Raw genomic sequence first — 55881 nt, forward strand, 5'->3', positions numbered from 1 at the left:
TCTTTTCATAGAGAGTGGAGTGGACAGTCATTCATCTTGCCGCTGGACGTCAGATAGCAAAAACCCCGCCGGAGCGGGGTTTTTCCATAAAGAAGTCGAAACTGACCGATAAGCCGGGTTCTGTCGTGGACAGTCATTCATCTAGGCCAGCAATCGCTCACTGGCTCAAGCAGCCTACCCGGGTTCAGTACGGGCCGTACCTTGTGAACCCCTATTTGGCCTTGCTCCGGGTGGAGTTTACCGTGCCACGAACTGTTGCCAGCCGCGCGGTGCGCTCTTACCGCACCCTTTCACCCTTACCTGATCCCATTACTGGGCCATCGGCGGTTTGCTCTCTGTTGCACTGGTCGTAGGCTTGCGCCCCCCAGGCGTTACCTGGCACCCTGCCCTATGGAGCCCGGACTTTCCTCCCCTCTGCCCGTCTCCCCCGAAAGGGACGACGACAAAGCGGCGACTGTCTGGTCAGCTTCGGCGCGGGATAATAGGCGATCCGCCCGCGTTTGTCACGCCTCTTGCTGCTCCAGCGCGTACTTATACAGGGCGTTCTTCTTAACGCCATGAATTTCCGCTGTTAACGCAGCGGCTTTTTTCAGCGGCAGCTCAGTTTGCAGCAACGCCAGGGTGCGCAACGCTTCGGCAGGCAGCGCTTCTTCATCGGCCTTGTGCCCTTCAACAATCAGCACCATCTCGCCTTTGCGACGGTTTTCATCTTCCAATACCCAGGCCAGCAGTTCGCCCACCGGCGCGCCCTGGATGGTTTCCCAGGTTTTGGTAATTTCGCGCGCCAGCACCACATAGCGATCGGCACCCCATACGCTCACCATATCTTGCAGGCTATCGATCAAACGGTGAGTGGATTCATAAAAAATGAGGGTACGTGGTTCATTCTCGAGGGAGCGCAGCACATCGCAGCGGCCTTTACTCTTGGCGGGCAGAAATCCTTCGTAACAGAAACGATCTGACGGTAACCCCGCCGCACTTAATGCTGTAATCGCCGCGCAGGCACCCGGCAACGGAACCACGCGCACACCTTCTTCACGGCAGCGACGTACCAGATGATAGCCAGGATCGTTGATTAATGGCGTGCCCGCATCCGAGACCAGCGCAATGCTCTGGCCTTCTTGCAGCCTGGCTAACAACACTTCTGCTTTCTGTTGTTCGTTGTGGTCGTGAAGTGCGAACAGTCGCGCATTGATGGCGAAATGTTGTAGCAACAGCCCGGTATGACGTGTATCTTCCGCTGCGACCAGATCGACGCTCGCAAGCACCGTCAGCGCACGCTGCGTGATATCACCCAGGTTACCGATCGGGGTAGGAACGATATAGAGCGTGCTGGCAGAAATCTCTGCCCGATCGAGTTGTTTCATTGTTTCATCCGAATTGCCGATTTAATATTGAGCATCTAGAAAAAAACATCACTGGATACAGTATGCTTCCTTCAAAAGTCGTACGTCATAAAGCAGGACGCTTTGTACCTGTTCTTCTCGCTGGACTGATTTTAGCCGCCTGTAGCGGCCAGGGACCGCAGCAAACCTCCAACGTCAATATTCAGGGGCCTGCTACTGGCCGGTCTGACTATTATCTGCAGCAGGTGCAGCAAAGCAGCGATGATAGCAAGACCGACTGGCAATTACTTGCCATCCGTGCCCTGTTGAAGGAAGGAAAGTATCCGCAGGCTAACGATCAGATCTCGCAACTGCCACAGCAGCTCTCTGCAGTGCAGCAGCAGGAACTGCAATTATTGCGCGCGCAGATGCAGATTGGTCAGCAGGATTTCGGCGGCGCTCAGCAGACGCTCGGTCAGGTGAAGACTGATGGCCTGTCTCAGGATCAGCAGGTACGCTACTACGCACTGCAAATCGCTGCGGCACAGAATCGCCCTTCACTCGCGCTCTTACGCGCCTATATTGCTCAGGAACCGCTGCTGCAAGGCGCCGACCACCAGAGCAATATTGACGCCACCTGGCAAGCTCTGACGCAAATGACGCAGGATCAGCTGAACAGCCTGGTGATTAACGCCAATGAGAACACCCTGCAAGGCTGGCTGGATCTGCTCAACACCTGGCACACCAATAGCCAGGACCCGCAGATGCTGAAAGCCGCGATCAAAGACTGGCAGACGCGCTATCCGCAGAATCCGGGCGCGAAAACGCTGCCGACGCAGCTTAGCCAGGTGCAAAACTTCACCAAAGCCTCGACCAGCACCATCGCGCTACTGCTGCCGCTGAATGGCCAGGCACAGGTTTTTGCCAATGCGATTCAGAAAGGTTTTAACGATGCCAAAAATGGCGTGTTAACTGCCCCAGCCCCGCAACCCGCCCCTGCTGCGCCAGCGGCAACCGATGCCAATGGTCAGCCGTCAGCACAACAGACTGGCGATGCCAATGCACAACAGCCTGCCGATGCTAACGCTGCCGCTAACACGGTTGTCAGCCCGGCCATGGCAGGTAATATGCCGCCACAGACCGAACAGCCGCAGCCCGCCGCACAACCGGCGACAACGGCTGCTCAGCCGGACAGCAGCGCTCAGGTTAAAGTTTATGACACCAGCAGCCAGCCGATTGCTCAGGTGATGCAGCAGGCACAGCAGGATGGCGCGACCATCGTGGTGGGTCCACTGTTGAAAAACGACGTCGAGTCGGTGGTGAATAGCCAGACACCCCTTAACGTGCTGGCGCTGAATGAGCCAGAACAGATCCAGAACCATCCGAATATTTGTTATTTTGCGCTTTCTCCTGAAGACGAAGCGCGCGATGCCGCGCACCATATCTACGAGCAAGGCAAACGCCAGCCATTACTGCTGGTACCGCGTAGCAGCTATGGCGATCGCGTCAGCAAGGCGTTCGCACAGGAGTGGCAGAAACTCGGCGGTTCCACCGTACTGCAACAGCGTTTCGGTGGCGTTTCTGAGCTGAAACAAGGTATTAATAGCGGGGCCGGTATCGCATTGAGTGGCACGCCGCTGACGGTTGAACAGCCGCAGTCTGCCGGCGTGGCTGTTGCGGGCCTGACCATTCCGGCGCCGCAAACCACCCCGCCAGCGCCAACGGCCGATGCCAGCGGCGGCAGTGTGGATGCAGTGTACATCGTGGCCAGCCAGGACGAGCTGCAACTGATCAAGCCGATGATTGCGATGCGCACCAGCAGCCGCAACAACATCGCACTGTATGCCAGCTCCCGCAGTGCGCAGGCCGGTGCCGGTCCAGACTTCCGTCTGGAAATGGATGGCCTGCAGTTCAGTGATATTCCGCTGCTCTCCGGTAACAATCCGGGTCTGATGCAGCAGGCGGCGAAGTCGTTTAACAACGATTATTCGCTGGTTCGCCTCTACGCGATGGGCATTGATGCCTGGACGCTGGCGAATCACTTTAACCAGATGCGCCAGGTGCCTGGCTTTGCCATTGATGGCAACACCGGCAAACTGAGCGCCGACACGGATTGCGTGATCAACAGGAAGTTGGCATGGAACCAGTATCGTCAGGGACAAATCGTTCCGGTGCAGTAAACCGCCAGCGCATTGGCGCTGAGCAGGAGCAGCAGGCGCGTGGCTATCTGGAGCGCGCCGGGCTGCGATGGGTTGCCAGCAACGTGCGTTGCCGCAGTGGGGAAATTGACCTCATTATGCGAGACGCCGACTGCTGGGTGTTTGTCGAAGTGCGCTATCGACGCGATGCGCGCTACGGCGGTGCCGCCGCCAGCGTGACGCGCCAGAAACAACAAAAGCTGCTGCGTACCGCTGCATGGTGGTTGCTGGCACGCGGCGGCAGTTTTGATACGGTGAATTGCCGTTTTGACATCATTGCCATTACCGGGCGTGAGCTGGAATGGCTGCCCGATGCCTTTAATGCCGATGGATAGAACCAGGTGGTCTTGTGCAGGACAGAATTAAAGCGTGTTTTACCGAAAGTATTCAGACTCAAATCGCCGCTGCGGAGGCACTGCCGGACGCGATTTCTCGCGCCGCTATGACGCTGGTGCAGTCGCTGCTGAACGGTAACAAAATCCTGAGTTGTGGTAACGGTGCGTCATCGGCCAATGCTCAGCATTTTGCCGCCAGTATGATTAACCGTTTTGAGACCGAGCGCCCCAGCCTGCCTGCGCTGGCACTGAGCGCCGACAATGTCATGCTGACGGCAATCGGCAACGATCGTCTCCACGATGAAGTTTATGCCAAGCAGGTTCGCGCGCTTGGTCAGGCCGGTGATGTGCTGCTGGCTATTTCAACCCGTGGCAACACCCGCGATATTGTTAAAGCGGTTGAAGCTGCGGTGACTCGCGATATGACTATCGTCGCGCTGACCGGCCATGATGGCGGTGAGCTGGCGGGCCTGTTGGGTCCGCACGATGTGGAAATTCGCATTCCGTCACATCGCAGTGCACGCATTCAGGAAATGCATATGCTGACGCTGAACTGCCTGTGTGATTTGATTGATAACACTTTGTTCCCACACCAGGAATGACTGAAGGAGCTCAAATGAAAGCATTGAACGCTGTCGCCATTCTTTTAACTGCCATGATGCTGCAGGGCTGTGTTGCCGTTGTGGCAGGCGGCGCCGCTGTGGCGACCAAAACGGCAACGGACCCGCGCACCGTCGGTACGCAAGTGGATGATGGTACGCTGGAACTGCGTGTCACTAACGCACTGGCTAAAGATGAACAAATTAAAAACCAGGCGCGCGTCGTGGTCACCGCTTATCAGGGCAAAGTACTGCTGACCGGCCAATCACCATCGGCTGATTTGGCGAGCCGCGCCAAGCAGATTGCGATGGGCGTAGAGGGTGCCACCGAAGTGTATAACGAAATCCGTACCGGCCAGAAAGTGAGCCTCGGAACGTCATCATCCGATACCTGGATCACCACCAAAATCCGCTCGCAGCTGCTGGGTAGCGATCAGGTGAAATCGTCGAACGTGAAAGTGACCACGGAAAACGGTGAAGTGTTCCTGCTGGGTCTGGTGACACAACAGGAAGCCACTGCGGCGGCCGATGTGGCCAGTCGTGTGAGCGGTGTGAAACACGTAACGACCGCGTTCACCATTCTGAAGTAATCTGCATCTGACGGGCGCAGTCAGTTGCGCCCCGACCACAGACAAGGGCAGCCTCAGCGGGCTGCTTTTTTTATGCCGGTAAATCGATGACGAGGGCACGCAGCGGCGTTTTCGCCTGCAACGTAATCTGCTGTTCTTCACTCAAGAACGCGCCGTCACCGCAGCTCAGTAACTCCTGATTGGCGCTACTTGCCTGCAGATCCAACGAACCGTGGATGGATTGCAGATAGGCGCGAGGGCCGTTCAGTTTCACCGTATGCTGCTCACCGGGGGCGAGTATCACCTGATGGACCCAAACTTGCTGACGCAGTTGCAGGCTGCCATCCACGCCGTCTGGCGAGGCCAGCAAGAAACGGGTCTGCTGCGGCACAGCGATTTTCTGCAGCAGCGGATTCTCTCGATCCGGGCAGGCCGCCAGCCACAGCTGCATACGTGTTAGCGGGTGATCTTTGCTGATATTGATTTCACTGTAGTTCACGCCCTGCCGCGCCGACAGCAGCATGGCTTCGCCTTCCCGCGCGATCAGGTGGTTACCTTCGCTATCGCGGTACTCTGCTTCGCCTTGCAACACCAGGTTCAGCACATCCACTTGCGGATAGCTGCGTGGCTGGAACGCCGCACCGGGTGCCAGCACTTCCTGATTAAGCACACGCAATGAAGCGTAGCCCATTAATTTCGGGTCAAAATAGTGGCCAAAAGAGAAGCTGTATCGCGCCTGCAACCAACCGAAATCGGCCTGGCCACATGCTGACGCGCAGCGGGTTGTCATCATGATTTACCTCCGACGCACTGCGGTGAGATTCGACCACAGGCTTTATACGTTAATGGTAAAAGGCTGGACGCCGGATTGTTAGCCAGTTAATCTGCCTGGCATATTCAAATTTACTGACAGAGAACCGGCATGGCAAAAGACCGCGCGTTAACCCTCGAAGCTTTACGTGTGATGGATGCTATTGATCGTCGTGGTAGCTTTGCTGCGGCAGCCGATGAACTGGGCCGCGTTCCCTCTGCATTGAGCTACACCATGCAGAAGCTGGAAGAGGAACTGGACGTGGTGCTGTTTGACCGCTCCGGCCATCGCACCAAGTTCACCAATGTCGGGCGTATGCTGCTGGAGCGTGGGCGCGTGCTGCTGGAAGCGGCCGATAAACTCACCACCGATGCCGAAGCGCTGGCACGCGGTTGGGAAACCCATCTCACCATCGTAGCCGAAGCACTGATCCCCACCAATCTGCTGTTTCCTGTCGTTGAAAAGCTGGCGGAGAAAGCCAACACGCAGATTTCGCTGGTGACGGAAGTGCTGGCCGGTGCCTGGGAGCGTCTTGAACAGGGCCGCGCGGACATCGTGATTGCGCCTGATATGCATTTCCGTGCATCAACCGAGATCAACACCCGTAAGCTTTACAGCATTATGAGCGTCTACGTGGCCAGTCCGGATCACCCGATTCATCAGGAAGCCGAGCCGCTGTCTGAAGTGACGCGCGTGAAGTATCGCGGTATCGCGGTGGCAGATACCGCGCGCGAACGCCCGGTGTTAACGGTACAGTTGCTGGATAAACAGCAGCGCCTGACGGTGAGCAGTATGGACGACAAACGTCGCGCCCTGCTGGCAGGATTGGGTGTCGCCACCATGCCTTATCCGATGGTGGAACAGGATATCGCCGAAGGCCGTCTGCGTGTGGTGAGTGCCGAATACACCCGTGAAGTGGATATTATTATGGCATGGCGCCGCGATAGCATGGGTGAAGCCAAAGCGTGGTGCTTGCGTGAGATCCCGCGATTGCTGGCGAAGCAGCGTAGCTGATTAAGACCTGGTCGGCATAAATGCCGACTCTCCCCCAACAGTGTAGCGGGATATTCATCCCAATCATCACAGCCCGGCATCCAGGCCGAATAGTAAAGCGTCGACATGCTTCCCAAACATCCTGGGGCGGGATGCGTGTGGGACGTTGTAGTATTGGCATTCATTTCAAACCTCGTTAGCCAGGATGCATGCCGGACGTTGTAATGTGGGCATTCATCCCAAACCTCGTCAGCAAGGATGCATGCCGGACGTTGTCGTGCTGGCTTCATCCCACCCTGGTTTACCCTCACATCCGGCTGAGACAATCGATCGCCACCGCTTTAAAGCTGACGAAATCCGCGCAATCGCGCAATCGGGTCATCGCCCTCTCCCGCAGGAAAGTGACGAACAGATCGTAAATCGCCATCGCCTCTTCGTATTCGCTTTTGCTTATCGCCAGCAGGAAAATCACCGAAGCGGTTTCATCACCCCAGCTCACGCCATGCGGTGCCAGCACGGTATACACCACGGTTTTCTTCGCCAGCAATCCCAGTGAGTGTGGCAGCGCAATGCCTTCGCCGAGCAGGGTGCTGACAATCGCTTCTCGCTCTTCAACGGAGGGATAAAAGTCCGCATCCACACAGCCTTCTGACTCCAGCTGATCGCACAACACGCGGAACAGCGCGGATTGCGTCATCGGCTTATCCAGCACCATAAAGTGCTGTGCATCGAAGTATTTTTCCAGCATGTAAGGTCGTGTGCGATCCACCAGCACCAACTTGCCCAACTGCTCCAGCTGGAACTCGGTCGGGAACGGCGACATCACCGCAATCGGCTTATTCTTCTCACTCAAACGCACGGTGGAAATCACGAAATCTTCGTCGATGTGTTCGCGCATCTCGTAATCACGCTGTGACAAACGCGCCGTGACCACCAACTGCGGGTATTTACGCAGCAGCAGCGCTTCAATCATGCGCAGTGTGGAGTTGCCGCTGTCGCACACCAGCAGCACCTGTGGATGGCGTTGATAGCCGACATCGTAATGCCGCTCCAGCCCGACACCGATGTGCAGCACCAGAAAACCGATTTCGTTCTCGCTGATGCTATAAGGCGTGTATTTTCCCCAACTGGTCACCGCCGCCAGCGTCACGTCATACGCCATCGGATAGTGCTGTTTGATGTTACTCAGCAGCGGATTGGGGATGTGAATCTGGTAGCGCACCCGGGTAATCATGGTTTTGATATGGGTGAGCAGATCGGCCCGCAGCTGCTCATCCTGCTGCAAGCGGTAGTTGTAATGGGTGTTGATGTAGTTCAGCAGGTAGTCGACCAGCGCATCGGCATCATCAGCATTAATGGTGCTGGGCGACAGCGCCTGAATCTGCCGGGCGGCGATATTGACGCGTAGCCAGTTCTCTTCCGCCTGCGAGATCGGTTTGCCGACCAGCGGCTGCATCAGATTCACCAGATGATGCGCGGCTTCGCGCACCTCTTCACCGACATCTTCCGCGCCGGGGTCGTTGAGCGGGAAACCTTCGCTGATGCGTCGCACCGCCACCGCACAGTAAATTTGCAGATAGCGCTCACCCTCATCGCTCAGGCGAATCGCATACTGATTAAAGCAGTGCTGCAACAGCGGTTCCAGCTGTGCCAGGATGCCACTGTGCAGCGCTTCCACCGTCAACAGCGGGCTATCAGGCATCTCCTGATCAATCTGCCACAGCAAATCCGTCAGGCAGGTGCGGATCGCCGCTTCGCTGCCGAACAACTTCATGCCGTAATGGGGTTTGGTTTCGATATTCAGATGATAGCGGCCCAGCCACTCGCGCACTTCCGCCATATCGCTTTGCAGGGTGGCGCGGCTGACAAACCACTCTTCCGACAGGTCTTCCAGCTTGAGAGAATAGGCGGCGGTGAGAAAACGCGTGAGCAAATAGCGCACGCGATCCTGAGAAGTGCGCGGCACGCGCAGCGGCGCGGCGCTCTCTTCCTGCAGACGGTCAAAAAGCGCCACATCGTCGATCTTCAGCTGGTATCCCGCGCCGCGCGCCAGTACGAACTGTGCGCCGTGTTGCTCCAGCAGCGCATTCAGCGCGGTGATATCGGTGCGCACCGTGCGCGTTGAAACAGAAAAGCGGCGCGCCAGCTCATCCTGCGGCAGCGTTTCGTTTTGCAGCGCAGCGAAAAGTTGGGCCAGACGCTGATTGGGAAATCTCACGGAGCTTCACCTGTGACTCGATTGTTACAGCAGTTTCTTGCACGTTGCCAGAAGCTGACGCACATCGTCAATGCGCGTGTCGCCAGTGGCACTGTCGATGATCGAACTATAGACGTGTGGAATCACTTTGCTGACGCCCGCATCGAGTGCAATCTGCACAATGGCTTCGAAGTTATTGAGATCGATGCCGCCGGTCGGTTCCAGCCAGAAGTCGTGACGCGCACAGGCTTCAGCAACGGCACGGTACTCATTCACCGCTTTTAAGCCGCCCATCGGGAAGTATTTCACCGAACTGCCACCCATGTCCTGCAGCATGGCGATGGCGCTGTCGATCGGCACAATCGCATCCTCCAGCTGCGAGCTGCGCGGTCCGGTGGAAATTTTCACCAGGCCCGGCGTGCCGGTTGGCGAAATCAGACCGTTGACCACGGTGTGATTCTGCCCGAGCAGCGCGCGGCTGGTCGCCACACCGGTAAACACCTGGTTCACGTGCTGCGGTTGCAGCACCGCTGAGATCTCACTCACCATCGCCGACTGATTAGGATCGCCTGCGCCCAGTCCGACGGACAGCGCGTTGTCGATCAGCGCCGCGTACTCGCGCATATCGGCAATCGCTTCTTCATTGCTCGCGTAATTTTTTGATAACACGCCCACCAGCACATGGCCTTCTGCGGCCTGCCAGATCTCTTTGGCGTTCTGCTTAGAACCGGCCAGCACGTTGAGGCACAGACGGCCCTGATAAAAATTCGGGTTCAGACTCATACGCGTTTTCCTCCACTGAGTAACGCCTGGATACGGCTAAAAATAATATGCAACTGATCGGCGCTGACGCTACGCACGTCGGCTTCGATAATGCCTTCATTGGCCTTGTAGCCACGGAAGTAGATAGCGATGTCGCCGGTTTTCAACGCCTGCACCAGCTCGCCGGTTGGCCATTGTGTGACGGCTTCATCGAACTTGATCTCAGCACGGGCGATATCGCGGCCTGCCGCATCCCACACTACGCGTGCGGACACACCATTCAGCGTATTGAGGTTGTCGATAAACGGCGTCATGTTGGCCACCATCTCTGCACCGGTGGTTTTCGGCTGCACCAGATAGTTTTCAATCGCCTGCGTCAGACCGAGAATGCCCTCTTTACCGACTTTCATCGCGCGGCCAATACCGTTGCTTTGACGTTTGACCCACTCAACGTACTGAGTGCGGCCAATCACCAGACCGCTGGTCGGCCCTTCGATCGCCTTGGCGCCGCTGTAGATCACCAGGTCCGCACCCATCTGGTAGTAGCACTGCAGATCTTCCTCTGCCGCCGCATCCACGATTAACGGAATGCCATGTTTGCGGGCGACGACCGCCGCCTGCTCCACGCTGAGGTGGCTTTTCTGCACGCAGTGATGTGACTTGATGTACAGCAGCGCCGCCGTGGTTGGCGTGATGGCGGCAGCCAGCTGTTCAGGCGAACATTCGTTGCTGTAACCAGCCTCCACCAGACGTCCGCCGCCCAGCGCCACCATCGCACCCACCGGCGCACCGAAGTTCACGTTATGACCTTTCGGCACCACGATGTCGTGCGGCACGGTCAGCGGCGCTGCATGCAGGTTGTCCAGCAGCCAGTCGTTATCTTTGACGATCACCGCCGCCACGCTCTGTGCGATGCCCGCAGAGGCGCAGGAAACCACCACCGCGCTCTCGACATCCAGCAACTTCGCGATGTACGCGCCGGTTTTGTTGACCAGATCTTTGATCTCGAAATAGTGATTCAAACCGTAGCTGACGGTCTCCACCACATCGGCGGAAGGCGTTGAAACACCCAGAATGGTCATACGACCGGAGGCATTGATGACCTGTTTCAGGTCATATTTTTCATAAATCGAAGACATGATTAGCTTTCCCTTCATCAGTCAGATGCCACTTACCCGCGATAACCACGGCCAGCGGCAGCAAATGTTGCTCACCCAAAACCCGTTCGCCTTCAGCATCGACGAACGGGCGGGCTTCCTCTTTGACGGTAAAAATGGTCAGGTCGGCGTCATAACCTTCTGTTAAGCGCCCTTTACCCGCTAAGCGCAGGCCAGCCGCGGCATTGCCGGTGACGCAGTCGATAACCTGCGGCAGCGTCATGCCAATGCTGAAGAATTTCGACATCACGTGCGCCAGGCTATGTACCGGGCCGTTGATGCGGTTGCGACAATAAATGTCCGAACTGATGGTGTCGGGCAGAATGCCCTGCGCGATGGCCTGACGGGCCACTTCAAAGCTGAAGCTGGCACTGCCGTGGCCGATATCCAGTTTTACGCCACGCGCGATGGCGTTTTTCACTGCCGCTTTCAATTCACCCTGTGGTGAAAGAATGCGGTTTGGTTTGCCGTTAAAACAGTGAGTAATGATGTCGCCGGAAGTGAGCAGATCGGCAATCTCTTCCAGCACCGGCGGATTGTTGCCGATGTGCACCATCAGTGGCAGATTTCCCGCCGCCTGCTGAATGGCTTTGGCGCGAATCAGCGGCTGAATGCCATTCTCACCCACCACGCTGCTGCTCATGCGCGCTTTCAGCCCCACGATAAAGTCCGGGCGACGTTTCACCGCCTGCACCACGGCGTCACCGTCAATCTGCGCCATATCGGCCAGCTCGTTCTGGGTGATGATGCCAGTGCGTGAGATGTTGATCAGCGCGCGCACTTCGGTGGTGGCGGAACGGGTGAGCTGATAGAAATCGTCGATATGATCCGCGCCGGTGCTGCCTGCATCAACCACGGTAGTGACGCCCTGCGCCATGCCAATCGCATCGGCTTCATCGTGATAAATGGGGGATTTGGGATAGCAGTGCACGTGGCTGTCGATCCAGCCTGCGCTGACGTAATAGCGCCCCTCTAAATCGCGCTCCTGCTGAGCTGAACCGCTGACGTCGCCGACCGCGACAATTTTGCCCTGCTGGATGGCGATATCCACCAGCTGTTCGTCGCACAAACGCGCGCGGCGCAGAATCAGATCAAACATATTCACTCCTTAACAACCTGCATTCAGCCTGGTGCACATAGATGCGCACCCTACGGAATCTGCATCACATCTGTGTGGGGGCATTAATGCGCCCCCCACAGAATGCACTGTTCAATCGTAGGGTCGCCGTGAAGGGCGACCGTTAAATCGGTGACAGCTTTACAGCGAAACCGGGAACATCGCGCCTAACGCCATGGCACCTAAAATCGCGCCACCGGTGATCGGTTTGTTCCACAGATAAAACAACAGCGCACCCACCAGCGAACCGAGGCCGATGGGAATCGATGCCGCCATCGCAGACAGGATAATCAACGGCCCAAGGAAGCGGCCGGAAGCATTACCTGCACCCATCATCACGTCCGCACCGTAAGTGGAGTCGCTCTGATTGATGGTGAACTTACGCGCCAGGATAATCAGATAGCCAATGGCTAATCCCACCACCAGGCCCGTTGCCAGTGATGCCGCAAAGTTCGCCACCGGGAACACGATGCCCGCGCCCAGCAGTAAAGCGGGAACGCCCAGCCCGACACCGGTTTGAATCGCGCCGCCGATATCCAGAATCCCGACCAGCGAACCTTCGATGATGCGAGCAAACAGGAAGCTGGCACCAAACGCCGCCACGGCGCCATACACGCCGGTTTCCATGCCGGAACGCAGCATCGAAACAAACGCCACTTCGTTAAATGCACCGATGCCGTACAGGTAGTACATGTGCGTACCGGCAAACACCCCGGCGGACAGCAGGCCAACAAAGATCGGGAAAGACCAGTCGGCGTACCAGAACCCTTTGTTTTCGGTCTCGTTCATTCTCAAGGCTCCTTATTTGCCGCTCAGGCTGTTGTGAATCATGTCCAGCCAGCCAGGAATGCCAAGTTGGAAGGATTGCAGCAGTTTCATGTCGAAACCACGGAAGAAGCCGCTCAGAGCGAACAGCAGCACAATCGCGAACATCATCACTTTGGTGACTTTGTTCCAGCCGCTCTCTTCCACGCCTTTACCAATCAGGATACCCAGCACCAGACCCGGTACGGCATTGCCCATGATCAACTGCGCCAGACCACCAAAGATGGTTGCCCAGAAACCGGATTTCTTGCCGGCATCAATCGCTGCCAGCCAGAAGATCACCGGCATCACGGTGTTCACCAGCAGGTTGGCCGCCGGCACCAGCACTTTAACCGCCGTAACCTGCAACGCTGCAGGCACCGCAGAAGCCGTGCTGTTGAGGAACGCCACCACGATCATGCCGATGATGCCGCAGGCAATCGCCATGCGTTTTGGGTTATGCAGGGTTTCGGCGACGTTGCGGTTTTTCACCATCAACGCGGCTGCGCCCCAGTTAGGCAGAATGCGGTGATCAACGTCCTGAGTGAAGGAACCTGCAGCCACAGACGATGCCCAGGCGTTAAAGAAGAAGCCAAGACCAAAGGAGAAGTGCGAAGCGGGATCGCCCTCACAGGAATTGAGTTCACCCAAGGTACGAAACGCGCCCATACCTTGCGTGGTCGGTGCATGGAACATGCGCGCTGCGCCCGCTCCTACCCCAACGCCAACCAATCCACCAATGATCAACGACTTAAACAAAATGATTAAAAACATGTTGTTGTACCCTTTGTTGTCGTTTTTATTTCGTCGCGATGAAATCCACCTTGTCGGTGTCGATCACGGTGACGCTGACGGTGATTTCCAACTCGACGCTGTAATTCCGTCGTTCGCGCGCCAGAAAGAAGAACAAGAACTTCTCTGTGCGTACGCTCTCCTGCGCGCGCAGCACCCGCACATCTATGGGTTCAATGCGCAACAGAATCTTTTGGCTGGTGCGCAGCACTTGCTGCTGCACCTTGCTCAGTGCATCGGAAAAGGCTTTCGCTTTGCTGTCGCCTTTGCCCTGCACCGTAACCTGCGTCTCGTATTGCTGTTTCATGCTTAGCTGCCGTGTTTTTTATTCCAGGCCTGCACCAGACGTTCACCCAGCTCTTCTTTATCCATAAAGCCAAAGCCCAGCACGGTGGCGCCTTCGTTGATGGCGGTCACGCCTTCATCAATCGAACGCATACCGTGTTTGGCTTTGTAGCCATATTTGTTTTGCGCAGTGATGGCACCGGCACCGCCGCTGCCGCAGAAAGAGATGCCGAAGTCGGCGTTTTCCGCTTTCATCACATCGCCCAGCTTCATGTCCGCTGCTACGCCCGGCACCACAACGGCACGGCCGCCTGCTTTCTCAATCCCTGCTGCGACTTTCTGACCTTTACCCAGACGATCACCAATCACGACTGTTACCATGTTCAATTCCTCTCGATTTATGCTTCGTTGGATTTCGCCACTTCGATATGCACCGATAGCAGCCAGGCTTCTTCTTTTGGCAGATTGCCAAACAGATCGACCACCTGCTGTGCCAGCGCCATGGTTTCTGGCGAGATGTCTTCAAACAGTTCGGCTTCCACTTCCGGCAAGGCTTCACCTGTGAGCGAACGCGCTGCCATCGCCCGCACATGCGAGGCCAGCATCTGCTGCTGCACGGCGTTGGCTTCGATGTGGTGCGCAGCGTAGATCGCCGCAATTTGCTTCATCACGTTATCCGCCAGCGCCTGAATGGCTTCCGGCGTGCTCTGTTTCAGTGGGACAGCTTCACTCCTCACCTTGCTACTCCTGTTTACTGCGGACAATTAGAGATAATTCGCGTTGAAAAGAAATTACGCTTTCCGCTTCAGGCTGTGGAGACGCATCTTTTCCACCTCAAAGTGGAAATCCCACGGGTGTGTGTGCGCCAGATCGCACTACGCATGAAGTGTGCGAAACAGGTCACAAAAATGCGGGTTATGCCGGGAATCGATGCGTTTAAACGGAGGAAATGCGAGGGGAGATAAGGCCAGCCACAGGGCTGGCCGGGTTATCAGCGGAATTTCTTATGGTTGGCGTTACGAATATCTTCCAACTTCTTCGCTTCAGTTTTGGCTTCGTCGAGCTTGTTGGCTTTCGCCAACTGATCGACGACATCAATCTGCGCAATCAGAGAATCAAGACCAGCGTGATAATCCTTAATCTGGGCGCTATCGGCAGCCTGACCTTCCAGTTTTTCCGGCGTGGATTTTTTAGCATCCTCCGCCGCCTGGCGCATCTTGCCGAGCGCGGTTTGCATTTCCTGAGCATCAGAGGTTTTCTTCACCACGCTCAGGCCATCTTTCAGGGTATCCATATCACTCTTCAGGTCAGCAGCGAATACGCTAGCTGAAGAGAACAACAGCGAGAGAGACAACATTGCAATCACATGCTTACGCATAAATATTCCTTATTTCCCGTCATATTTCAGGTTCCAGACACGTTGGCTACGCTCACTCACCCCAGTCACTGACTGATGTAACGTCCTGAGGATTCATTCACTTGCCGCCTTTCTGTCACGCGAATAATTTTGGGGGTTTTATTGTCGGGCTAAAAAAAAAGCAGCCTTGCGGGCTGCTTTCATGAAGCGATGTCTTTATTGTCCGGCGATTTTCATCTCCGGCAGCAGCACCGACCCGCATTGTATATTGCTGCGCGTTTCAATGTCGTTACCGAGCGTTACCATATTGAGCCACATGTCCTTGAGGTTGCCCGCAATTGTGATCTCGCTCACAGGATATTGGATTTCACCGTTTTCAACCCAGAAGCCTGAGGCACCGCGCGAATAGTCACCGGTCATGGCGCTGACGCTGGAGCCCATCATTTCGGTGACCACTAAACCACGGCCCATCTGCTTCAGCATATCTTCAAAGCTATGCCCCTGGCCCGCAATGCGCCAGTTGTGAATACCGCCCGCATGGCCAGTGCTCTGCAGGCCAAGCTTGCGTGCCGAATAGCTGGTCAGCAGCCAGTTTTGCAGCACGCCATCTTTGATGATGTCGCGCGCTTGCGTGCGGACACCTTCGCTGTCGAACGGCGTAGACGCCAGCCCTTTCAGCAAATGCGGCTTCTCTTCAATCGTCAGCCACTCAGGCAGGATCTGTTTGCCGAGTGAATCCAGCAGGAAGGTCGCTTTGCGATAGACGCTGCCGCCGCTGATCATGCCGACCAGATGGCCAAACAGACCCGTCGCCACTTCCGGCGCGAAGATCACCGGTGCTTTCATGGTTGGCAGTTTGCGCGGCGCCAGACGTGACAACACACGACGTGCACACTCTTGCCCTACCCAATCGGCAGTTTGCAGATCGTCAATAGAGCGGCCGATGGTGTAAGCGTAATCCCGCTCCATGTTGCCATCCTGCTCGGCAATCACGCAGCTGGAGAGCGAATGGCGGCTGGAGCAGTAGCTCTGCAACATGCCGTGGCTGTTACCGAAGACTTTGATGCCGACGTGGCTGTTGAAGCTGCCGCCTTCGGTATTGGTAATGCGCTTGTCAGCCTGCAGCGACGCCTGTTCTGCCTGTGCGGCCCATTCGATAGCGCGATCGGCATCGATCTCCCACGGATGGTAAAGATCGAGATCCGGCGCTTCAAACGCCAGCAGATCGGGATCGGCCGGGGCACCAAAAGGATCAACCGAGGTGTAGCGCGCAATGTCGATCGCCGCCTGCACGGTGCGTTTGATGGCATCCGGGCTGAGGTCGGTTGAAGAAGCACTGCCTTTGCGGTTCTGATGATAGACGGTGATGCCAAGTGCACCATCGCTGTTGAATTCGACGTTTTCCACTTCGCCATAGCGGGTACTGACGCCGATGCCGGTGGTTTTGGTCACCGCAACTTCTGCTCCATCGGTGCTGGCTTTCGCCAGTTCCAGCGCCTGCGCGACAGCCTGTTCTAACACTTTACGTTGTTCTGCAACCTGAGTAGATACGTTCATCGACCTGCCGTCTAATCTTAAGTATGAATTTATTGAGTCTATCAGACTCAGAGAACAATTTCGCAGTCGCCCGATAAACTGGTAGGATTAGCCTCTTTTTTTTAGGGAGCCAAGAGATGACCAAGCAGCCCGATGACTGGCTCGACGATGTGCCAGATAATCAAAACGAAGAAGATGAAGACGAAGAGATTATCTGGGTCAGCAAAAGCGAAATTAAACGCGACGCCGAAGAGCTGAAACGCCTGGGCGCCGAGTTAGTGGATCTGGGGAAAAACTCCCTCGACAAAATTCCACTCGACGATGATCTGCGTGCCGCCATTGAGCTGGCACAGCGTATTAAAAAGGAAGGCCGTCGCCGCCAGTTGCAGCTGATCGGTAAGATGTTGCGCGCGCGCGATGAAGATCCGATTCGTCAGGCACTGGATAAGCTGAAGAACCGCCATAACCAGCAGGTGGCGCTGTTCCATAAACTCGAGCAACTGCGCGATCGCATGATCGAGAAAGGCGATGACGCTATCGCGGAAGTGATTAACCTCTATCCGCAGGCCGATCGCCAGCAACTGCGCACCATGATTCGTAATGCGCAGAAAGAGAAAGCCGCTAACAAGCCACCGAAAGCCACCCGTCAGATCTTCCAGTATCTGCGCGAACTGGCTGAGGCGTGAGTTTATCGCGTGCATAAAAAGGGTCGCCAACAGGCGACCCTTTTTTATTTGGGCAGTTAACAGAGCGTCATCAAACCCCGTGGCAACCCCGATTAAAGGGTCGCCACGCCATCAACGTCCCAATCTCTCCAGCAGTTTCTGGTGGATGCCACCAAAGCCGCCGTTACTCATCACCAGAATGGAATCGCCTGGCTGGGCTTCTTTTGCCACCATTTCCACCAGCGTATCGATATCCGCGCTCCACTTCGCCGGCTGGATGCAGGCTTCCGCGACATCAGACACCTGCCAGGGAATGTGGTGCGGCTGGAACAGGAACACGTTATCGGCGCGACCCAGTGACGGCGCCAGCTCGTTTTTGCTTACGCCCATTTTCATAGTGTTGGAGCGCGGCTCCAGCACCGCCAGAATACGCGCGGTGCCACCGACTTTGCTGCGCAGCGCCGCCAGCGTCGCCAGGATTGCAGTGGGGTGATGGGCAAAATCGTCATACACCTTGATGGCATTCACTTCACCACGCAGCTCAAGACGACGGCGCGCATTGATAAAGCTGCTGAGCGCCTCACCGGCATCCACCGGCTTCACGCCGACGTGCCGTGCGGCCGCAATCGCCATTAGGCCATTGTGCATGTTGTGCTCGCCGACCAGCGCCCAGTTCACTTCACCGACTTTCTCGCCATCCAGCCAGATTTCCCAGTGGGAGGAGTCCGGCGTCAGCTTTTTCGCCTGCCAGTGGCCGTTGTCGCCAACCGTTTCCTGTTCGCTCCAGCAACCCATCGCCATCACCTGCTTGAGGTTGTTATCGTGTTCCGGCAGCAGAATCTTGCCCTGGCCCGGCACGATGCGAATCAGGTGATGGAACTGCTTCTGGATCGCGCGCAGATCGTCAAAGATATCGGCGTGATCGAATTCAAGGTTGTTGAGGATCAGCGTGCGCGGGCAGTAATGGACAAATTTGGAACGCTTGTCGAAGAACGCGCTGTCGTATTCATCCGCCTCAATCACGAAGAATGGACTTTTTCCTAATTTTGCCGAAACCTCGAAGTTTCCGGGCACACCACCAATGATGAAGCCCGGTTCAAGGCCACAGGCCTCCAGAATCCACGCTGCCATGCCTGCGGTGGTCGTTTTGCCATGGGTTCCGGCCACGGCCAGCACCCAACGGTCACGCAGCACGAAATCATGCAGCCACTGCGGGCCAGAGAGGTACGGAATGTTACGTTCCAGAACCGCTTCCACACACGGATTGCCGCGCGTCATGGCGTTGCCGATGATCACCAGATCCGGCTGCGGATCGAGCTGACTGGCATCATAACCTTCTGTCAATTCAATGCCTTGCTGTTCCAGCAAGGTGCTCATCGGCGGATAGACATTGGCGTCAGAGCCGGTCACTTCATGCCCTAGCGAACGGGCCAGCATTGCCAGTCCGCCCATGAAGGTGCCACAAATCCCAAGGATGTGAATGCGCATATAGAGATCCATTACTCAAAAGTTCGGCGCACAGTGTAACCCCGAGCAGAGTGGGAAGAAACGGATTAGGACTATGGTTTTTAAAGTTCAATCGGCTAAACTGCGCTCATACGTTGGTAGCGTGTTACATCTGCTGCCACTCCACCGTAGATTCAGGGAATGTGTTATGAAAACGTTAGGCGAATTCATCGTCGAGAAGCAACACGACTTTCCACACGCCACAGGTGAACTGACGGCGCTGATTTCCTCCATTAAGCTCGGAGCTAAGATTATCCACCGCGACATCAACAAAGCGGGTCTGGTGGATATTCTCGGTGCCAGCGGCGTGGAAAACGTGCAGGGCGAACAGCAGATGAAGCTGGACCTCTTCGCGAATGAAAAATTGAAAGCTGCTCTGAAAGCGCGTGGTGTGGTTGCCGGTATCGCTTCCGAAGAAGAAGATGAGTTCGTGATCTTTGAAGGCTCAGAAGACGGTAAATATGTGGTGTTGATGGATCCGCTGGACGGCTCTTCCAACATCGACGTGAACGTTTCCGTCGGTACCATTTTCTCTATCTACCACCGCATCAGTGAGCCGGGTACGCCGATCACCGAAGCTGACTTTATGCAGCCAGGCAACAAGCAGGTTGCGGCAGGCTATGTGGTTTACGGTTCTTCCACCATGATGGTCTACACCACCGGCGTGGGCGTGCATGCGTTTACTTACGATCCGTCACTGGGCGTATTCTGCCTGAGCCATGAGCGCATGACCTTCCCGGAGAAAGGCTACACCTACTCCATCAACGAAGGTAACTACATTCGCTTCCCTCAGGGCGTGAAGAAGTACCTGAAGTTCTGTCAGGAAGAAGATATCGCCACCAAGCGCCCATACACCTCGCGCTATATCGGTTCACTGGTGGCAGACTTCCACCGTAACCTGCTGAAAGGCGGCATCTATTTGTATCCAAGCACTGCAAGCCACCCGAAAGGCAAGCTGCGTCTGCTGTATGAGTGCAACCCGATGGCATTCCTGGCTGAACAAGCTGGCGGTAAAGCCAGCGATGGCGAGCATCGTATCCTCGATATCCAGCCAGAAACGCTGCACCAGCGCTGCCCGTTCTTCTGCGGCAATGACGCGATGGTGGATGACGTTGAGCGCTTTATCCGTGAGTTCCCGGACAGCCACGAATAAGCTGATGTGATGTGAAAAAAGCCCGCGACTTTGTCAGCGGGCTTTTTTATTGGCTTATTTTCGGCGCTTTGCCTGCCGATCGATGAGCTCCCCCTGCTGGGAGTAGTAGCGGCTGGGCCAGATTTCATCCGGTGTAACGCCAATCGCTTCAGCAATCAGCCATTCGCCCTTAGGCCAGGGTCGAATTAAGGCATTGCCCAGCGTAGTGGAACATAAGCCCGCCGCGCGGGATACGGCGGCTAATGACGTCCCTCTCTTGCGTAAGGCGGCAATAATATCGGCCTGATGCCAGTCCTGCTTGCTTTCACCCACGTCACTCTCCTTAGTTCTCGTTATAGGTTGCCATAACGATACTACGTTACTCGTAGTATCTGACAAGCAGTAAATCTACGATTCTCGTAGGCATGAAACCGACCTCTTCCCTGCAAAATACCTTCTGCCGACGCCTGAAACAGGCGCGTCTGGTGAAGGGTTTTTCGCAAAAAGGGTTAGGGATTGCCGCTGGTATTGAAGAGTTTTCCGCCAGTGCGCGCATCAATCGTTATGAAGTCGGTGTGCATCAGCCCGATTTACTGACGCTGCAACTGCTGGCGAAAGCGCTGGATATCCCCGCCGCCTATTTTCTGGCAGAAGATGACCAGTTAGCCGAGATGATCCTGCACTTTCATGAAGAGGGCTGTGGCAACGCGCCATAGGGCACATTGCACTCTGTTTACGCGGCAACCATACCGAACTGCGCCATATATTCCTGCAACTGCTACAACTACACTTCCAGCGACAGCACGGCGTTTTGCTGACTGTAGCATTGAATCTTACAATAATCCTGGCTATAGTATTTTTTACCACAGACAGGACGATATCAAATGGAAATTGAGTTAAGAATTTTCGTCGAGTGGAGCTATAACAAGAAGCGAAAGAAATCAAAAATTAGCGATGATGACTTACGCGCAGTTGCAGCCGAGCTTATCGAAGAGATCAAAAATGGATCGACTAAAGCCGCGTTGGGCGGTGGGGTTTTCAAAAAGCGTTTAGGTGACGAGGATAGCGCAAGAACAATTGTTGCGTATCATCATGGAGATAAGCTCTATTTTATCGACGGTTGGGAAAAAAAAGAGATCCCTAAAAATAAGCGTGAGATAGATGATTCTGATTTGAAAGTGTTCAGGCAGATATCCAAAGCGGCTAAAGCTTACACCGCTGAACAAGTTGAAAAGCTAGAGAAAAATCGGATTTACGTAGAGTTACCCTCTATTAATCAGGAGAGTAAAAAATGAGGATTAATAGGCGCGTACTGAAAATGCACGCAATGATGAAGCGCCAGTTTAAGGCGGGTCTGATCTCAGCAGATATGATGCAAGAGGCTGACGCCATCTTTGCAGAAGCAAAGTTAGAGGCGATGAAAGATTCAATCACTGGCGAGCGCATCAAGGCAATGCGCGCACGCGAGAAATTGAGTCAAAGCCAGTTTGCGGAACGTATCGAAGTTTCAACGACTTGCCTCCAGAAATGGGAGCGAGGTGCAACAAAACCTAAAGGGATTGTTGCACTTGCATTGAGGCACATTGAGGCCAAAGGGCTTGATGATTTCTTAGCAGTTTAGACTGCATGAACAAACCCGCTCCGGCGCTGAGTAATCACCAGCATCGGGCGGGTATGAAATGACAGGCAAAGAGATCATCAAACAGATCTCGAATAATATCCACTTTCGCATTTCAATAATGAAAAGCTAATAATCCTTAAAATAATTAAGAATGATTTTTTAGCAAAGTAAGGCTTTTATCTCCAAGCCTTAAATAACTTAAAAATTATATCGTAATGATTTAAAGAGCATTAGCCGCCACGCGGAATTGCGCCATCGATTCCTGCAACTGCTGTGACTGCGCTTCCAGCGACTGCGTGGCAGCACTGGCTTCTTCCACCAGCGCGGCGTTTTGCTGCGCGGCTTCATCCATCTGCGTCACCGCCTGATTCACCTGCTCAATCCCGCGGCTCTGCTCTTCCGAGGCAATAGAGATCTCTTTCATCAGTGAGGTGACACGCATCACTTCGCTAGAGATTTCATCCATGGTCTCACCGGCGCGTGTCGCCATGTCGCTGCCTTCTTTGACGCGCGTTTGTGATTCGCTGATCAACTCACGAATCTCTTTAGCGGCGGTCGCACTGCGGCCGGCCAGCGTACGCACTTCGTTGGCGACCACAGCAAAGCCACGGCCCTGCTCACCAGCACGCGCGGCTTCCACTGAGGCGTTCAGCGCGAGGATATTGGTCTGGAAGGCGATACCATCAATCACGCTGAGGATGTCGCCGATGCGGTTAGAGCTTTGGGTGATCTCCTGCATCTTCTCCATCACGTAACCCACCACCTCTGCGCCACGGTCGGCGCTGGTCGACACATTGCTGGCCAGCTGATTGGCCTGCTGAGCGTTACTGGCGTTAAGACGAACAGTGGCGGTCAGCTGCTCCATGCTGGCGGCAGTTTGCTCCAGCGAAGCGGCAGACTCTTCGGTACGCTGCGACAGATGCACCGTGCCCGCCGCCAGTTCACGGCTGCCCACATCAATCTGCATGCTGGCTTCACGCACCTGGCTTACCGAATCACGCAGCGCCAGCTGCATATCGGAAAGGGCCTGATTCAGGCGACCAATTTCATTTTTACCTGCGGCAGGTAAAGGCTGCGAGAGATCGCCCGCCGCAATCTGTTCCAGATGTACGATTGCGTTGTCCAGAGGACGCAGCAGCGAGCGACGCAACAACTGCCAGGCCAGTACAATCAGCACCAGTGTCAGTACCATCACCACGCCAATCATCACCTTCATCCGGACTTCGTTGTCAGCCGCCTGCTTGAGGCGTGCCGCAGAGACTTCATCGGCGTAAATACTGAAATCATTCACCGCCTTCGAATAGTTTGCTGCCAGCTGTGACTGTTTGCCTTCCAGCACCTGATAGTACTCATCGGTGTACTGTTTTTTTAAGGCATCCATCATGGGCGTGATGCCTTCTTTATCGTAGACGTTGTAGGTCGCCACAATCGCATCGGCCAGAGTTTTACCATGCGCTGTTACAGTGCCCGCATCGACAAACGCCTGCAGCAATTTGTGTGAGCTGTCCACAGCAGCCTGCGCCTGCTGTGTGACTTTGGCGCCATCATCCAATAGGCCAATCTCGATTTTGCGCACCGCCAATGCCGCGTTAGCACGTGCGCGCATCAGCTCAGAGCGGCTCTGATACAACTTGTTCAGCTCAATCCCCTGAATGCGGTTCAGCGCGTCCAGAGATTGATTTCCAGCATTAATGGCATAGATGCCCATGGCGCTGACGGCTAACAGCATCACCGTCATGATGGCCAACAACGCAAGTAAAGCGGTACGTATTGATAGTTGTCTAATCATGATCATTCCCGTGTGTATGAAAAGGCAGAACTCCACTGGCCCTAAAACGGAGAGATTATCGGCAGCTGATCGCAGAAACTTTATCCAATGTTGATGGTCAATCTGCCGACGTTCGCTTACCCTTCAGCTTTTCTGAAGTCCGCTGCGCAAAAATGAAGGAATGAAATGATGAAAAAGTGGCTCCCGATGGCCTGTCTGTTCGCCAGTAGTATGGCTATGGCACAGACGCATCCGCTCGACCAGCAGCTGCAGCAGTGTCTGGACAAGGAATCCAGCACCGCAGGCATGTCCCAGTGCTACGGCAGCGCCAATAAGGCCTGGGATAAAGAGATGAATACGCAGTACAACCAGGTGATGAAAAAATTAACTGGCGAACCTAAAGACAAATTACGAGCTGCCCAACGCGCGTGGCTGGCCTATCGCGACAGTTGGATGGAAGCCAGCCGCAGCTATTTCCTCAGCAGCCAGGGCAGCATGGCAGCGCTTTCTGTTGGGGCGCAGGGGGTAAATCTGGTGCGGAATCAGGCACTGATGTTGCAATCAATGAACAAAGGCAGTTGCGCCAATCCCGATGATTGTTGATAAATGGTGGCGTTAAAAAAACGTCAGCGCAGGCACTGACCTGCGCACCCATCCATCTTCAGGGAGAAATCATGGCTGCTTATGCCTCTACCATCATTCTGGTCTGCCTCGCCGTCCTGAGCTATTTCGTTCATAACAGTGCCGTTACCATTTCCATTCTGATCCTGCTCGCCATCAAGCTGACACCGCTGTCGCAGTTCTTTCCGTATGTGGAAAAACAGGGCATTCAGATCGGTATTATTATTCTAACCGTCGCGGTAATGGCGCCACTGGCGAGTGGGACGTTGCCCGCTTCATCCTTGCTGAAGTCATTTGCTAACTGGCAATCGATCGTAGCGATTATCGTCGGGGTGTTTGTTGCCTGGCTGGGCGGGCGCGGCGTCAGTTTTATGAGCGTGCAGCCTTCAGTGATTGGTGGATTGTTGATCGGTACCGTGATTGGCGTGGCCTTTTTCCGTGGTGTGCCGGTCGGACCACTGATTGCTGCAGGGATTGTCTCGCTGTTTGTCACCGCGAAGTAGGCCGTTGGAGCATTCCGAAACGCCAAAAAGGGGGCATACTTTCAGAGTCAGTTGGCTATAATAGCCGTCACTCAACATATGACCAATGAAGGAAAGCCAGATGAGTTTGAACCAGGTGCCTGCAGGTAAAGAACTGCCAGAAGATATCTATGTCGTTATCGAGATCCCAGCGAATGCCGATCCGATCAAATATGAAGTGGACAAAGAGTCTGGCGCCCTGTTTGTAGACCGTTTCATGTCTACCGCCATGTTCTATCCGTGCAACTACGGTTACATCAACCACACCCTGTCTCTGGATGGTGATCCGGTTGACGTGCTGGTGCCAACCCCGTATCCGCTGGTGCCGGGCTCAGTGATTCGCTGCCGTCCCGTTGGCGTGCTGAAAATGACCGACGAGTCTGGCGAAGATGCCAAGCTGGTTGCGGTTCCGCACACCAAACTGAGCAAAGAATACGATCACATCAAAGATGTGAACGACCTGCCAGAACTGCTGAAAGCGCAGATCACCCACTTCTTCGAGCACTACAAAGATCTGGAAAAAGGCAAATGGGTTAAAGTTGATGGCTGGGACAACGCTGAAGCGGCCAAAGCTGAAATCATCTCTTCTTACGAGCGCGCACAGAAGAAATAATCTTCTCTGCCTCGCAAGCATAAAAAAACACCGTCCAATGGACGGTGTTTTTATTTATGCCTCGGGTGCGTCGTCGCGCTTTAGCCAGTCACCGCTCGCAATGCGGGTACGACCCGCAATCGAACGCTGATAGACATAGAGCCAGGCACTGCCGTAAGGCGTCTGGATGAGTTGGCGTTTGTATTCGCCATTCTTAGTGCGCAAGGCATCAAGTTCGCCAAGCGTGCTGGCGTCGATGCGATACACTTCGCAGAAGACGGTTCCCTCATCTTCAACGACGCCCGGATAGTGACCCAGATTGTAGAGCGCAAACCCCTCAATCTGATGGTCGCCGAGCCATTGCGCATTCGTCATCCAGTGACTGTTTCCCTGTTTGCGCCGTAAACTGCCGTAGACAATTATTCGCATTGCTAAAACTCAAACTGATAGAGCAAATCCAGTGCCTGATCGAGACCGGACACGGCTTCCAAATAGAGTTTGGGCATCAGGCGGTAACGCAAGGTTAACGTCGCCAGTGAATCAAATATGCCAACACCGTATTTTACTTGTAGACCCGGCAGCACATAACCGCTCACCTGCACCTGCTGGCTGTCGCCCACACCGGTGGTATCAAGTGCGAGGTTACTGACGCCGAATGTCTCGCCGATTTTACCCATAACCTGACCACTTTGTGCAACCCCTAACCCCACAAGTGCTGAAGTTAATGCATTACTGTCACCATCGCTGCTGAGTCCCTGACCGCGTAATAAGTAAGAAAGCGCTTCCTGCTGCGACATGGCGGGGTCAGAGAACACCTCGACTTTCGGCTCATCGGCCAGCCCGGTGACGCGAATACCGGCGGTGACATCATCTTCGGTGGCTTCCGGATTACGTATCGCTTCCAAATTTACGTACGGCTGATCTGGCGGCCCGGCAAACTGCAGCTCGCCTTTACGCACAATCAAATCCTGCCCGTAAGCGTGGAAGCGGCCATCGGGAATATTGATCTGTCCGTTTAAGCCCAGACCGGTTTTATCCTGCACCAGTTTAAGATCGCCATTCAGCTTGGCTTTCAGACCAAAGGCTGACAGCCGCACATCGTTACCGACGTGGATCACCAGGTTACTGTTGATCGGAATGGCGGCGGTCTTCGGCTGAATCGGCTTGAGATCTTTATCCAGCATCACCTCATCCGAGGAGACGCCAGTGGCGCTTTCTGGTACTTCCTGCACCGTAATACGCGCCCACGGAATATCGACCTTACCATCCAGATTAAACGCGGCTGGCGTGGCTTCAAACACCAGGTCTGGCGAAACATCCATACGCACCATCGGCGGCACGGTGACGCGAATACGGTTGCCCTGCGCAGTGATACGCGCTCGCCAGTTATCCAGCTGGCTCCAGTCGGCGTTGCCGCCCAGATTGAGGTTGCCCTGCGTCGTCTGCAACAGGCCGTTAAGCGTCGAACTCATGCCATTGAACACCATGTTCAGATTGGCGGAGGTGAGTGTGACCGGCATAAAGCTGGCCTGCACGTTGACATCGCTCAACCCCAACTGGCCAAACACCTGCGGCTGTTGCAGTGTGCCGCCCAGACGCAGGTTACTGTTGAGATTGCCTTTGATCTTCTCGCCCTGCATCAACGCCGGGTTGAACATCGCCAGCGACAGATTGCTGATGCCGATATTGCCGGACAGCTGGCGACGGGTTTGCGGATCGGCAATCTGCACATTACCGCTTAGCTGGCCGTTGTTGACGATATGAATCAGCCAGTCGAGTTGGGCACGGCCATTGCGAAGGGCAGCATTCAGGTTGAGCGTGTCGAAGGCAATCGGCAGCGTGTTGCCCTGCACGTCTTGTTCGACTTTCACGCCGTTTCCTTTCAGCGATACGGTACCGGTTGGCAGCGCGCCATCGGCGGTCCAGTTCACTCGCGCATCGCCACTGAATACGCCATTAAGCTTGGTCGCATCGGTGAGGAAAGGTTTGATCATCGCCAAATCGAAGCGGTTCAGCACCACATGGGCATGACCGCTGGCCCCGGCTTCAATCGGCTCCGGTACACACAGTTGCGCATTCGGGTTTTGCCAGCAGTGCGGACCGATGGTGGCGGTCTGCTTAGTGTTGAGGTAATCAATCGCCATCGCACGCGTCAGACGCCATTCGCCGACCGGGGTATCAAAGTGCGTGTTATTGAGATTGCCCTGCCAGCGTTCGGTTTTGCGATCGAAGCTGCCGTTGAGTGCCAACTGACCGGAGACCGGTTCGCCTTCCACGTTCAGCTTGAGCTGATGCTGCTTCTCGTTGCCGTCAGCGTTCAGCGTCAACAGATTGATTTTCAGTGCGTCCTGTTGCAGTTGCTCGACGCGCAGTTGCAGCTTACCGGCGATCTGATCGCTGGATTTCACATCGCCTTCCAGCGCCACACGACGGATCTGCAATTGCTGCCAGCGCAAGCCGGTTGCCGTGAGATCGGCCAGCAGCTGCGGTGCCTGTAAGGTGCCGCGCGCTTTTACCGTGCCTTTCGCCACACCGCCGAGTCCTGGCAGTGCATTATCCAGATGCGGCGCATCGATGTTGGCGTCGAGATTCAGGGTATCGCCCAGTTCGCCTTTCACATCCAGATGGTTACGGCCCAACGCGATGTTGATACCCGGGATTTTCCACTGGTTATAGCTGTTGCCGGTGAGTGAGCCATTGGCGCTGACGGCGTTCTGCTTCACGTTCCCTTTCAGCTCCAGCTGTGGCACGCTCAGCTGCCAGCTTCCGCCGTACAGGCTGCCACGCGTGGCGATTTTGCCGTCGAGTTTGGCAGGCCAGTCCGGGTACTGTTTGGCGGTGTTGATGCCGGAGAGCGTCAATTCGCTGCGCCAGCTAATGGCTTTGCTCCAGTCCACCAGCGCGGTTAAATCAACGTTACCCTGCAGTGCCGCCACGCGCAGCTTGTCCAGGCTGAACTGCTGCACGTTGCCTTTGCCATCAAGTGAAATGGTCGCCGGCGGCACGGCTTCGCCTTTCACAGCGGTGCGCAGTGACATCACATAATCAGTGGCTTTGCCTTTGAACTGATAATCGAGGTTATCCGCCTGATACTGCACCGGGCCGGTAAGCGGCCAGCGCAACTCCGGGCTGGTGAGTTTCAGTGACAGTGGCAGACCCGCTACCGCCGGTTGCGCGGCGGCATCCAGCTGTGCGCGGACCGGGCCAGAGAGATTCAGCCCCAGCTTCAGCTCTTCACGCATCGCCCCGCTGAGATTCATTTTGATCTTCTCGCCCTTGATCGGATCGAGATTTAACGATCCGCTGAGCGCGAAATTCACCGGCCAGTTATCTGCCAGCTGCGCATCACCGCTGGCGTTCAACTGCCCTTGCGGTGAATCGATGTCAAAGGTTTCTAACTGAAGATGGCGGTCAGCGGTTTTGGCTTTCAGCAACAGACGGGTAATCGACACATCGGTATCGCCGGTCAAGCGCAGCTGTTCGCCGAGCAGCTCCTGTACGGTGATATCCAAAGGCAGCTGGAAGTCAGGCAGTTCGGATAACAGCGGTTTAGCGAACATCTCTTGCAGCGTTTCACCCAAGGGTTTCTCATCCGGCTGCGGCTGTTGCACTTTCGGCTGCACCACTTGCTCATCAACCACTTTCGCCGCCTTCGGCAGCGCAATCAGCAGACTTTGAATATGCGTTGGGGTTAACGTCAGCGCGCGCCCTTGCCAGTTAAGGCCGGTGGTGAAGTCCAGCAGCGAGATGGACGTGTCATCCACTTTGACATTGATGTTATGCAGGCCGATCTTGCTGAGCGTAATCGGATACGGCGTGGTCAGGTTGGTGCTACCGCTCTCTTCCTGCGGCGGGGGCGCAGCGGCCGGGGACATTTTCTTGCTGTCGACCACCACACTCACATCCTGCAAACCGATGTCATTCACGCACACCGACGAGTGCAGCAGGCAGTTCAGGTTGAGCGCCAAATGGAAGCGTCCGGCATCCACGCTCACGCCCGGCATCTCATACTTCACACCACTCAACGTCAGATCGCGCCAGCCACCTTCGACTTTGTTGATCGATAAACCGGGCACCCAGCGATCGGCACCTTTCAGCACCAGATGCAATCCGGGTGTGGTGCCAATCAGAAACGCCACACTGCCAAACAGTACCACCAGAAAAATACCGAATCCAATCAGGACCTTTTTCCACAGCTTCATAGTTCAGGCCCCAGTCCTACATAGAATTGCAAACCATGTTCCTTGTCATCGCCAATCGGCCGCGCGATATCAAATTTGATTGGCCCGACCGGAGAAGCCCAGCGCACGCCAACACCGGCACCGGTTTTGAAATCACTCTGTTTGATGTCGTTTACCGCTTCACCGGAATCAACAAACACCGCGCCCCACCACTTGCCGGTCACGTTGTATTGATACTCCAGCGAGCCGGTGGCCATTTTGGAGGCACCGGTCAGCTTGCCGTCACTGTCGCGCGGCGAGACATCTTTGTATTTATAGCCGCGAATACTGCGGTCGCCCCCGGCGAAGAAGCGCAGGTCTGGTGGGACTTTGTCAAAATCGTTGGTTTCGATCCAGCCAAGGTTACCGCGTACCACAAAGCGATTTTTCTCGCCCAGCATACGGATCCAGACGTTTTGCGCCTGCAGGATCAGGAAGTCGACATCGGATCCCCAGGTAGTATCGGAGACATCGACGGAATAACGCTGCGAGTCGCCCCAGGTTGGCATCAAGCCACCGCGCGAACGCGTGCGGCTCAAACTCACGCCTGGATAGAGCAGCATGGTGGTGTTGGTGACACTGCCTTGGGTGAAGTGATCGAGACTCCACTTCAGGTTAACCGCGCGCTGCCAGCCGGAGCTGCTGTCCCAGTTACGCGAAACGCCCAGCGTGGTGGTGTCCGCTTTGGTGTCGTTGAGATCGGTACGCTTCAAACCACCCGAGAAGGTGTAATACTGCTCCAGCGGGCTTTTCAGCAAGGGCACTTTATAGCTGAGATCGAGCTGTTGTTCAGGCGCGGAAATATAGGAACTGGCAGTGAGGCTATGACCGCTGCTGTTAATCCAAGGTTTTTTCCACGTGCCTTTCAGGCGCGGGCCGACGTCGGTGGAATAGCCCACACCGGCTTCGATGGTATTCTCAACCCGTGGCGATACCGCCGCATTGAGCGGCAGCACTTTGGTTTGACGGCCCTTGTCGAATTCGGGGGCGACAACCACCGAGTTAAACCAGCCCGTGGCGGATAAACGACGGTTTAATTCCGCCAAATCGCGCGAGCTGTAAGGGTCGCCCTTTTTGAACGGCACAAGATTACGCAGATAGGCTTCGTTGATTTGCGAGCCCTGGAAACTGACATCGCCAAAACGGTAGCGCGGGCCACTGTCGTAGTCGATATCCCAGAATGCTTCGCGTCTTTCGACCGAAACGCCAAGCTGGCTTTGCTTAAAGTCACCGTCGAAGTAACCATTACGCAGTGCCAGGCTGGAGAAGCCATTTTTAAATTTGTCGTATTCGCCGTGATTGAGTTGGGTGCCAACTTTCGGCGTGCCCTGCTTCACCCAGGCTTTGTAATCATCATCGTTTCTGGCGGCACCTTCGACCACAATGTGGCTGCCACCAATTTTCACCGGTTCACCCGGTTTGACATGGGCGATCAGCACCGGTCTGCCACCCTGCGGCGGTGCAGGACGCGACTCAAAATCGATTTCGGGTTCGTAATAACCGAGTGCCCGCAAACCTTCCTTGATAGCCTGTGAAACACGCGCCTGGAAGCGCCCATCGCTCGACACTTCGTCAGTACCAATGGTGGACAAGCGTGCCCTGACGTTCTTTTGTAAATCCCCGGTTAGCCCTTCAAGCTGCAAGCGCACTTTCGCTGCCTCAACGGCAGGTGCAGCAAGCAACAGGCTGGCCAAACAATAAATATGCAATCGCGGCACGCGTACTCCTGTTAATAATGCCTGCCCCTTATTCCGCAGGGGCGTTATTTCTCATCGGAGGCTATCACCACCACTCGCTTACCCATCAGCATAGCCGCTCTTTTTGGCGGATGGCTGAGGAAAAATGGTCACTAAGCCAAATCATTTCCTATTGTCGGTAAATGGGGGGATCGATACAACACCGAAGCCGCACTTCTGCGATAGAGAGGGGCGCACTCGGATTATTCCGACCTCCTTGTGCGCGCCTCTGGCGGCGGCATAAGCGCTGCTGCTATAATCAGCACCCAGCAGGCATGACCTGCTTTCCTTTCTGCCCCGACGTTAACGTTCCTTGTCGAAATGGCGCAGACATTTTTGGCACGGATAGCTCTGTATGACAGGTGAATACTGGATGTTCCCCTGCGCTGCCCAGGCCAAAAATGACAAGTGATTAACCCAACGGATCTTTTATGCTCGATAGCTTACTTGTCATTCTTTTACTGATTGTGATCAGTTCATTCTTTTCTCTTTCGGAGATCTCGCTGGCGGCTGCCCGTAAGATCAAACTTAAACTGCTCGCCGATGAAGGCAACATCAATGCGCAGCGCGTGCTGAAAATGCAGGAACAGCCTGGCATGTTCTTCACCGTGGTGCAGATTGGCCTCAATGCCGTGGCCATCCTCGGTGGTATTGTTGGTGATGCCGCGTTTTCCCCCGCCTTCAGCAGTTTATTTAGCCGCTTTATGGCCCCTGAACTGGCCGATCAGCTCAGCTTTATCTGTTCCTTCACCGTCGTCACCAGCCTGTTTATTTTGTTTGCCGATTTAACGCCGAAGCGCGTGGGGATGATCGCGCCAGAAGCGGTGGCGCTGCGCATCATCAATCCGATGCGCTTCTGCTTGCTGGTGATGCGCCCGCTGGTGTGGCTGTTTAACGGGCTGGCCAACGTGTTTTTCCGCATCTTCAAGCTGCCGATGGTGCGTAAAGACGACATCACCTCCGACGATATTTACGCGGTGGTGGAAGCCGGTGCGCTGGCTGGCGTGCTGCGTAAACAGGAACACGAACTGATCGAAAACGTGTTTGAGCTGGAATCGCGTACCGTGCCGTCTTCGATGACGTCACGCGAGAACGTGGTGTGGTTTGATCTGCACGAAGATGAAAACAGCCTCAAAACCAAAATCGCCCAGCATCCGCACTCTAAATTCCTGGTGTGTGATGGCGACATTGACCATATCGTCGGCTATGTCGATTCCAAAGAGTTGCTGCTGCGCGTGCTGGGCAATCAAAGCCTGACCCTGAGCAGCGGCGTGCAGATTCGCTCTGCGCTGATTGTGCCGGACACGTTAACGCTCTCTGAAGCGCTAGAAAGCTTTAAAACTGCGGGCGAAGACTTCGCGGTAATCATGAACGAATACGCGTTGGTGGTGGGGATCATTACCCTCAACGACGTGATGACCACGCTGATGGGTGATTTGGTCGGCCAGGGTCAGGAAGAGCAGATTGTGGCGCGTGATGAGAACTCATGGCTGGTTGAAGGCGGCACACCGATTGATGACGTGATGCGTGTGCTGGATATCGATGATTTCCCACAGTCCGGCAACTATGAAACCATTGGTGGTTTCATGATGTACATGCTGCGCAAAATCCCGAAACGCACCGATTTCGTCAAGTTCTCAGGTTACAAGTTTGAAGTGGTGGATATCGACAGTTATCGCATCGACCAGCTGCTGGTGACGCGTATTGACGATCGTCCGCCGGTGCTGAGTGTGACGAAGAGCGCCACTGATGAGCTGGAGTCGCCATAGTACCGGGCGGCAGAAAAAACAAGGCGCGATTTCTCGCGCCGCTACTGAGGGCGCCTGATTGCATGGCGCCCTTTCTTTTTACTGCTTAGTTGTACTCGGCTTGCAAACGCAGGACCTGGCGGTTGATCTCGGACATCACGCTAAGGTGCTGTTTATCTTTGACGCGGGGCAACATCACTTTGCCTTTATCGAACTCAAACGCGCCAACATCCTTGATATACAACCTTCCTTTAAACAGCGTTTTTACGTATTTCGCAATTTGCAGCGGATTATAGCGCTGGAAGATTTTCATACTGTCTAACTCCTGAACAGATGTACTACGCTTCGTCGTTGCCAAATCCGGTACGAACCCATGAAGCGCAAATGAGGCATAACTATAGAACACCAATCGTTACGTATGTTCCGAAAAGGTGAATTTTTTACTGAATTGACACATTATTACAGAACACTCTGTTATGCCGTTCACAAAACCCAGTATAAACCTTCACTCATTAAGGAATTGTGGCGTGGGTTGCAAAGCTGTTAACTCATCGCGACAGGCGCATCATCCACACCTAATATTGCAAAAACATGAATAACTGGTCGGATCACTAAGGAGTATCACCATGCGTTTGGCACACTCTGTGTTAGCACTGGCACTGCTGGTTCCCAGCCTTGTCTCAGCCCATGCTTTTAAGCTCGGCGATCGTGTTCCGCCAGTGGGCGTGAGCGACAAAGGCGAACTGCTTTATCAACAAGATAAGTTTAGCTACCAACCGTGGAATAGCGCGCAGCTGAGTGGAAAAGTGCGTGTCATCTTACATATAGCCGGGCGTTCTTCGGCTAAAGAACAGAATGCCGCGCTGATTGAAGCGATAAAAGCGGCAAAATTCCCGCATGACCGTTACCAGACCACCACCATTGTGAATACTGATGATGCGATTCCCGGCACGGGGATGTTTGTGCGCAGCAGTATTGAGAGCAACAAGCAGCAATATCCGTGGTCGCAGTTTATTGTCGACAGCAATGGCAACGTGCGTAAAGTCTGGCAGCTGGAAAAAGGCGGTTCAACGATTGTGGTGCTGGATAAGACCGGGCATGTGCGTTACGCCAAAGAGGGTGCACTTACGCAGGATGAAGTGCAGCAGGCGATGAAACTGATCCGTGAGCTGTTGCAGTAAAAACGGAGATCGCCATCAAGCCAGGACCCTATGTTGCCCGACTTCACGTCCACCTCATCCCGCATATTAAAAGCACAACGACTGGCTGGGGTTTGTTAACTGATTCGGATATTTACGGCGAAAATGCAGGATGCATTTTCAGGACTTATCGCAGATCTTTTAACGACGAAACTTCAGGATGAGCTTCCACTGCTCATCGCGGACTTTTACAGGGAAAATACCGGGTAGTATTGTTAAAGGGTGCGCAGTGATGCGCACCCGCAATTAAAACAGCGAAACGCGGAAACCCGGGTTCAGGAAAGATTCGCGCGGCGTGTAGTCCAGGGTTTTGCCCTGCCAGTCATGTACGTGGGCACCCGCCGCAATGGCCACCGCGTGACCCGCTCCGGTATCCCAAATGTTCGTTGGCCCAAAGCGTGGATACAGTTGCGCTTTGCCTTCCGCCACCAGACAAAATTTCAGCGAAGAGCCAATCGCCGTAGTTTGATGTTCGCCTAACTGCGTCAGATACTCTTTCAGCTCTTCATCTTTATCTGCATGCGAACGGCTGACCACCACCAGCAGTGGACGCGCCTCGCGCACCTGAATCTGCGTTTTATGGCCGCCCTCTTCTTTCCAGGCTTTGCCTTCAGCTGCCGAATACATCACACCCAGCGCGGGCGCATAGACGACACCTAATACCGGCTTGCCGTTTTCAATCAAGGCAATATTGACGGTAAATTCGCCATTGCGCTTGATAAACTCTTTGGTGCCATCCAGTGGATCAACCAGCCAATATTTTTTCCAGTTCTGGCGCACAGACCAACTCGGCGGATCTTCCTCTGATAATACCGGCACTTCTGGGGAGAGCGCGGCAAGCCCTTCCACGATGACTTTGTGCGCCGCGAGATCGGCAGCCGTCACCGGCGAATCATCCGACTTGCGCGTCACATCCATCGGCTGCTCACCCGCATAGACATGCATAATGGCATCACCCGCTTCACGCGCCAGTTGGCTAATTTGATCTAACATTCTTCACCTCTTTTCCGCTGATTCTGCCTGTCAGACATCAACAGCTCACCTCAACACATTTTAGCAGTTGTGTTCCCATGCTTTGCGGCTGAACTGTCTGAAACGGCAATCTATATGATTATCAATACCATAGTTCATAGATGGCGGCTATGGCGCGATGCTGATTCCCTTTTCACCACGCGACTGCGGCAATGAAGGCTTAAAAGTCCGAGCTTCATCACAAATTGAAATGATAATTCGTCATTGTTTTACATTATTTTGAGAGGCCCATTTGAACGAACAAGGAGCAAGCGATGTTCAAAGCGAGCATGTCGTTATTGGCGCTGTGTGTATCGGCTGCAACGGTACAGGCTGCTACCGTGGATCTGCGCATTCTGGAAACCACCGATCTGCACAGTAATATGATGGATTTCGATTACTACAAAGATACGCCAACCGAGAAATTTGGTCTGGTGCGCACCGCCACGCTGATTCAGCAGGCGCGCGCGGAAGCGAAAAACAGTGTGCTGGTTGATAACGGCGACATTATTCAGGGCAGCCCGCTGGGCGATTACATGGCGGCTAAGGGGCTGAAAAAAGGGGATGTTCATCCGGTATATAAAGCGATGAACACGCTGGATTACGCAGTAGGCAACTTAGGCAATCACGAATTCAATTACGGCTTACCCTATCTGCAGAAGGCGATTGCCGGCGCGCGTTTCCCCTATGTAAATGCCAATATTATCGATGAAAAGAGCGGAAAACCGCTGTTTACCCCCTACTTAATCAAAGAAACCACCGTTACCGACCGCAGCGGCAGCGCGCACCGCTTAAAAATTGGCTATATCGGCTTCGTTCCACCACAGATTATGGTGTGGGATCGCAACAATCTGCAGGGTAAGGTGCGTGTTGATGACATCACGGAAACAGCGAAGCGCTATGTGCCGGAAATGCGCGCAAAAGGTGCTGAAATAATCATCGCTATTCCACACTCAGGTTTAAGCAGTGAGCCTTATCACGCCATGGCGGAGAATTCGGTCTACTACCTCAGCCAGGTGCCGGGCATTAGCGCCATTATGTTTGGTCACGCGCATGCGGTATTCCCCAGTAAAGAGTTCGCGGCCATTCAGGGCGCTGACATCGCACAGGGCACGCTGAACGGTGTTCCGGCAGTGATGCCCGGCATGTGGGGCGATCATCTCGGCGTGGTCGATTTGGTGCTGAATAATGAAGGCGGGAAATGGCAGGTCACCCAGGGTAAAGCTGAAGCACGGCCCATTTACGATCCGGTTACCAAAAAATCACTGGCAGCAGAAGATGCCGATCTGGTGAAAGTGCTGGAGCCTGATCATCGTGCCACGCGTGAGTTCGTTGCTAAGCCGATCGGTAAATCGGCTGATGTGATGTACAGCTATCTGTCGCTGGTGCAGGACGATCCTACCGTACAGATCGTTAATAATGCGCAGCGCGCCTATGTTGAGCACTTTATTCAGGGCGATCCCGATCTCGGTCGCCTGCCAGTGCTTTCCGCTGCCGCACCGTTTAAAGCCGGTGGCCGTAAAAACGATCCTGCCAGCTACACCGAAGTGGAGAAAGGTGAGCTGACTTTCCGTAACGCCGCCGATCTTTATCTGTATCCCAATACGCTGGTAGTGATGAAAGTGACGGGTGCGCAGGTGAAGGAGTGGCTGGAATGCTCGGCCGCGCAGTTTAATCAGATCGATCCGCACACTAGCAAACCGCAAGCGCTGATTAACTGGGATTTTCGTACCTACAATTTCGATGTGATTGACGGCGTGGATTATCAAATTGATGTCACGCAACCTGCGCGCTACGACGGTGAATGTACGTTGATCAATCAAGACGCTTCACGCATTAAAGATTTGACGTGGCAAGGTAAGCCAATCGATCCCAACGCGGTATTCCTGGTCGCCACCAACAACTATCGCGCCTATGGCGGAAAATTTGCCGGCACCGGCGATAAATATGTGGCATTTGCCTCACCGGATGAGAACCGTTCAGTGGTCGCGGCCTATATCAGTAGCGAAACCAAAGCACACGGCGAAGTGAAACCGCAGGCCGATCACAACTGGCGTTTAGCGCCGATTCACAGTGATACGCCGCTGGATATTCGCTTTGAAACCGCACCAGGCGAGAAAGCCACGCAGTTTATTGAGAAGTACGCAGATTATCCGATGAAAGCGGTGGGCAGTGACGAGATTGGTTTTGCGATTTGGCAGGTAGATTTGCAGAAGCAGTAGGGTTGAAAAAAAATGGCCAGTCATTCATGACTGGCCATCCACTTCGAAAAATTCAGATTACAGAATTTCCAGCAGCTCGACTTCGAACACCAATGTGCTGAATGGCGGGATGGATGCACCCGCACCGCGCTCGCCGTAGGCGAGGTTTTGTGGAATCACTAATTCCCACTTAGAACCCACTGGCATCAGGGTCAGCGCTTCAATCCAGCCAGCGATAACGCCGCTTACCGGGAATTCAGCCGGTTCGCCACGTGCCACTGAGCTATCAAACACCGTACCGTCGATCAGTTTGCCTGTGTAGTGCACACGGACACGATCCTGACGTGATGGAATCGGGCCATCACCTTGAGCAATTACGCTGAACTGCAGACCAGATTCCGTGCTGCTCACGCCTTCACGCTGCGCATTCTGCTCCAGGAATTTATGGCCTTCAGCCGCCATGGCTTCCACACGCTCACGACGTACGCCTTCTGCACGTTCGTGCACTTCACGCAGCGCGCGATGTACCACATCAACAGGCACAGCCGGTGAGTTCCCTTCCAGCGCATCGCGCAGACCCGCGAGCAGTGCTTCCGGCTGCAGACCCTGCAGTCCAGATTCCTGCAGCTGCTGGCCGACCTGTAAACCGATACCGTAACTTGCTTGTGATTCGACGCTGTCGAATGAAGGGGTGGTCATCTTGATTCCTTAATCCCGGAGAAAATAGAAACGGCAGCATAACAGCGCAGGCGGCTGGCGTAAAATCTGCAGCGCCGCAGATGACATTTCTCAGCGAAAGAGAAACAATACGCAGGTCAAATTTTTCAATGCTGGCAGGCACTTCGTGCCCGCATTGCCCATACTATAGCTGTGGCAACGTTTTCGTCGTACAGCGCTAAGAAAGAGAGAATACATGGGCCAGATTGCCCCACGACGCCGCAGGACGCGCGCACCGCGTGCTTTTACTTTATCGAGGTTGCAACGTTGGCTGCCGCAATTTCCGCGCAAGGCCGCCAGCGAGGAGGATTCACGAATGGCTTCTGATACCCCTTCCCGCGTTCCTGCCGTGCTGCTGCGCGTCTGGCATCTGCTGGATGATGTGCGCTGGATGAACCCACTGCCGGCCTTCCATCGCCGTGGCATTGTGATTGCCTTGCTGGTTCTGCTATTGGCGTTTCTGTGGCCGAGCAGTACGCCGCAATATCCGATTGAGCGCCCGGCAGATAACAGCAGCAAAGAGGTGCCGTTGCAGGCGGAGATTTACGACAACAAGCAGCCGCAGAACACCCAACCGAAAACCGATTCTCAGGGTGAGTGGCACAACTATACCGTGGCATCAGGTCAGACGCTGGCGCAGCTGTTCCGCGACAATAATCTGCCGGTCAATGATGTGTTCGCCATGGCACGCGTTGAGGGCGACGATCAGCCTCTTAGCGCACTGAAGAATGGACAACAGGTGAAGATTCGTCAGAACGCGCAAGGCGTGGTGACAGGATTAACGGTGGATGGCAGCAACGGCCCGGTGCTGTTTACCCGTCAGCCCGACGGCAGCTTTATCCGCGCCCAGTAAATCGCAGAAACAAAAACGCCGGCACAGGGCCGGCGTTTTCGCGTTACCGAGTATACTCGTCATACTTCAAGTTGCTGATGCGTTGGCTTCGCTCATTCACCTCAGTCACTTACCTAAGTAAGCTCCTGAGATTCCTTCCCTTGCCGCCTTCCCGCACCTTGAATTATTTAGAGTAGATTACTCAGCCACTACATTCACAACCAGTTTAGCGAACACTTCGCTATGAACCTGGAAGTCAACTTCGTGCTCACCGGTAGAACGCAGAACGCCGTTTGGCAGACGCACTTCGCTCTTAGCCACTTCAACGCCAGCTGCAGTCACTGCATCAGCGATGTCGCGAGTACCGATTGAACCGAACAGTTTACCTTCGTCGCCTGATTTAGACGCGATGGTAACGGTGCCCAGTGCGTTGATTTTCTCTGCACGTGCGTTAGCAGCAGCCAGAACGTCAGCCAGTTTGGCTTCCAGTTCAGCGCGACGTGTTTCGAAGAACTCAACGTTTTTCTTGGTAGCAGGAACAGCTTTACCCTGTGGAACCAGGAAGTTACGAGCGTAGCCCGCTTTAACGTTAACCTGATCACCCAGGCTGCCCAGGTTTGCTACTTTATCAAGCAGAATAACTTGCATTACCTTATCCTCTTAAAGTCGTTAATGGACAACTACCAATTACTGATGACGATCAGTGTATGGCAGCAGGGACAGGTAGCGAGCGCGCTTGATGCAACGAGCGAGCTGACGCTGGTATTTTGCACGAGTACCGGTAATACGGCTCGGGACAATTTTACCGCTTTCGGTAATGTAGTTTTTCAGTGTAGCGATATCTTTGTAATCAATCTCTACAACGCCTTCCGCGGTGAAACGGCAGAATTTGCGACGACGGAAATAACGTGCCATTTGGCTAGTCTCCAGAATCTATCAATTCAATCTGCTCGGCATGTAACACCATTCTACTCTGACCATTGCGTGCCTGATGGCAGCTAATGAAACCTTCGAGAACGAGTTGCGTACCGACCGTTATATGTTGAGTAATCACCTGATGGGTGCTGCCGCTGATAATCACCGGCATCTGACACCAGGCTTGCCGGTGAAAACCGGCTTCCTCCTGCACAGAACGGTGCTCAAGCACGAACTGGCAGTGAGGAATCCCTGACGGACTGACTTTTCGAACTGGCGTCTTGCACACAGTGCCTGACAGGCGCAGTCGATTTGCCGTCATGTCGGATTACTCTTCAGAATCCCCAGCATCTGAGTCATCTGATGATTCGTTAGCGAAGTCTTCGCGACGATCACGACGCTCATCTTTCGCTTTAACCATCGGAGATGCTTCAGTTACCGCGTGCTTAACGCGCATAACCATGCTGCGGATAACGGCGTCGTTGAAGCGGAAGTTAGTTTCCAGCTCGTCAATCACTTCCTGCGGTGCTTCTACGTTCAGCAGAACATAGTGAGCTTTGTGCAGTTTGTTGATTGGGTAAGCCAGCTGACGGCGGCCCCAGTCTTCCAGACGGTGAATCGTGCCCTGTGCACCGGTGATAGCACCAGTGTAACGCTCGATCATACCTGGAACCTGTTCGCTCTGGTCAGGATGGACCATAAATACGATTTCGTAATGACGCATCGATAGCTCCTTACGGATTATTCAGCCTCCTGTCGGGGTCAGCTGCGGCCCATGGAAGCAAGGAACGTTATAGGTTGTGAATCATTTAAATGAAACACACCTCTGAATGCAGCTGAAAAATTGACGCGTAATCATACTGGCGTCCCCCTGGAAACTCAAGCGCACAATTCATCAAATCCCTTGGGTCATGCCAGTTAAGCGCACCTTTTGTGCTAAGGATTAAGATTCAGCAGGTTAGCGAAGGTTTGTTCAAAATCGCTGATGGAGGCGTTCAACAGGGCGATCTGGCATCAATGTGGCGAAGAACTAAACTATTTACAGGCGCAACGGTTTGGCTTATTCGCGGCGTCTGAGAGTGCAATCCCTGGAGTGAGGAGTCGAATATGAAAACCATCATTTTCGCCACTTTACTGGGTCTCTTCCTGTCTCCACCCGCTTTCGCCAGCTCCGCTGACTACGCGCAGCAGATGAGAAGTAACAGCAGCAATGCGGCTTCAGGCTATGTCTATGTCAACCGGCTGGATACGCCTGGCAGCAACCCAGTCAGTGCGAATACCAGTGCAGCAGATCGTCTGTCTTCACAGCTGTAAAATCGGATGACGTAACGGGCTGGCATCTTTGCCAGCCCGAGTTGTTTCTACAGCTGATGCTTGAAAAAACTCACCAGTGCAGCCAGGGCTGAAGGCGTGATTTTGTGGCCGATTTGCTTTTCTGACAGGTAAGTCATTTTTTCATTCAACGCGGCTTCACGCAGCTCTTTCTCCAGCCGGACGGTTTCAGCGAACGGCACCACTTCATCGGCTTCACCGTGCCATAACAGCAGCGGGCGATTGGCCAGTTTATCCAGTTGCTGGCTGGGGTCGTAAGGTGCCAGCGGCGCGAGGCGAGCAGCGAAGACCTCTTTCTGCTCTGGCGTGCGCGCCACCAGCGGCGGGAACAACGTATGGCTGAGCTGCATAAAGTAACCGGAGCCCATCATACAAGCGACGCTATGAATCTGCGGATAGCGCACCATCGCGCCCAATGCGGTCATGCCGCCCATCGAAGCACCAGCCACCGCAAAGCGCTCATCGGCAATCAAATCTTTCTCACGCAGCGCCGCTTCTAACAGCGGTACTTCGTCGATGTTCTGTTTGAGGATCTCCCAGAAGTGCGTCATACGCGTTTCGGTATCTCCGTTGTAGCGCGCTCCGTGCATATCGGCATCCGGCATCACTACGCGAAACCCAGCCTGCGCTAGCGCCACCGCGAAGTAGCTGTACACTTCTTTGGATGAGGTGAACCCGTGATAAAACAGGATGGTGGGTAAACGTGCCTGCCGCTGTCCTGCAGGAGCCGCATGAATACACTCAACACCTGCCAGGTTTTCCGTTGCCAACTCAATCATATCGCCTCCGTTGAGAATGATTATCACCCGTCACAGTGTAAGCGCTAAGCAGCAAAACGCGAGCGACTTCACATTTAATCAGAATAATTTCTGTACTAAACCTTTTGCCGCATTTGCCGTTGATCTTGTACCCCTCCAATAGTCTAGAAATAGGTACTTTATGAAGCGTCTCTCTCTCAGCGCCATGGGTCTCGGCATTAAACTGTCTGTATTGACGTCTTTAAGCGTGGCGATTGTGCTGTTTACCCTGACCTTAACCCTGAGCCATAACGCGGCTCGCCAACTTGAACAGCTGGCGACCGATGATATGCAGAATCAGGTGCTGGGCATTAATGAAATGGCCACCATGTTTAACGCCACGTTGTCTGAAGAAGTGGCGAACTACACCAAACTGTTCCAGAGTTTCCTGCCCAAGCGCTTTAGCCGTGATGAGAATGAGCGTATTCAGGTCGGCGAACTTAGCACGCCGACCCTGCGCGCCGGGCTGAAAACCCTCAATCTGGATCAAATCGCAGTGGATGATTTTCTCGATCGCACCGGTGCCGTGTCGACCATCTTTGTGCGTGATGGTGAAGACTATGTTCGTATTGCCACCTCGCTGAAAAAAGAGGATGGCAATCGCGCCATTGGCACCCGACTTGACCGCAGCAGCGCAGCCTGGCGTAGCGTTAATCAGGGCGAAGTCTATCGTGGGCTGGCCACGCTGTTTGGCCATCGCTATATCACTCAGTATCAGCCGGTACAGGATGAGAGCGGCGCGGTGATCGCCATCCTGTTTGTCGGCGTGCAGATCGATGCGCAATATGCCCTGATGCGCGACAAAGTGCTGGCACGCCATCTCGGCGACAGCGGCACCTTCTTTGTACTCAACGGCGCCTCCGGCAGCACGCAAGGACAGTATCTGTTTGATCGTCAATCCGAAGGCAAGCTGCCGAGCTGGGATCAGTCTGTCCAGCAACAGCTGTTAACTCAATCCAAAGGGTTGCTGAGTATTCAACTGGATGGCGAGACTAAGCTGCTGGCGTGGCAGCAGCTGCCGGGCTGGAACTGGATTATCGCGGGCGAAGTCAGTCGCGCCAGCCTGCTAGCACCGATTACCCAGAGCCGTAACCTGTTTATCGTCATTGGGCTTGCCCTGGTCATCGCTTTCGCCGTGGGCTTCATCTGGTATAGCCGACGCGCCATTACGCGCCCGTTGCAACAGGTGATTCATCTGGCAGAGCAGTATGCGGCCGGTAATTTACAGGCGCATCTTGATTCCACCCGCCGTGATGAAATTGGTCAACTGGTGGCGGCCATAAACGGTATCGGCGATGGGCTGGAAAAAGTGGTGAGTCAGGTTCGTCATGCGGCACGCGATATCAGCCGTGGCACTGACACTATCGCCGCCAGCAGCTCCAGCATCAGCGAACAGATCAATCGTCAGGCGAGTAGCGTGGAAGAGACCTCTGCCAGCATGGAGCAGTTTGGTGCCACCGTGGCGCAAACTGCGGCCAACGTCCGCCAGGCGATGGCGCTGGTCGGTGAGGCGGCCAGCACCGTCAATCATGGCGGCAGTACGGTGGCACGCTCGGTCGAAACTATGGCGGAGATCCGCGTGGCTTCACAAAGCATCGCTGATATAACCCATGTGATTGAATCCATTGCTTTCCAGACCAATATTCTGGCGCTGAACGCGGCGGTGGAAGCGGCGCGTGCCGGTGAGCATGGCAAAGGCTTTGCCGTGGTCGCGGCGGAAGTCCGCGCGCTGGCGCAACGCAGTGCCAATGCGGCAAAAGAGATCGATAACTTGATCGCCACCTCCATCGATAAAGTCGCGGCCGGCCATGCGCTGTCCGAGCAAACGCGCGATGCAATGCAGCATATTGTTAGCCATATTGACCAGGTCAAGACGCTGATGGGCGAGATCAATATCGCTGCGCAAGAGCAGGCGGCGGGCATTGGTCAGGTGAATCTGGCCATGAATCACATTGGCCAGGCAACGCATCAAAGCAGCGATATGATCACTCAGTCCGAGACCACGGCGCAGACGTTGAGCCAGCAGGGTCATCATTTAACGCAGCTGGTGAGTGTTTTTCATTTGAAAGACTGATGTGAACGGGGAAGATGGCCTAAACTGGAGCCATCTTCCTTTTCAGGAGCGTATTATGCGTCGCTTTTTACTGGTGTTGAGCCTGTTACTAACCGGTTGTGCCGCGTTTAAAACCACACCGGAAGCCCCACCACCGCCGACCAGCCACGCGCAGGAAATCAGCCGCGCGCAAAGCTATGGCTTGCGCAAACTGGGTAATATCACGGTCTCCACCCGTGGCTCACCGGATGATGCCGAGCGCGCATTAGCCGCACGAGCGAATCAGGCGGGCGCGGTTTACTACCAAATCCTGATGCTGGATGAAACCACACTGCCTGGCTTTTGGTACGGCACCGCCATTCTCTATGGCGCGCCGTCAGCCAGTGCTGGCTCGCAGCAGTAAGCGCGTGCTGAGATCGTCACTCAGCGAACGTCGCCCCCGCATATCCAGGTGTTGATCGCACCAGCCATCGGCCAACGGCGGTTCAGCCACTTTCAACAGAATCGCCGCGCTCGCCAGTTGTAACAGTTCCTGCGTCACCTCGCGCGCCATTCCTTCTCGCACATGGTTAAGCTGCAGCCTTAACTGGCGCCAGCGACGATCAAAGTGGCGATTGCTGCCTTTTACCGCTTCAAATTCATCGTTAAGCATGGTCATCACATCGGCCTGGCGACCCAGCACGCGGAGCACGTCGAGGCACATCACGTTACCTGAGCCTTCCCAAATGCTGTTGACTGGCATTTCGCGGTACAGACGTGGCAGTTCACTCTCTTCGCAGTAGCCGATACCGCCCAGCACCTCCATCGACTCTGCCACAAACGGTATGCCGGCTTTACAAATGCCAAACTTGGCGGCGGGCGTGAATAGCCGTGCGTACAAACGTTCGTGCTCGCTGGCAGGCGTGGACCATGCGCGGGCTAATCGCATCAGTAGCGCGGTTTGCCCTTCCAGCTGCAAGGCTTGCTGCGCCAGCACGGTGCGCATTAACGGCTGATCGCTAAGGTTTTTGCCCATCACCTGACGCTGCTGCGCATGATGCAGGGCAATCGATAACGCGCGGCGCATCAAGCCATGGCTGCCCAGCGCGCAATCAAAGCGCGTCATGCCGCCCATCTTTAAGATCAGCCGCACGCCATCGCCCTCTTCGCCCATCAGCCAGCCAATCGCATCCTGGAATTCTACCTCGGCGCTGGCGTTGGATCGGTTGCCGAGCTTGTCCTTCAGGCGCTCAATGCGAATCGCGTTGCGCGTGCCATCAGGCAGCAGACGCGGCAGAAAGAAACAGCTCAGCCCTTGCGAAGTCTGCGCCAGAATGAGATGCGCATCGCTTTGCGGCACAGAGAAAAACCATTTGTGACCGGTGATGCGATAAGGTTCTCCCGTACCGCGTGCCCCAATGGGTTCCGCGCGCGTGCTGTTGCTGAGCACATCGGTTCCGCCCTGCTTCTCGGTCATGCCCATGCCAATCAACAGGCCGCGCTTTTTATTGCCCGGCTGATGATGCGCATCGTAGCGATCGCTCAGCAGCGCTTCGCGCCAATCATCGTAGGCTTCCGGCAGATGGTTTTGCAGTAGCGGAATGGCGGCATGCGTCATGGTGACCGGGCAGAGTGAACCCGCTTCGACCTGAGCATGCAGAATAAAGCGCGCGGCACGCGCTACCATCGCATTAGGCTGAACATCGGGCTGCCAGCTGAGGTTGTGCAAGCGGCTGGCGCACAAACCCTGCATTAACAGATGCCATGCCGGGTGAAAGCGCACTTCGTCCAGCCGCTCACCGCGTGCGTCATAGCGCTGCAGCTCAGGCGGTTGGGTATTCGCCAGCCGACCTAATTCCAGCGATTCAGCGCTGCCGAGTTGCAGTCCAACAGAGGCCAGCCATTCCCGATCCCAGCCTGCACCTTCGCGCGCCACGGCCTCGCACAAGGCGATATCGCGGGTGAATAAATTGCTATGACTAAGAGGATGGGGCTGATTGAAAACGCTGTGGGTTGTCCAGGTCATAATGTGGCATCTCCCTCATAAAACGCATGGTTCAAGTATGAGGGGGATGTGCAGTTATGCCTGGCTCAGAAACACTTTTGCGGCGGGGATCACGCCAAACGCTGACGCACCGCTTCGAACAGGCAGACGCCGGTTGCGACAGAGACGTTCAGAGAAGAGACGCTGCCCGCCATTGGGATGCTGATCAGCTCATCGCAGTGTTCACGGGTCAGACGACGCATACCTTCACCTTCCGCGCCCATCACCAGCGCCATCGGGCCGGTCATTTTGCTCTGGTACACGGTGTGATCGGCTTCACCTGCGGTGCCCACTACCCAGATGTTGTACTCCTGCAGTAAACGCAGAGTACGCGCCAGGTTGGTGACGCGGATCAGTGGCACGTTCTCAGCTGCGCCGCTGGCGACTTTTTTCGCCGTGGCATTCAGCGGTGCGGCACGATCTTTCGGCACGATGACGGCATGTACGCCCGCAGCGTCGGCGCTACGCAGGCAAGCACCGAGGTTATGCGGATCGGTGACGCCGTCCAGTACCAGCAGGAACGGTTTATCCAGACTTTGCAGCAGATCAGGCAAATCACCTTCCTGATAATTTTTACCCTGCTTTACGCGTGCCACGATACCCTGGTGCACACCGCCTTCCACCTGGCTGTCGAGCCATTGGCGATTAGCCACCTGAACCACAATTCCCTGAGCTTCCAGTGCGGCAATCAGCGGCTGCAGGCGACGATCGTCACGGCCTTTGAGAATAAAGACTTCCTGGAAACGCTGAGGATCACGTTCCAGCAGCGCCTGCACGGCATGAATACCAAAAATTATTTCACTCATTTGTTTGCTCAAGGTTGGATGTATATATCTGAATATAAGGGTATTAATTTCGATGCACATTAATGCGCACCCTACAAAACGCGCCGATTTAACGTACGCTCGTCGTCACAACACGCTGAACTAACTTAGGGCCGCCATCACTATGCACTTATCCATGATCTGCCCTACGGGCGCCATCACAGCATGCTGGCCTGGCTTAGCGTCGCCATCACTACGCACTTATCCATGATCTTCCCTACGGGCGCCATCACAGCACGCTGGCCTGGCTTAGGGGTGCCGTTTAAGGCGGCCCCAGCTTCAAAGTGCGATCAGGTCTTTAGACTTCGCAAGCTAACCCTCAAGCTTCGTTAGGTTTCTTCTTCGACCCGCGCTTGGCCTTGGTGGCGGCGGCGATTTTACGGGTTTTCTCAGAGATTTTTTTGCCTTTTTTCTCAGTTTTTGCCGATTTTTCAGCAGGCGCAGGCTGCTTCTTCTCGCTGCGGAACGCTGAATCTGGCTCGAAGGTGCCCTTTTTACCCGCATCACGACGACGTCTTGCGGGCGGCTTGCCGCCGCGCTTCTCACGTTCGCGCTCGGTTTTACCCTCGCCGCGCGGTACGCGCTTGCTGGAGATCAGCGCAAAGTCGATTTTGCGCTCATCCATGTGCACCGCTTCCACACGCACTTCCACCGTATCGCCTAAACGATAAGTACGGCCACCAGATTCGCCAATCAGACGCTGGCCAATCGGATCGAAACGATAGTAATCGTTGTCCAGTGAAGAGACGTGCACCAGGCCATCGATAAACAGATCGTTGAGACGCACGAAGAAGCCAAAACCGGTCACGCTGGAGATCACGCCGCTAAACACGTTGCCAACCTGATCCTGCATGAAGTCACATTTCAGCCAGTCCGCGACATCACGCGTGGCTTCATCAGCACGGCGTTCAGTCATCGAGCAGTGCTGACCGAGCTGCAACATCTGCTGCATATCGTAGTGATAACCGCCGTTTGGCGTGGTGTTACCTTTCAGCGTGCCCTGCTCTTTCGCCAGCAGGTATTTGATCGCACGGTGCAGCAGCAGATCAGGGTAACGACGAATCGGTGAGGTGAAGTGCGCATAGGACTGCAACGCCAGGCCAAAGTGACCACGGTTTTCAGGATCGTACACCGCTTGCTTCATTGAGCGCAGCAACATGGTTTGCAGCATTTCTGCATCGGGACGATCGGCCACTTGCTTGAGCAATTCGGCATAGTCGACAGGCTGCGGTTTCGCGCCACCTGGCAGGCTCAAGCCCAGCTCGTTCAATACGGTGCGGAAGCTTTTAATGCTGTCTTCGGTTGGACGATCGTGATCGCGGAACAGTGACGGTTCCTGATGCTTCTCAACATAACGCGCCGAGGCGATGTTGGCGAGAATCATGCACTCTTCGATCAGCTTGTGCGCATCGTTACGCACGGTACGTTCAACGCGATCAATACGACGCTCCGCATTGAAGATAAATTTGGCTTCTTCAGTTTCGAAGGAGATGCCACCACGCTGCTCACGTGCGGTTTCCAACTCCTGATACATGTGATGCAGCTCTTCAAGGTGTTTCACCTGAGCGGCATACTGCTCACGCAATTCGGTATCACCCTGCAGAATGTTCCACACTTTGGTGTAAGTCAGACGCGCATGGGAATTCATCACCGCTTCGTAGTGCTTATAGCCAGTGAGCTTGCCGCTGGAAGAGATGGTCATCTCGCATACCATGCACAGGCGATCAACCTGCGGGTTCAGCGAGCACAGTCCGTTGGAGAGGATCTCCGGCAGCATCGGCACCACTTGCGATGGGAAGTAGACCGAGGTGCCGCGTTGATGCGCTTCGTCATCTAACGCTGTGCCTGGGCGCACGTAATAACTGACGTCAGCAATCGCTACCCATAGACGCCAGCCACCACCGCGCTTTTTCTCACAGTAGACGGCATCGTCAAAGTCACGCGCATCTTCACCATCAATGGTAACGAGCGGTAATTCACGCAGATCGACGCGGCCTTTTTTTGCCGCCTCTGGCACCTGCTCTTTCAGTTTCGAGATCTCTTTCTCAACTTCTTCCGGCCAGGTATGTGGGATCTCGTGGGTGCGCAGCGCCATATCGACCGCCAGACCGGTGCCCATGTTATCGCCGAGAATTTCGGTGACCTTACCGATGGCTTTGGTGCGACGAGTTGAGCGCTGAACGATCTCTACAACCACCACCGAGCCCATGCGCGCGCCCTGGGTTTCTTCCTGCGGGATCAGGATGTCGAAGCTCAGGCGGCTGTCATCCGGCACCACAAAACCGGTGCCGGCATCGGTAAAGTAACGGCCAACAATCTGGCTGTTGCGTGGTTCCAGCACGCGCACCACGCGCGCTTCACGGCGACCTTTACGGTCTGCACTGCCCGGCTGTGCCAGAATCACATCACCGTGCAGGCAAAATTTCATCTGCTCAGCAGACAGATAGAAATCATCTTTCTGGCCTTCGACGCGCAGGAAGCCATAGCCATCACGATGGCCAATCACTTTGCCGCGCAGTAAGTCGAGGCGTTCTGGCAGGGCGTAACATTGACGACGAGTAAACACCAGCTGACCGTCACGCTCCATGGCGCGCAAACGACGGCGCAGCGCTTCAAGCTGCTCTTCGCTGGTGATATTCAATTCCTGGGCAATTTCATCGCGATTGATGGGTTTCTCACGCTTTTCTAACAGCGCCAGAATAAATTCGCGGCTTGGAATGGGGTTGTCGTACTTTTCTGCTTCTCTATCCTGGTAAGGATCTTTTGACATTACGGTTCCTCCGATGTCATTTAATTTGGATTGCCACCGGCGGTTCGGACAATAAAATTTGGTACAGTGAATCGTTATCTTTGACCAGATCGGCCAACGTATAGTTATCCAGCTCTTTGAGGAATAACTGGACCGCATCGTGCAGCGCCTTACGCAGACGACAGGCCGGTGTGATGGCGCACTCCTCACAGTTCACTAGCTGCAAAGGCTCCATTTTTCTCACGACCTGACCAATCACGATTTTTTCCGGGTCCATGCCTAAACGAATTCCGCCGTTTTTACCGCGTGTCGCGGCGACAAAGCCAGCCCGGCTTAGTTGGTTGATGATTTTAACCATATGGTTACGCGACACCCCGTAGGTATCGGTGACTTCGGTAATGTTGGTCTGCTTACCTTCCGGCAACGTCGCCATGTAAATCAGCGCACGCAGACCATAATCGGTGAAACTCGTTAGCTGCACATATACCTCGGTGAATCATCGGGCGTTAGGGTTATGCGCCGGTCGGCGTGGTATTTAAGTATGATGATAAACCAGAGCGTGGAAGCCGGTGCGTTTTTTCTTAAGCAAGTATCGATAATTGCAAGAAAAAAGAGAGTGAGCGGAGTCAAAGAGCGGATAAACAAAGGCCGGACAGTGTCCGGCCATGTAAGATTATGCGTCGAACGGGTCGCGCAGAATCATGGTCTCACTACGGTCCGGGCCAGTTGAAATAATATCAATCGGCACACCGGTCACTTCTTCTACACGCTTGATGTAGTCACGCGCGGCCTGTGGCAGACCTTCCAGCGTTTTCACGCCAAAGGTGGTTTCGCTCCAGCCGGGCATAGTTTCGTAGATTGGCTCAATACCTTCCCAACCTTCCGCTGCCAGTGGCGTGGTGGTCATCTCGCGGCCATCCGGCATGCGATAAGCCACACAGATTTTCACTTCTTTCAGGCCATCCAGCACGTCCAGTTTGGTCATGCAGAAACCTGACAGGGAGTTGATCTGTACTGCGCGACGTACGGCAACCGCATCCAGCCAGCCGGTACGGCGACGGCGACCAGTCGTCGCGCCAAACTCGTGGCCCTGAGCACACAGGAACTCGCCAGTTTCATCAAACAGCTCGGTAGGGAATGGACCCGCACCAACACGCGTTGAGTAAGCTTTAACGATACCCAGCACGTAATCAACATAACGTGGACCAATACCGGAACCGGTCGCCACGCCACCTGCGGTGGTGTTAGACGAGGTCACGTACGGATAAGTACCGTGGTCGATATCCAGCAGCGTACCCTGTGCGCCTTCGAACATGATCAGATCGCCACGCTTGCGCGCACCGTCCAACAGGTCAGAAACGTCAACCACCATGCTGGTCAGAATGTCAGCCACAGCCAACGTATCGCTCAGCACTTTTTCGTAGTCAACCGCATCAGTTTTGTAGTAGTTAACCAGCTGGAAGTTGTAGAAATCGACGATTTCTTTCAGCTTAACGGCGAAGGTTTCTTTGTTGAAGAGATCGCTCACGCGCAGACCGCGACGTGCAACTTTATCTTCGTAAGCTGGACCGATACCACGACCGGTGGTACCAATCGCTTTGGCGCCACGCGCTTTTTCGCGCGCCACGTCCATCGCGACGTGATATTGCAGAATCAGTGGACATGCTTCAGAGATCAGCAGACGTTCACGTACCGGCACACCGCGCTCTTCCAGACCTTTCATCTCTTTCATCAGCGCTTCAGGCGACAATACAACACCATTACCAATGATGCTGGTCACGTTATCACGCAGGATGCCAGATGGAATTAAGTGGAGGACGGTTTTTTCACCGTTGATGACAAGTGTATGGCCTGCATTGTGGCCACCCTGGTAACGCACAACGAAATTCGCGCGTTCAGTCAGAAGGTCTACGATCTTACCTTTACCTTCGTCACCCCATTGGGTGCCCAGTACGACGACGTTCTTACCCATTTTTTCAAAATCACCGATTGCTTAAAAATGGATTCTACCATCGGTTTTGCTCACTTTCAGCACTTTTAGCATACGATTGCGCGGTTTTTTGCCCGCGTTTTGATCAATACAACATGTTGGGGGAAACATCGACTGCAAGACACAATTTAGCCGTGCGTTACCGCTCAAATTTAACGCTATGCGCTCGCGTGCACGCTCAGCATGTAATAAATCACCACGCCCGCTACCACTAATCCACCACCAAAACGATGCAGGATGCGATCGGGCAACTGCGCCATCGACAGAATCATGCGGCGCCAGACACGCGGCAGAAACATTGGACCCAGCCCTTCCAGCACCAGAACTAATGCCAGCGCCATCCAGATGGTTGTGTTCATTCTATTTTTCCCAAAAAAAAGGCCGACAACATTGTCGGCCTCAAGGTTATATCAGTTCTTAACGCGCGGTGTTAGTCGGTGCCTTCATAAAGCGGAAGAAATCGCTATCCGGGCTCAACACCATCACATCCTGGTTATCAGAGAAGCTGTTCTCGTAAGCACGCAGGCTGCGGATAAAGGCATAGAAATCAGGATCCTGACCGAAGGCATCTGCAAACAGTTTTGCTGCCTGCGCATCACCTTCACCACGTGAAATCAATGCCTGACGCTGAGCTTCAGCCAAAGTACGTGTGACCTGGTAATCCGCCTGAGCACGCAGTTTTTCTGCCTCTTCCTGACCTTGTGAACGCTGGCTACGGGCAACCGCTTCACGCTCAGCGCGCATACGGTTGTAGATAGCATCAGACACTTCCGCCGGCAGGTTGATCTGCTTGATGCGTACGTCAACCACCTGAATACCCAGTGCAGCCATACTGTTCGGGTTCGGTGCTGGCTCGCTGCTGTTGGTTTCACGCTCAACGCGGGCTGCCGCGCTGGCAATCGCATCATCAGCAGCTGGCGTTTGCACTTCGTCATCACTGCCAGCAGTACCGGTGTTCAACGCATCACGCACGTCGGTGGTCAAACGACCACGTGAATCCGTCACGATGTCTTTCACATCCAGGCGACCCATCTCAGAACGCAGACGGTCACTGAACTTACGTTTCAGCAACACTTCCGCCTGAGAAACATCACCACCGCCAGTTGCCAGGTAGTAGCGGCTAAAATCACTGATACGCCACTTGATGTAGGAATCAACGATCAGGTCTTTCTTCTCTTTGGTAACAAAGCGATCGGCCTGGTTGTCCATGGTCTGGATACGCGCATCCAGCGACTTCACAGTTTCAATGAACGGAATCTTGAAATGCAGACCCGGCTCGTAAACCTGCGGCTTGTTCTCGCTATCGCGCAGAACTTTACCGAAGCGCAGCACGATACCACGCTCACCTTCCTGCACCACGAACAGCGATGCGTACAGCGCCACCAGGACGACAATAATTACGGCAATAATTGGCTTACGCATCGATTACTCCCTCCCTGCGCGCTGGGTATCGTTGCGTAACGCGTTGGCGCGACGCTGGTCCATGATGCTGCTCGGACTGTAAGACGAAGAGTCATCATTGCTGGCACTGCTGCCAGACGAAGGCAGCTTCATCAAATTAGTGTTTTTCTGGCCTGCCTGGCTGCCAGAAATCTGACCACCACGCATCAGTTGATCCAGCGGCAGCACCATCAGGCTGTTACCACGGTCGTTAACCAGAACTTTGCGCGTATGGCTCAGCACACGTTCCATGCTTTCGATATACAGACGCTCTTTGGTGATTTGCGGTGCGGCTTTGTATTCCGGCAGCAGTAAAGCAAAGCGTGCCACTTCACCCTGCGCTTCTAACACCGTGCGCTCTTTGTATGCACGGGCCTCTTCCAGAATACGCTGCGCCTGACCGTTCGCACGCGGCTGCACTTCATTCGAATAAGCTTCTGCTTCACGCACATACTGCTCGCGGTTTTCACGTGCGGCGATGGCATCGTCAAACGAGGCCTTCACTTCTTCCGGTGGACGTGCCGCCTGGAAGTTAACGTCAAGCAGCGTAATCCCCATGTTGTAAGGGCGGATGGTTTCATCCAGCTCACGTTGCGTCTCGCTACGCACCACGGTACGACCTTCAGTGAGGATACGGTCCATGGTAGAACGACCAATCACCCCGCGCAGTGCACTGTCGGTGGCCTGACGCAAACTGTCGTCAGCGCTGGTAACCGCGTACAAATACTGCTCAGGATTGGTTACGCGGTACTGCACGTTCATTTCCACGCGCACCACGTTTTCGTCCGAAGTCAGCATTACGCCAGAAGCAGCCAGCTCACGCACCGCTTCAACGTTAACGGCACGCACCTGATCGATAAAGGTTGGCTTCCAGTTCAGGCCCGGCTCAACCAGATGGCTGAACTTACCAAAACGAGTCACAACCCCACGTTCTGCTTCTTTAATGGTGTAGAAACCGCTGGCAGCCCAGATGACCACTGCAGCTACGGCAACGATGCCAACCAGTTTGCCACCGCTACCGCCGCCGCGCTGGCCGTTGTTGTCACTCTGTTTGCCACCGCCCAGTCCGCCGAGTTTTTTACTCAGCTTACGGAAGATATCATCCAGATCAGGAGGCCCCTGATCGCGCCCTCCCTTATTTCCCCCAGAGTTGCCGCCTTGATTATTGCTGCTTCCCCACGGGTCGCGGTCCTGTCCGTTATTTCCGGGCTGATTCCACGCCATGTCTCTACTCCATTTATTGTATTTACGTTTTTTACCCTTCTCTTGCGAATTGCAGCTGCGTTGGCTGTCTTCGCGCACTCCAGTCATTGACTGACGTAAGTGCCCGAAGATTCACTCAGTTGCCGCCATGCTGAAATCCGAAATAGTCGGGTATAACCTGCTAATTTGCGGCTCACAGCAATCATCACTGCATTTTTCAATAAGTTGGGTAAAGGCGTTAGGGCAATATCAAACAATATAACTGGCTAATGACGGCTCCTGTTTGCACAAACGACGCCAGTCAACGATCGGCAATCGCACATGCATACCTACAGAACCATCATCTTCATTCCATTCTTTCTCAATCGCCTGCAGTTGGTAGAAGCGGCTGCGCAAACGGCCCGCTTCTGGCGGCAGACGTAAATCATACTGCGCAATTTCACCGGCTAAGCGTTCAGACAGCGCCTGCCAAAGTAAGGGTAGACCTTCACCGCTCTGAGCAGAAAGCCAGACGCGTGTCGGCTTATTCTCTTCATCACGATCAATACGCGGCACAAAACCGTCCAGCATGTCGATTTTATTCATAATCAACAGCGTGGGAATTTCATCCGATTCGATTTCTGCCAATACTTCATTAACAGCGTCGATGTTGTCGTTGACGCGTAAATCGGCAGCGTCAATCACGTGCAGCAAGAGCGTCGCCTGACGTGTTTCCTGCAGTGTGGCTTTAAAGGCCGCCACTAAATCATGCGGTAAGTGGCGAATAAACCCAACGGTATCCGCTAAAACCACCTCACCCACGTCTGCCACATTCAGGCGACGCAGTGTCGGATCGAGGGTCGCAAACAGCTGATCGGCCGCATACACATTGGCTGACGTCACCGCATTGAACAGGGTAGATTTGCCGGCGTTGGTGTATCCCACCAGCGAAACGGTCGGCACATCGGCTTTGGCGCGTGCTTGTCGGCCCTGTTCGCGCTGCTTCTCTACACGCTCAAGGCGAGAAAGGATGAGACTAATGCGATTACGCAATAAGCGGCGGTCCGTTTCCAGCTGCGTTTCACCGGGACCACGCAAACCAATACCGCCTTTTTGGCGCTCAAGGTGCGTCCATCCACGCACCAAACGGGTTGCCATGTGGCGCAACTGTGCCAGCTCGACCTGTAATTTACCCTCATGGGTACGGGCGCGCTGAGCAAAAATATCGAGAATTAAGCCAGTGCGGTCGACAACGCGACATTCACACACTCGCTCGAGATTACGTTCCTGGGCAGGCGATAAGGCATGATCGAATAATACGACCGATGCTCCACTCGCTTTCACCGCATCGGCAATTTCAACTGCCTTTCCTTCACCGACAAAATATTTGGGATGTGGCGCTTTACGGCTGCCCGTAATGACTTGCAGCGCTTCGACGCCCGCAGAAGAGACAAGAGTTTCGAACTCCTGCAAATCTTCCAGCTCTTTGTCTTGGGAGAACCAGATGTGTACCAGTACGGCCTGCTCACCGGCATCATAACGGTCAAACAAGCTATAACCTCGCTAAAATAAAATAACCAGGACGGGAAAACGCTTTCGCTCCCCAGCCCTGGCTTTACGGCAGCGCAAAATTATTCTGCGTTATCGCC

The 55881-nt window shown here is 54.6% G+C and carries 57 protein-coding genes and 1 other RNA gene (1 of these 58 only partly in view); 20 read left to right on the plus strand and 38 right to left on the minus strand.

Translation table 11 applies throughout. From position 1 onward, the window contains the following. Positions 1 to 93 precede the first annotated feature (93 nt). Positions 94 to 470, minus strand: an RNA gene (gene rnpB / locus ACCW76_RS19130) — RNase P RNA component class A. Between the two features lie 33 nt (positions 471 to 503). Further along, on the minus strand, positions 504 to 1367 hold the full coding sequence (gene rsmI / locus ACCW76_RS19135) for a 16S rRNA (cytidine(1402)-2'-O)-methyltransferase (protein ID WP_436339787.1): 864 nt from the start codon (positions 1365 to 1367) through the stop codon (positions 504 to 506). A 62-nt stretch (positions 1368 to 1429) separates the two neighbouring features. Here rsmI and ACCW76_RS19140 point away from each other — a divergent pair, with 62 nt between their 5' ends. Genes ACCW76_RS19140 through dolP form a run of 4 tightly spaced genes read left to right on the plus strand, consistent with a single transcriptional unit; the run spans position 1430 to position 5047 of the window. Continuing rightward, a complete protein-coding gene (locus ACCW76_RS19140) occupies positions 1430 to 3505 on the plus strand; it encodes a penicillin-binding protein activator (RefSeq protein ID WP_436339789.1) in 2076 nt (691 codons plus the stop codon). Continuing rightward, entirely contained in the window at positions 3463 to 3858 is a 396-nt protein-coding gene (locus ACCW76_RS19145; protein WP_034829209.1) for a YraN family protein, read from the plus strand. The genes ACCW76_RS19140 and ACCW76_RS19145 overlap by 43 nt, the downstream gene beginning before the upstream one ends. 14 nt (positions 3859 to 3872) lie before the next feature. Beyond that, positions 3873 to 4460, plus strand: coding sequence for a DnaA initiator-associating protein DiaA (gene diaA, locus ACCW76_RS19150; RefSeq protein ID WP_034829211.1), 588 nt, complete (start codon positions 3873 to 3875; stop codon positions 4458 to 4460). Positions 4461 to 4474: 14 nt separating this feature from the next. Next, positions 4475 to 5047, plus strand: a complete 573-nt coding sequence (gene dolP, locus ACCW76_RS19155; protein WP_045832880.1) for a division/outer membrane stress-associated lipid-binding lipoprotein — start codon at positions 4475 to 4477, stop codon at positions 5045 to 5047. A gap of 70 nt (positions 5048 to 5117) precedes the next feature. Here the strand turns inward: dolP and ACCW76_RS19160 are convergent, their stop codons facing one another. Further along, positions 5118 to 5819: a pirin family protein gene (locus ACCW76_RS19160; RefSeq protein ID WP_034829215.1), complete on the minus strand. Its 702-nt coding sequence runs from the start codon at positions 5817 to 5819 to the stop codon at positions 5118 to 5120. Positions 5820 to 5948: 129 nt separating this feature from the next. Between ACCW76_RS19160 and ACCW76_RS19165 the strand changes: the two genes are divergently transcribed. Next, positions 5949 to 6851: a LysR family transcriptional regulator gene (locus tag ACCW76_RS19165; RefSeq protein ID WP_038644506.1), complete on the plus strand. Its 903-nt coding sequence runs from the start codon at positions 5949 to 5951 to the stop codon at positions 6849 to 6851. A gap of 286 nt (positions 6852 to 7137) precedes the next feature. Here the strand turns inward: ACCW76_RS19165 and ACCW76_RS19170 are convergent, their stop codons facing one another. The 11 genes from ACCW76_RS19170 to pmbA all read right to left on the minus strand — a co-directional run bounded on the left by ACCW76_RS19170 (position 7138) and on the right by pmbA (position 16858). Next, the gene (locus ACCW76_RS19170; RefSeq protein ID WP_045816566.1) at positions 7138 to 9048 is read right to left on the minus strand and encodes a BglG family transcription antiterminator; all 1911 of its coding nucleotides are present in this window, start codon (positions 9046 to 9048) and stop codon (positions 7138 to 7140) included. A gap of 24 nt (positions 9049 to 9072) precedes the next feature. Further along, the gene (gene dagF / locus ACCW76_RS19175; protein ID WP_038644502.1) at positions 9073 to 9810 is read right to left on the minus strand and encodes a 2-dehydro-3-deoxy-phosphogluconate aldolase; all 738 of its coding nucleotides are present in this window, start codon (positions 9808 to 9810) and stop codon (positions 9073 to 9075) included. Beyond that, on the minus strand, positions 9807 to 10928 hold the full coding sequence (locus ACCW76_RS19180; protein WP_436339792.1) for a DgaE family pyridoxal phosphate-dependent ammonia lyase: 1122 nt from the start codon (positions 10926 to 10928) through the stop codon (positions 9807 to 9809). Before ACCW76_RS19180 ends, dagF begins: the two co-directional genes overlap by 4 nt. Then, positions 10912 to 12045 (minus strand): amidohydrolase/deacetylase family metallohydrolase, encoded by a 1134-nt coding sequence (locus ACCW76_RS19185; protein ID WP_436339793.1) that lies wholly within the window; start codon positions 12043 to 12045, stop codon positions 10912 to 10914. The genes ACCW76_RS19180 and ACCW76_RS19185 overlap by 17 nt, the downstream gene beginning before the upstream one ends. A 159-nt stretch (positions 12046 to 12204) precedes the next feature. Beyond that, positions 12205 to 12852, minus strand: coding sequence for a DUF4310 family protein (locus tag ACCW76_RS19190; protein WP_038644496.1), 648 nt, complete (start codon positions 12850 to 12852; stop codon positions 12205 to 12207). 12 nt (positions 12853 to 12864) lie between these two features. Continuing rightward, a complete protein-coding gene (locus ACCW76_RS19195) occupies positions 12865 to 13641 on the minus strand; it encodes a DUF4311 domain-containing protein (RefSeq protein ID WP_034829226.1) in 777 nt (258 codons plus the stop codon). Between the two features lie 25 nt (positions 13642 to 13666). Further along, positions 13667 to 13966, minus strand: coding sequence for a DUF4312 family protein (locus ACCW76_RS19200; RefSeq protein WP_034829228.1), 300 nt, complete (start codon positions 13964 to 13966; stop codon positions 13667 to 13669). Between the two features lie 2 nt (positions 13967 to 13968). Then, positions 13969 to 14325, minus strand: coding sequence for an SFCGS family glycine-rich protein (locus ACCW76_RS19205; RefSeq protein WP_009087404.1), 357 nt, complete (start codon positions 14323 to 14325; stop codon positions 13969 to 13971). A 17-nt stretch (positions 14326 to 14342) separates the two neighbouring features. Then, entirely contained in the window at positions 14343 to 14681 is a 339-nt protein-coding gene (locus ACCW76_RS19210) for a glycine dehydrogenase (protein ID WP_038644494.1), read from the minus strand. A gap of 254 nt (positions 14682 to 14935) precedes the next feature. Then, positions 14936 to 15322, minus strand: coding sequence for a cytochrome b562 (gene cybC / locus ACCW76_RS19215; RefSeq protein WP_038644492.1), 387 nt, complete (start codon positions 15320 to 15322; stop codon positions 14936 to 14938). Between the two features lie 195 nt (positions 15323 to 15517). Next, positions 15518 to 16858 (minus strand): metalloprotease PmbA, encoded by a 1341-nt coding sequence (gene pmbA, locus ACCW76_RS19220; protein ID WP_045816560.1) that lies wholly within the window; start codon positions 16856 to 16858, stop codon positions 15518 to 15520. A gap of 116 nt (positions 16859 to 16974) precedes the next feature. Between pmbA and yjgA the strand changes: the two genes are divergently transcribed. After that, entirely contained in the window at positions 16975 to 17523 is a 549-nt protein-coding gene (gene yjgA, locus ACCW76_RS19225) for a ribosome biogenesis factor YjgA (protein ID WP_034829237.1), read from the plus strand. 111 nt (positions 17524 to 17634) lie between these two features. Here yjgA and mpl read toward each other — a convergent pair whose 3' ends face one another. Then, complete coding sequence (gene mpl / locus ACCW76_RS19230; protein ID WP_045832883.1) at positions 17635 to 18990, minus strand: UDP-N-acetylmuramate:L-alanyl-gamma-D-glutamyl-meso-diaminopimelate ligase; 1356 nt, start codon at positions 18988 to 18990, stop codon at positions 17635 to 17637. A 166-nt stretch (positions 18991 to 19156) separates the two neighbouring features. Here mpl and fbp point away from each other — a divergent pair, with 166 nt between their 5' ends. Further along, positions 19157 to 20161 carry a class 1 fructose-bisphosphatase gene (fbp, locus tag ACCW76_RS19235; RefSeq protein ID WP_038644485.1) on the plus strand — a complete coding sequence of 335 codons (1005 nt, stop codon included), beginning with the start codon at positions 19157 to 19159 and terminating at the stop codon, positions 20159 to 20161. 54 nt (positions 20162 to 20215) lie between these two features. Here fbp and ACCW76_RS19240 read toward each other — a convergent pair whose 3' ends face one another. After that, positions 20216 to 20473 carry a helix-turn-helix domain-containing protein gene (locus tag ACCW76_RS19240; protein ID WP_436339796.1) on the minus strand — a complete coding sequence of 86 codons (258 nt, stop codon included), beginning with the start codon at positions 20471 to 20473 and terminating at the stop codon, positions 20216 to 20218. Between the two features lie 92 nt (positions 20474 to 20565). Here ACCW76_RS19240 and ACCW76_RS19245 point away from each other — a divergent pair, with 92 nt between their 5' ends. The 3 genes from ACCW76_RS19245 to ACCW76_RS19255 all read left to right on the plus strand — a co-directional run bounded on the left by ACCW76_RS19245 (position 20566) and on the right by ACCW76_RS19255 (position 21761). Further along, positions 20566 to 20856, plus strand: a complete 291-nt coding sequence (locus tag ACCW76_RS19245; protein WP_436339797.1) for a helix-turn-helix domain-containing protein — start codon at positions 20566 to 20568, stop codon at positions 20854 to 20856. A gap of 168 nt (positions 20857 to 21024) precedes the next feature. Next, the gene (locus tag ACCW76_RS19250) at positions 21025 to 21435 is read left to right on the plus strand and encodes a type II toxin-antitoxin system RelE/ParE family toxin (RefSeq protein ID WP_045832886.1); all 411 of its coding nucleotides are present in this window, start codon (positions 21025 to 21027) and stop codon (positions 21433 to 21435) included. Beyond that, positions 21432 to 21761 carry a helix-turn-helix domain-containing protein gene (locus tag ACCW76_RS19255; RefSeq protein WP_052696599.1) on the plus strand — a complete coding sequence of 110 codons (330 nt, stop codon included), beginning with the start codon at positions 21432 to 21434 and terminating at the stop codon, positions 21759 to 21761. Before ACCW76_RS19250 ends, ACCW76_RS19255 begins: the two co-directional genes overlap by 4 nt. Positions 21762 to 21981: 220 nt before the next feature. Here the strand turns inward: ACCW76_RS19255 and ACCW76_RS19260 are convergent, their stop codons facing one another. Beyond that, positions 21982 to 23547 (minus strand): methyl-accepting chemotaxis protein, encoded by a 1566-nt coding sequence (locus ACCW76_RS19260; protein WP_436339821.1) that lies wholly within the window; start codon positions 23545 to 23547, stop codon positions 21982 to 21984. A gap of 171 nt (positions 23548 to 23718) precedes the next feature. Between ACCW76_RS19260 and ACCW76_RS19265 the strand changes: the two genes are divergently transcribed. The 3 genes from ACCW76_RS19265 to ppa all read left to right on the plus strand — a co-directional run bounded on the left by ACCW76_RS19265 (position 23719) and on the right by ppa (position 25284). Continuing rightward, positions 23719 to 24132: a lysozyme inhibitor LprI family protein gene (locus ACCW76_RS19265; RefSeq protein WP_436339822.1), complete on the plus strand. Its 414-nt coding sequence runs from the start codon at positions 23719 to 23721 to the stop codon at positions 24130 to 24132. Between the two features lie 71 nt (positions 24133 to 24203). Continuing rightward, positions 24204 to 24653, plus strand: coding sequence for a DUF441 domain-containing protein (locus ACCW76_RS19270; RefSeq protein WP_038644476.1), 450 nt, complete (start codon positions 24204 to 24206; stop codon positions 24651 to 24653). Between the two features lie 100 nt (positions 24654 to 24753). Next, a complete protein-coding gene (ppa, locus tag ACCW76_RS19275; protein WP_034829250.1) occupies positions 24754 to 25284 on the plus strand; it encodes an inorganic diphosphatase in 531 nt (176 codons plus the stop codon). Positions 25285 to 25338: 54 nt separating this feature from the next. On the opposite strand, the gene ACCW76_RS19280 is transcribed toward ppa, so the two are convergent. The 3 genes from ACCW76_RS19280 to tamA are packed head-to-tail and all read right to left on the minus strand — an operon-like array spanning position 25339 to position 31201. Further along, entirely contained in the window at positions 25339 to 25692 is a 354-nt protein-coding gene (locus ACCW76_RS19280) for a gamma-glutamylcyclotransferase family protein (protein WP_034829253.1), read from the minus strand. Between the two features lie 2 nt (positions 25693 to 25694). Further along, the gene (tamB, locus tag ACCW76_RS19285) at positions 25695 to 29465 is read right to left on the minus strand and encodes an autotransporter assembly complex protein TamB (RefSeq protein ID WP_436339800.1); all 3771 of its coding nucleotides are present in this window, start codon (positions 29463 to 29465) and stop codon (positions 25695 to 25697) included. After that, positions 29462 to 31201 carry an autotransporter assembly complex protein TamA gene (gene tamA, locus ACCW76_RS19290; protein ID WP_436339801.1) on the minus strand — a complete coding sequence of 580 codons (1740 nt, stop codon included), beginning with the start codon at positions 31199 to 31201 and terminating at the stop codon, positions 29462 to 29464. Before tamA ends, tamB begins: the two co-directional genes overlap by 4 nt. 449 nt (positions 31202 to 31650) lie before the next feature. On the opposite strand from tamA, the gene ACCW76_RS19295 reads away from it, so the two are divergent. Beyond that, positions 31651 to 32988: a hemolysin family protein gene (locus tag ACCW76_RS19295; protein ID WP_034829259.1), complete on the plus strand. Its 1338-nt coding sequence runs from the start codon at positions 31651 to 31653 to the stop codon at positions 32986 to 32988. 85 nt (positions 32989 to 33073) lie between these two features. Here ACCW76_RS19295 and ACCW76_RS19300 read toward each other — a convergent pair whose 3' ends face one another. After that, a complete protein-coding gene (locus tag ACCW76_RS19300; RefSeq protein WP_031280153.1) occupies positions 33074 to 33280 on the minus strand; it encodes a DUF1107 domain-containing protein in 207 nt (68 codons plus the stop codon). Positions 33281 to 33593: 313 nt separating this feature from the next. Between ACCW76_RS19300 and ACCW76_RS19305 the strand changes: the two genes are divergently transcribed. Continuing rightward, positions 33594 to 34148 carry a YtfJ family protein gene (locus ACCW76_RS19305; protein ID WP_436339802.1) on the plus strand — a complete coding sequence of 185 codons (555 nt, stop codon included), beginning with the start codon at positions 33594 to 33596 and terminating at the stop codon, positions 34146 to 34148. A 264-nt stretch (positions 34149 to 34412) separates the two neighbouring features. Here ACCW76_RS19305 and cysQ read toward each other — a convergent pair whose 3' ends face one another. After that, positions 34413 to 35159 (minus strand): 3'(2'),5'-bisphosphate nucleotidase CysQ, encoded by a 747-nt coding sequence (gene cysQ / locus ACCW76_RS19310; RefSeq protein ID WP_436339803.1) that lies wholly within the window; start codon positions 35157 to 35159, stop codon positions 34413 to 34415. 293 nt (positions 35160 to 35452) lie between these two features. Between cysQ and ACCW76_RS19315 the strand changes: the two genes are divergently transcribed. Then, a complete protein-coding gene (locus ACCW76_RS19315) occupies positions 35453 to 37399 on the plus strand; it encodes a bifunctional 2',3'-cyclic-nucleotide 2'-phosphodiesterase/3'-nucleotidase (RefSeq protein ID WP_436339804.1) in 1947 nt (648 codons plus the stop codon). Positions 37400 to 37456: 57 nt separating this feature from the next. Here the strand turns inward: ACCW76_RS19315 and fklB are convergent, their stop codons facing one another. Then, positions 37457 to 38077: an FKBP-type peptidyl-prolyl cis-trans isomerase gene (gene fklB, locus ACCW76_RS19320; protein WP_038644441.1), complete on the minus strand. Its 621-nt coding sequence runs from the start codon at positions 38075 to 38077 to the stop codon at positions 37457 to 37459. A gap of 214 nt (positions 38078 to 38291) precedes the next feature. Here fklB and ACCW76_RS19325 point away from each other — a divergent pair, with 214 nt between their 5' ends. After that, positions 38292 to 38948, plus strand: coding sequence for a LysM-like peptidoglycan-binding domain-containing protein (locus ACCW76_RS19325; RefSeq protein WP_156102775.1), 657 nt, complete (start codon positions 38292 to 38294; stop codon positions 38946 to 38948). A 177-nt stretch (positions 38949 to 39125) separates the two neighbouring features. Here the strand turns inward: ACCW76_RS19325 and rplI are convergent, their stop codons facing one another. Genes rplI through rpsF form a run of 4 tightly spaced genes read right to left on the minus strand, consistent with a single transcriptional unit; the run spans position 39126 to position 40566 of the window. After that, entirely contained in the window at positions 39126 to 39575 is a 450-nt protein-coding gene (rplI, locus tag ACCW76_RS19330) for a 50S ribosomal protein L9 (protein ID WP_038644435.1), read from the minus strand. Between the two features lie 39 nt (positions 39576 to 39614). Next, positions 39615 to 39842, minus strand: a complete 228-nt coding sequence (gene rpsR, locus ACCW76_RS19335) for a 30S ribosomal protein S18 (protein ID WP_002210155.1) — start codon at positions 39840 to 39842, stop codon at positions 39615 to 39617. Positions 39843 to 39846: 4 nt separating this feature from the next. Then, the gene (gene priB, locus ACCW76_RS19340) at positions 39847 to 40164 is read right to left on the minus strand and encodes a primosomal replication protein N (protein ID WP_034829319.1); all 318 of its coding nucleotides are present in this window, start codon (positions 40162 to 40164) and stop codon (positions 39847 to 39849) included. 6 nt (positions 40165 to 40170) lie between these two features. After that, positions 40171 to 40566, minus strand: coding sequence for a 30S ribosomal protein S6 (gene rpsF / locus ACCW76_RS19345; RefSeq protein ID WP_034829324.1), 396 nt, complete (start codon positions 40564 to 40566; stop codon positions 40171 to 40173). Positions 40567 to 40949: 383 nt separating this feature from the next. On the opposite strand from rpsF, the gene ACCW76_RS19350 reads away from it, so the two are divergent. Continuing rightward, complete coding sequence (locus ACCW76_RS19350) at positions 40950 to 41156, plus strand: hypothetical protein (RefSeq protein ID WP_038644432.1); 207 nt, start codon at positions 40950 to 40952, stop codon at positions 41154 to 41156. 47 nt (positions 41157 to 41203) lie between these two features. Here the strand turns inward: ACCW76_RS19350 and yjfP are convergent, their stop codons facing one another. After that, positions 41204 to 41953 (minus strand): esterase, encoded by a 750-nt coding sequence (gene yjfP, locus ACCW76_RS19355; RefSeq protein WP_436339806.1) that lies wholly within the window; start codon positions 41951 to 41953, stop codon positions 41204 to 41206. A 160-nt stretch (positions 41954 to 42113) separates the two neighbouring features. Between yjfP and ACCW76_RS19360 the strand changes: the two genes are divergently transcribed. Then, a complete protein-coding gene (locus tag ACCW76_RS19360; protein WP_436339808.1) occupies positions 42114 to 44045 on the plus strand; it encodes a methyl-accepting chemotaxis protein in 1932 nt (643 codons plus the stop codon). Between the two features lie 55 nt (positions 44046 to 44100). Further along, positions 44101 to 44427, plus strand: a complete 327-nt coding sequence (gene bsmA, locus ACCW76_RS19365) for a biofilm peroxide resistance protein BsmA (RefSeq protein WP_038644423.1) — start codon at positions 44101 to 44103, stop codon at positions 44425 to 44427. Here the strand turns inward: bsmA and ACCW76_RS19370 are convergent. The 10 genes from ACCW76_RS19370 to hfq form a co-directional block, all read right to left on the minus strand. Beyond that, on the minus strand, positions 44401 to 46029 hold the full coding sequence (locus tag ACCW76_RS19370) for an isovaleryl-CoA dehydrogenase (RefSeq protein WP_436339810.1): 1629 nt from the start codon (positions 46027 to 46029) through the stop codon (positions 44401 to 44403). The genes bsmA and ACCW76_RS19370 overlap by 27 nt on opposite strands. An 89-nt stretch (positions 46030 to 46118) precedes the next feature. Further along, positions 46119 to 46853, minus strand: a complete 735-nt coding sequence (gene rlmB, locus ACCW76_RS19375; RefSeq protein ID WP_038644417.1) for a 23S rRNA (guanosine(2251)-2'-O)-methyltransferase RlmB — start codon at positions 46851 to 46853, stop codon at positions 46119 to 46121. Between the two features lie 337 nt (positions 46854 to 47190). After that, a complete protein-coding gene (gene rnr, locus ACCW76_RS19380) occupies positions 47191 to 49641 on the minus strand; it encodes a ribonuclease R (RefSeq protein WP_200536572.1) in 2451 nt (816 codons plus the stop codon). A 16-nt stretch (positions 49642 to 49657) separates the two neighbouring features. After that, positions 49658 to 50101 carry a nitric oxide-sensing transcriptional repressor NsrR gene (gene nsrR / locus ACCW76_RS19385; RefSeq protein ID WP_034829346.1) on the minus strand — a complete coding sequence of 148 codons (444 nt, stop codon included), beginning with the start codon at positions 50099 to 50101 and terminating at the stop codon, positions 49658 to 49660. A 192-nt stretch (positions 50102 to 50293) separates the two neighbouring features. Beyond that, entirely contained in the window at positions 50294 to 51592 is a 1299-nt protein-coding gene (locus ACCW76_RS19390) for an adenylosuccinate synthase (RefSeq protein WP_034829348.1), read from the minus strand. 176 nt (positions 51593 to 51768) lie between these two features. Continuing rightward, complete coding sequence (locus ACCW76_RS19395) at positions 51769 to 51969, minus strand: DUF2065 domain-containing protein (protein WP_038644411.1); 201 nt, start codon at positions 51967 to 51969, stop codon at positions 51769 to 51771. A gap of 58 nt (positions 51970 to 52027) precedes the next feature. Next, positions 52028 to 53032, minus strand: a complete 1005-nt coding sequence (gene hflC, locus ACCW76_RS19400; protein WP_034829352.1) for a protease modulator HflC — start codon at positions 53030 to 53032, stop codon at positions 52028 to 52030. Positions 53033 to 53035: 3 nt separating this feature from the next. Continuing rightward, on the minus strand, positions 53036 to 54274 hold the full coding sequence (gene hflK / locus ACCW76_RS19405) for an FtsH protease activity modulator HflK (protein ID WP_034829354.1): 1239 nt from the start codon (positions 54272 to 54274) through the stop codon (positions 53036 to 53038). 228 nt (positions 54275 to 54502) lie between these two features. After that, positions 54503 to 55783, minus strand: a complete 1281-nt coding sequence (gene hflX, locus ACCW76_RS19410; protein ID WP_436339812.1) for a ribosome rescue GTPase HflX — start codon at positions 55781 to 55783, stop codon at positions 54503 to 54505. An 80-nt stretch (positions 55784 to 55863) separates the two neighbouring features. Further along, on the minus strand, positions 55864 to 55881 hold the end of the coding sequence (hfq, locus tag ACCW76_RS19415; RefSeq protein WP_034829366.1) for an RNA chaperone Hfq. It continues 300 nt past the right edge of the window; the window shows 18 of its 318 coding nt (coding positions 301-318); its start codon lies off the right edge, out of view; the stop codon is at positions 55864 to 55866.

This window comes from Pantoea sp. C8B4, assembly GCF_051336905.1.
Taxonomy (GTDB): domain Bacteria; phylum Pseudomonadota; class Gammaproteobacteria; order Enterobacterales; family Enterobacteriaceae; genus Pantoea; species Pantoea rwandensis_B.

What these genes read in the sequence shown, in the direction of transcription:
- cybC (WP_038644492.1), bottom strand. Translation starts at nt 15,322, where the DNA reads ATGCGTAAGCATGTGATTGCAATGTTGTCTCTCTCGCTGTTGTTCTCT.
- rlmB (WP_038644417.1), bottom strand. Translation starts at nt 46,853, where the DNA reads ATGAGTGAAATAATTTTTGGTATTCATGCCGTGCAGGCGCTGCTGGAA.
- ACCW76_RS19315 (WP_436339804.1), top strand. Translation starts at nt 35,453, where the DNA reads ATGTTCAAAGCGAGCATGTCGTTATTGGCGCTGTGTGTATCGGCTGCA.
- ACCW76_RS19145 (WP_034829209.1), top strand. Translation starts at nt 3,463, where the DNA reads ATGGAACCAGTATCGTCAGGGACAAATCGTTCCGGTGCAGTAAACCGC.
- dagF (WP_038644502.1), bottom strand. Translation starts at nt 9,810, where the DNA reads ATGAGTCTGAACCCGAATTTTTATCAGGGCCGTCTGTGCCTCAACGTG.
- ACCW76_RS19205 (WP_009087404.1), bottom strand. Translation starts at nt 14,325, where the DNA reads ATGGTAACAGTCGTGATTGGTGATCGTCTGGGTAAAGGTCAGAAAGTC.
- rpsF (WP_034829324.1), bottom strand. Translation starts at nt 40,566, where the DNA reads ATGCGTCATTACGAAATCGTATTTATGGTCCATCCTGACCAGAGCGAA.
- ACCW76_RS19265 (WP_436339822.1), top strand. Translation starts at nt 23,719, where the DNA reads ATGAAAAAGTGGCTCCCGATGGCCTGTCTGTTCGCCAGTAGTATGGCT.
- ACCW76_RS19165 (WP_038644506.1), top strand. Translation starts at nt 5,949, where the DNA reads ATGGCAAAAGACCGCGCGTTAACCCTCGAAGCTTTACGTGTGATGGAT.
- mpl (WP_045832883.1), bottom strand. Translation starts at nt 18,990, where the DNA reads ATGCGCATTCACATCCTTGGGATTTGTGGCACCTTCATGGGCGGACTG.
- ACCW76_RS19360 (WP_436339808.1), top strand. Translation starts at nt 42,114, where the DNA reads ATGAAGCGTCTCTCTCTCAGCGCCATGGGTCTCGGCATTAAACTGTCT.
- rpsR (WP_002210155.1), bottom strand. Translation starts at nt 39,842, where the DNA reads ATGGCACGTTATTTCCGTCGTCGCAAATTCTGCCGTTTCACCGCGGAA.
- fklB (WP_038644441.1), bottom strand. Translation starts at nt 38,077, where the DNA reads ATGACCACCCCTTCATTCGACAGCGTCGAATCACAAGCAAGTTACGGT.
- yjfP (WP_436339806.1), bottom strand. Translation starts at nt 41,953, where the DNA reads ATGATTGAGTTGGCAACGGAAAACCTGGCAGGTGTTGAGTGTATTCAT.
- ACCW76_RS19245 (WP_436339797.1), top strand. Translation starts at nt 20,566, where the DNA reads ATGAAACCGACCTCTTCCCTGCAAAATACCTTCTGCCGACGCCTGAAA.
- cysQ (WP_436339803.1), bottom strand. Translation starts at nt 35,159, where the DNA reads ATGTTAGATCAAATTAGCCAACTGGCGCGTGAAGCGGGTGATGCCATT.
- bsmA (WP_038644423.1), top strand. Translation starts at nt 44,101, where the DNA reads ATGCGTCGCTTTTTACTGGTGTTGAGCCTGTTACTAACCGGTTGTGCC.
- hflK (WP_034829354.1), bottom strand. Translation starts at nt 54,274, where the DNA reads ATGGCGTGGAATCAGCCCGGAAATAACGGACAGGACCGCGACCCGTGG.
- ACCW76_RS19390 (WP_034829348.1), bottom strand. Translation starts at nt 51,592, where the DNA reads ATGGGTAAGAACGTCGTCGTACTGGGCACCCAATGGGGTGACGAAGGT.
- ACCW76_RS19180 (WP_436339792.1), bottom strand. Translation starts at nt 10,928, where the DNA reads ATGTCTTCGATTTATGAAAAATATGACCTGAAACAGGTCATCAATGCC.
- ACCW76_RS19295 (WP_034829259.1), top strand. Translation starts at nt 31,651, where the DNA reads ATGCTCGATAGCTTACTTGTCATTCTTTTACTGATTGTGATCAGTTCA.
- pmbA (WP_045816560.1), bottom strand. Translation starts at nt 16,858, where the DNA reads ATGAACGTATCTACTCAGGTTGCAGAACAACGTAAAGTGTTAGAACAG.
- ACCW76_RS19395 (WP_038644411.1), bottom strand. Translation starts at nt 51,969, where the DNA reads ATGAACACAACCATCTGGATGGCGCTGGCATTAGTTCTGGTGCTGGAA.
- hflC (WP_034829352.1), bottom strand. Translation starts at nt 53,032, where the DNA reads ATGCGTAAGCCAATTATTGCCGTAATTATTGTCGTCCTGGTGGCGCTG.
- ACCW76_RS19195 (WP_034829226.1), bottom strand. Translation starts at nt 13,641, where the DNA reads ATGTTTTTAATCATTTTGTTTAAGTCGTTGATCATTGGTGGATTGGTT.
- ACCW76_RS19140 (WP_436339789.1), top strand. Translation starts at nt 1,430, where the DNA reads ATGCTTCCTTCAAAAGTCGTACGTCATAAAGCAGGACGCTTTGTACCT.
- ACCW76_RS19370 (WP_436339810.1), bottom strand. Translation starts at nt 46,029, where the DNA reads ATGACCTGGACAACCCACAGCGTTTTCAATCAGCCCCATCCTCTTAGT.
- ACCW76_RS19270 (WP_038644476.1), top strand. Translation starts at nt 24,204, where the DNA reads ATGGCTGCTTATGCCTCTACCATCATTCTGGTCTGCCTCGCCGTCCTG.
- dolP (WP_045832880.1), top strand. Translation starts at nt 4,475, where the DNA reads ATGAAAGCATTGAACGCTGTCGCCATTCTTTTAACTGCCATGATGCTG.
- ACCW76_RS19305 (WP_436339802.1), top strand. Translation starts at nt 33,594, where the DNA reads ATGCGTTTGGCACACTCTGTGTTAGCACTGGCACTGCTGGTTCCCAGC.
- yjgA (WP_034829237.1), top strand. Translation starts at nt 16,975, where the DNA reads ATGACCAAGCAGCCCGATGACTGGCTCGACGATGTGCCAGATAATCAA.
- ppa (WP_034829250.1), top strand. Translation starts at nt 24,754, where the DNA reads ATGAGTTTGAACCAGGTGCCTGCAGGTAAAGAACTGCCAGAAGATATC.
- ACCW76_RS19160 (WP_034829215.1), bottom strand. Translation starts at nt 5,819, where the DNA reads ATGATGACAACCCGCTGCGCGTCAGCATGTGGCCAGGCCGATTTCGGT.
- ACCW76_RS19255 (WP_052696599.1), top strand. Translation starts at nt 21,432, where the DNA reads ATGAGGATTAATAGGCGCGTACTGAAAATGCACGCAATGATGAAGCGC.
- rplI (WP_038644435.1), bottom strand. Translation starts at nt 39,575, where the DNA reads ATGCAAGTTATTCTGCTTGATAAAGTAGCAAACCTGGGCAGCCTGGGT.
- priB (WP_034829319.1), bottom strand. Translation starts at nt 40,164, where the DNA reads ATGACGGCAAATCGACTGCGCCTGTCAGGCACTGTGTGCAAGACGCCA.
- ACCW76_RS19190 (WP_038644496.1), bottom strand. Translation starts at nt 12,852, where the DNA reads ATGAACGAGACCGAAAACAAAGGGTTCTGGTACGCCGACTGGTCTTTC.
- ACCW76_RS19350 (WP_038644432.1), top strand. Translation starts at nt 40,950, where the DNA reads ATGAAAACCATCATTTTCGCCACTTTACTGGGTCTCTTCCTGTCTCCA.
- ACCW76_RS19280 (WP_034829253.1), bottom strand. Translation starts at nt 25,692, where the DNA reads ATGCGAATAATTGTCTACGGCAGTTTACGGCGCAAACAGGGAAACAGT.
- rsmI (WP_436339787.1), bottom strand. Translation starts at nt 1,367, where the DNA reads ATGAAACAACTCGATCGGGCAGAGATTTCTGCCAGCACGCTCTATATC.
- ACCW76_RS19250 (WP_045832886.1), top strand. Translation starts at nt 21,025, where the DNA reads ATGGAAATTGAGTTAAGAATTTTCGTCGAGTGGAGCTATAACAAGAAG.
- ACCW76_RS19200 (WP_034829228.1), bottom strand. Translation starts at nt 13,966, where the DNA reads ATGAAACAGCAATACGAGACGCAGGTTACGGTGCAGGGCAAAGGCGAC.
- rnr (WP_200536572.1), bottom strand. Translation starts at nt 49,641, where the DNA reads ATGTCAAAAGATCCTTACCAGGATAGAGAAGCAGAAAAGTACGACAAC.
- tamB (WP_436339800.1), bottom strand. Translation starts at nt 29,465, where the DNA reads ATGAAGCTGTGGAAAAAGGTCCTGATTGGATTCGGTATTTTTCTGGTG.
- ACCW76_RS19185 (WP_436339793.1), bottom strand. Translation starts at nt 12,045, where the DNA reads ATGTTTGATCTGATTCTGCGCCGCGCGCGTTTGTGCGACGAACAGCTG.
- fbp (WP_038644485.1), top strand. Translation starts at nt 19,157, where the DNA reads ATGAAAACGTTAGGCGAATTCATCGTCGAGAAGCAACACGACTTTCCA.
- ACCW76_RS19300 (WP_031280153.1), bottom strand. Translation starts at nt 33,280, where the DNA reads ATGAAAATCTTCCAGCGCTATAATCCGCTGCAAATTGCGAAATACGTA.
- ACCW76_RS19325 (WP_156102775.1), top strand. Translation starts at nt 38,292, where the DNA reads ATGGGCCAGATTGCCCCACGACGCCGCAGGACGCGCGCACCGCGTGCT.